59 protein-coding genes, 1 tRNA gene and 1 riboswitch (1 of these 61 running past the window's edge) are annotated in these 57671 nt (G+C 43.5%); of the genes, 15 read left to right on the top strand and 45 right to left on the bottom strand.

Annotated elements, in window-relative coordinates; genetic code table 11:
* The 3 genes in view from OA79_RS14825 to OA79_RS14815 are tightly spaced (at most 5 nt apart) and all read right to left on the bottom strand, a layout consistent with a single transcriptional unit that may run on beyond the window.
* On the bottom strand, positions 1 to 719 hold the 5' end (the start) of the coding sequence (locus tag OA79_RS14825) for an alpha-galactosidase (RefSeq protein WP_063334012.1). Its footprint begins 1426 nt before the window's first position; only the first 719 of its 2145 coding nucleotides appear in the window; the start codon lies at positions 717 to 719; its stop codon lies off the left edge, out of view.
* A gap of 5 nt (positions 720 to 724) precedes the next feature.
* The gene (locus tag OA79_RS14820) at positions 725 to 1576 is read right to left on the bottom strand and encodes a carbohydrate ABC transporter permease (protein WP_063334011.1); all 852 of its coding nucleotides are present in this window, start codon (positions 1574 to 1576) and stop codon (positions 725 to 727) included.
* The gene (locus OA79_RS14815; protein WP_063334010.1) at positions 1576 to 2451 is read right to left on the bottom strand and encodes a carbohydrate ABC transporter permease; all 876 of its coding nucleotides are present in this window, start codon (positions 2449 to 2451) and stop codon (positions 1576 to 1578) included. The genes OA79_RS14820 and OA79_RS14815 overlap by 1 nt, the downstream gene beginning before the upstream one ends.
* A 174-nt stretch (positions 2452 to 2625) precedes the next feature.
* Here OA79_RS14815 and OA79_RS14810 point away from each other — a divergent pair, with 174 nt between their 5' ends.
* Together OA79_RS14810 and OA79_RS14805 are read left to right on the top strand one after the other, a co-directional pair.
* A complete protein-coding gene (locus OA79_RS14810; protein ID WP_063334009.1) occupies positions 2626 to 3408 on the top strand; it encodes an IclR family transcriptional regulator in 783 nt (260 codons plus the stop codon).
* A gap of 17 nt (positions 3409 to 3425) precedes the next feature.
* Positions 3426 to 4529: an ABC transporter ATP-binding protein gene (locus OA79_RS14805; protein ID WP_063334008.1), complete on the top strand. Its 1104-nt coding sequence runs from the start codon at positions 3426 to 3428 to the stop codon at positions 4527 to 4529.
* 96 nt (positions 4530 to 4625) lie between these two features.
* On the opposite strand, the gene OA79_RS14800 is transcribed toward OA79_RS14805, so the two are convergent.
* The 4 genes from OA79_RS14800 to OA79_RS14785 all read right to left on the bottom strand — a co-directional run bounded on the left by OA79_RS14800 (position 4626) and on the right by OA79_RS14785 (position 9012).
* Positions 4626 to 5324, bottom strand: a complete 699-nt coding sequence (locus OA79_RS14800) for a dienelactone hydrolase family protein (RefSeq protein WP_063334007.1) — start codon at positions 5322 to 5324, stop codon at positions 4626 to 4628.
* A gap of 172 nt (positions 5325 to 5496) precedes the next feature.
* Entirely contained in the window at positions 5497 to 7425 is a 1929-nt protein-coding gene (gene htpG, locus OA79_RS14795) for a molecular chaperone HtpG (RefSeq protein ID WP_063334006.1), read from the bottom strand.
* 164 nt (positions 7426 to 7589) lie between these two features.
* Positions 7590 to 8291: an O-methyltransferase gene (locus OA79_RS14790; RefSeq protein WP_063334005.1), complete on the bottom strand. Its 702-nt coding sequence runs from the start codon at positions 8289 to 8291 to the stop codon at positions 7590 to 7592.
* Positions 8281 to 9012, bottom strand: coding sequence for a DUF599 domain-containing protein (locus OA79_RS14785; protein WP_082825491.1), 732 nt, complete (start codon positions 9010 to 9012; stop codon positions 8281 to 8283). Before OA79_RS14785 ends, OA79_RS14790 begins: the two co-directional genes overlap by 11 nt.
* Before the next feature lie 184 nt (positions 9013 to 9196).
* On the opposite strand from OA79_RS14785, the gene OA79_RS14780 reads away from it, so the two are divergent.
* Positions 9197 to 9281: transfer RNA gene (locus tag OA79_RS14780), tRNA-Leu, on the top strand.
* Positions 9282 to 9368: 87 nt separating this feature from the next.
* Here OA79_RS14780 and pyrC read toward each other — a convergent pair.
* From pyrC to sbcB, 4 genes are all read right to left on the bottom strand, one after another.
* Complete coding sequence (gene pyrC / locus OA79_RS14775) at positions 9369 to 10403, bottom strand: dihydroorotase (RefSeq protein ID WP_063334004.1); 1035 nt, start codon at positions 10401 to 10403, stop codon at positions 9369 to 9371.
* A gap of 89 nt (positions 10404 to 10492) precedes the next feature.
* The gene (locus OA79_RS14770) at positions 10493 to 12361 is read right to left on the bottom strand and encodes a DEAD/DEAH box helicase (RefSeq protein WP_063334003.1); all 1869 of its coding nucleotides are present in this window, start codon (positions 12359 to 12361) and stop codon (positions 10493 to 10495) included.
* A gap of 164 nt (positions 12362 to 12525) precedes the next feature.
* The gene (locus tag OA79_RS14765; RefSeq protein WP_063334002.1) at positions 12526 to 13566 is read right to left on the bottom strand and encodes an AI-2E family transporter; all 1041 of its coding nucleotides are present in this window, start codon (positions 13564 to 13566) and stop codon (positions 12526 to 12528) included.
* A 9-nt stretch (positions 13567 to 13575) separates the two neighbouring features.
* Positions 13576 to 15030, bottom strand: a complete 1455-nt coding sequence (sbcB, locus tag OA79_RS14760) for an exodeoxyribonuclease I (RefSeq protein WP_063334001.1) — start codon at positions 15028 to 15030, stop codon at positions 13576 to 13578.
* Positions 15031 to 15110: 80 nt separating this feature from the next.
* Here sbcB and OA79_RS18565 point away from each other — a divergent pair, with 80 nt between their 5' ends.
* The gene (locus tag OA79_RS18565) at positions 15111 to 15620 is read left to right on the top strand and encodes a YchJ family protein (protein ID WP_063334000.1); all 510 of its coding nucleotides are present in this window, start codon (positions 15111 to 15113) and stop codon (positions 15618 to 15620) included.
* A 57-nt stretch (positions 15621 to 15677) separates the two neighbouring features.
* On the opposite strand, the gene OA79_RS14750 is transcribed toward OA79_RS18565, so the two are convergent.
* The 4 genes from OA79_RS14750 to OA79_RS14735 form a co-directional block, all read right to left on the bottom strand.
* Entirely contained in the window at positions 15678 to 16769 is a 1092-nt protein-coding gene (locus OA79_RS14750) for a response regulator (RefSeq protein ID WP_082825490.1), read from the bottom strand.
* Positions 16766 to 19171, bottom strand: coding sequence for an ATP-binding protein (locus tag OA79_RS14745; protein WP_063333999.1), 2406 nt, complete (start codon positions 19169 to 19171; stop codon positions 16766 to 16768). The genes OA79_RS14750 and OA79_RS14745 overlap by 4 nt, the downstream gene beginning before the upstream one ends.
* A 16-nt stretch (positions 19172 to 19187) precedes the next feature.
* Positions 19188 to 19703 (bottom strand): molybdopterin-dependent oxidoreductase, encoded by a 516-nt coding sequence (locus OA79_RS14740; RefSeq protein WP_063333998.1) that lies wholly within the window; start codon positions 19701 to 19703, stop codon positions 19188 to 19190.
* A 167-nt stretch (positions 19704 to 19870) separates the two neighbouring features.
* A complete protein-coding gene (locus OA79_RS14735; RefSeq protein WP_063333997.1) occupies positions 19871 to 20770 on the bottom strand; it encodes an aldo/keto reductase in 900 nt (299 codons plus the stop codon).
* A 145-nt stretch (positions 20771 to 20915) separates the two neighbouring features.
* Here OA79_RS14735 and OA79_RS14730 point away from each other — a divergent pair, with 145 nt between their 5' ends.
* Genes OA79_RS14730 through OA79_RS14720 form a run of 3 tightly spaced genes read left to right on the top strand, consistent with a single transcriptional unit; the run spans position 20916 to position 23703 of the window.
* Positions 20916 to 21830, top strand: coding sequence for a heme/hemin ABC transporter substrate-binding protein (locus OA79_RS14730; RefSeq protein ID WP_063333996.1), 915 nt, complete (start codon positions 20916 to 20918; stop codon positions 21828 to 21830).
* Positions 21827 to 22888 carry a FecCD family ABC transporter permease gene (locus tag OA79_RS14725; protein WP_063333995.1) on the top strand — a complete coding sequence of 354 codons (1062 nt, stop codon included), beginning with the start codon at positions 21827 to 21829 and terminating at the stop codon, positions 22886 to 22888. Before OA79_RS14730 ends, OA79_RS14725 begins: the two co-directional genes overlap by 4 nt.
* Before the next feature lie 20 nt (positions 22889 to 22908).
* Positions 22909 to 23703, top strand: a complete 795-nt coding sequence (locus tag OA79_RS14720) for a heme ABC transporter ATP-binding protein (RefSeq protein WP_082825488.1) — start codon at positions 22909 to 22911, stop codon at positions 23701 to 23703.
* An 87-nt stretch (positions 23704 to 23790) separates the two neighbouring features.
* Here OA79_RS14720 and OA79_RS14715 read toward each other — a convergent pair whose 3' ends face one another.
* Both OA79_RS14715 and OA79_RS14710 read right to left on the bottom strand, forming a co-directional pair.
* Entirely contained in the window at positions 23791 to 24864 is a 1074-nt protein-coding gene (locus OA79_RS14715) for a hemin-degrading factor (protein WP_063333994.1), read from the bottom strand.
* Positions 24865 to 24885: 21 nt separating this feature from the next.
* The gene (locus OA79_RS14710) at positions 24886 to 26784 is read right to left on the bottom strand and encodes a TonB-dependent receptor plug domain-containing protein (protein WP_063333993.1); all 1899 of its coding nucleotides are present in this window, start codon (positions 26782 to 26784) and stop codon (positions 24886 to 24888) included.
* Positions 26785 to 27094: 310 nt separating this feature from the next.
* Between OA79_RS14710 and aroA the strand changes: the two genes are divergently transcribed.
* Complete coding sequence (gene aroA / locus OA79_RS14705; protein ID WP_063333992.1) at positions 27095 to 28375, top strand: 3-phosphoshikimate 1-carboxyvinyltransferase; 1281 nt, start codon at positions 27095 to 27097, stop codon at positions 28373 to 28375.
* A gap of 74 nt (positions 28376 to 28449) precedes the next feature.
* On the opposite strand, the gene OA79_RS14700 is transcribed toward aroA, so the two are convergent.
* Positions 28450 to 28896: a hypothetical protein gene (locus tag OA79_RS14700; RefSeq protein WP_063333991.1), complete on the bottom strand. Its 447-nt coding sequence runs from the start codon at positions 28894 to 28896 to the stop codon at positions 28450 to 28452.
* Positions 28897 to 28934: 38 nt separating this feature from the next.
* Between OA79_RS14700 and OA79_RS18260 the strand changes: the two genes are divergently transcribed.
* Positions 28935 to 29084, top strand: coding sequence for a hypothetical protein (locus OA79_RS18260; protein ID WP_156486280.1), 150 nt, complete (start codon positions 28935 to 28937; stop codon positions 29082 to 29084).
* Here OA79_RS18260 and thiH read toward each other — a convergent pair.
* The 6 genes from thiH to rsmI form a co-directional block, all read right to left on the bottom strand.
* The gene (gene thiH / locus OA79_RS14695) at positions 29067 to 30236 is read right to left on the bottom strand and encodes a 2-iminoacetate synthase ThiH (RefSeq protein ID WP_082825487.1); all 1170 of its coding nucleotides are present in this window, start codon (positions 30234 to 30236) and stop codon (positions 29067 to 29069) included. The genes OA79_RS18260 and thiH overlap by 18 nt on opposite strands.
* A complete protein-coding gene (locus tag OA79_RS14690; RefSeq protein WP_063333990.1) occupies positions 30233 to 31012 on the bottom strand; it encodes a thiazole synthase in 780 nt (259 codons plus the stop codon). The genes thiH and OA79_RS14690 overlap by 4 nt, the downstream gene beginning before the upstream one ends.
* Before the next feature lie 2 nt (positions 31013 to 31014).
* Positions 31015 to 31212, bottom strand: coding sequence for a sulfur carrier protein ThiS (gene thiS, locus OA79_RS14685; RefSeq protein ID WP_063333989.1), 198 nt, complete (start codon positions 31210 to 31212; stop codon positions 31015 to 31017).
* On the bottom strand, positions 31196 to 32716 hold the full coding sequence (thiE, locus tag OA79_RS14680) for a thiamine phosphate synthase (protein ID WP_063333988.1): 1521 nt from the start codon (positions 32714 to 32716) through the stop codon (positions 31196 to 31198). The genes thiS and thiE overlap by 17 nt, the downstream gene beginning before the upstream one ends.
* A gap of 16 nt (positions 32717 to 32732) precedes the next feature.
* Positions 32733 to 34775, bottom strand: a complete 2043-nt coding sequence (gene thiC / locus OA79_RS14675; protein WP_082825486.1) for a phosphomethylpyrimidine synthase ThiC — start codon at positions 34773 to 34775, stop codon at positions 32733 to 32735.
* A gap of 185 nt (positions 34776 to 34960) precedes the next feature.
* Positions 34961 to 35065, bottom strand: a riboswitch (TPP riboswitch).
* 83 nt (positions 35066 to 35148) lie between these two features.
* Positions 35149 to 36012, bottom strand: coding sequence for a 16S rRNA (cytidine(1402)-2'-O)-methyltransferase (rsmI, locus tag OA79_RS14670; RefSeq protein WP_063333986.1), 864 nt, complete (start codon positions 36010 to 36012; stop codon positions 35149 to 35151).
* A 112-nt stretch (positions 36013 to 36124) separates the two neighbouring features.
* Here rsmI and OA79_RS14665 point away from each other — a divergent pair, with 112 nt between their 5' ends.
* Genes OA79_RS14665 through OA79_RS14655 form a run of 3 tightly spaced genes read left to right on the top strand, consistent with a single transcriptional unit; the run spans position 36125 to position 38833 of the window.
* On the top strand, positions 36125 to 37900 hold the full coding sequence (locus OA79_RS14665) for a penicillin-binding protein activator (RefSeq protein ID WP_231908884.1): 1776 nt from the start codon (positions 36125 to 36127) through the stop codon (positions 37898 to 37900).
* Positions 37848 to 38234, top strand: a complete 387-nt coding sequence (locus OA79_RS14660) for a YraN family protein (protein WP_063333985.1) — start codon at positions 37848 to 37850, stop codon at positions 38232 to 38234. The genes OA79_RS14665 and OA79_RS14660 overlap by 53 nt, the downstream gene beginning before the upstream one ends.
* 5 nt (positions 38235 to 38239) lie before the next feature.
* On the top strand, positions 38240 to 38833 hold the full coding sequence (locus OA79_RS14655; RefSeq protein WP_063333984.1) for an SIS domain-containing protein: 594 nt from the start codon (positions 38240 to 38242) through the stop codon (positions 38831 to 38833).
* Between the two features lie 111 nt (positions 38834 to 38944).
* Here OA79_RS14655 and OA79_RS14650 read toward each other — a convergent pair whose 3' ends face one another.
* The 5 genes from OA79_RS14650 to zapE all read right to left on the bottom strand — a co-directional run bounded on the left by OA79_RS14650 (position 38945) and on the right by zapE (position 42475).
* Positions 38945 to 39322, bottom strand: a complete 378-nt coding sequence (locus tag OA79_RS14650; protein ID WP_063333983.1) for a ClpXP protease specificity-enhancing factor — start codon at positions 39320 to 39322, stop codon at positions 38945 to 38947.
* A 75-nt stretch (positions 39323 to 39397) separates the two neighbouring features.
* Complete coding sequence (locus OA79_RS14645) at positions 39398 to 40030, bottom strand: glutathione S-transferase N-terminal domain-containing protein (RefSeq protein ID WP_013796472.1); 633 nt, start codon at positions 40028 to 40030, stop codon at positions 39398 to 39400.
* Positions 40031 to 40387: 357 nt separating this feature from the next.
* The gene (rpsI, locus tag OA79_RS14640; protein WP_063333982.1) at positions 40388 to 40780 is read right to left on the bottom strand and encodes a 30S ribosomal protein S9; all 393 of its coding nucleotides are present in this window, start codon (positions 40778 to 40780) and stop codon (positions 40388 to 40390) included.
* 14 nt (positions 40781 to 40794) lie between these two features.
* Positions 40795 to 41223: a 50S ribosomal protein L13 gene (rplM, locus tag OA79_RS14635; protein WP_013796474.1), complete on the bottom strand. Its 429-nt coding sequence runs from the start codon at positions 41221 to 41223 to the stop codon at positions 40795 to 40797.
* 154 nt (positions 41224 to 41377) lie between these two features.
* The gene (zapE, locus tag OA79_RS14630; RefSeq protein ID WP_063333981.1) at positions 41378 to 42475 is read right to left on the bottom strand and encodes a cell division protein ZapE; all 1098 of its coding nucleotides are present in this window, start codon (positions 42473 to 42475) and stop codon (positions 41378 to 41380) included.
* Between the two features lie 127 nt (positions 42476 to 42602).
* Between zapE and OA79_RS14625 the strand changes: the two genes are divergently transcribed.
* A complete protein-coding gene (locus tag OA79_RS14625; RefSeq protein WP_063333980.1) occupies positions 42603 to 43049 on the top strand; it encodes a ZapG family protein in 447 nt (148 codons plus the stop codon).
* Between the two features lie 98 nt (positions 43050 to 43147).
* Here the strand turns inward: OA79_RS14625 and OA79_RS14620 are convergent, their stop codons facing one another.
* Positions 43148 to 43909, bottom strand: a complete 762-nt coding sequence (locus OA79_RS14620; RefSeq protein WP_063333979.1) for a Nif3-like dinuclear metal center hexameric protein — start codon at positions 43907 to 43909, stop codon at positions 43148 to 43150.
* A gap of 15 nt (positions 43910 to 43924) precedes the next feature.
* Between OA79_RS14620 and OA79_RS14615 the strand changes: the two genes are divergently transcribed.
* Complete coding sequence (locus OA79_RS14615; RefSeq protein WP_063333978.1) at positions 43925 to 44983, top strand: S1C family serine protease; 1059 nt, start codon at positions 43925 to 43927, stop codon at positions 44981 to 44983.
* Here OA79_RS14615 and OA79_RS14610 read toward each other — a convergent pair.
* Genes OA79_RS14610 through OA79_RS14590 form a run of 5 tightly spaced genes read right to left on the bottom strand, consistent with a single transcriptional unit; the run spans position 44977 to position 49016 of the window.
* On the bottom strand, positions 44977 to 45534 hold the full coding sequence (locus OA79_RS14610; protein ID WP_063333977.1) for an SRPBCC family protein: 558 nt from the start codon (positions 45532 to 45534) through the stop codon (positions 44977 to 44979). The two genes, OA79_RS14615 and OA79_RS14610, sit on opposite strands and share 7 nt — an antisense overlap.
* 2 nt (positions 45535 to 45536) lie before the next feature.
* Positions 45537 to 46844, bottom strand: a complete 1308-nt coding sequence (gene hisD / locus OA79_RS14605) for a histidinol dehydrogenase (protein ID WP_063333976.1) — start codon at positions 46842 to 46844, stop codon at positions 45537 to 45539.
* A complete protein-coding gene (hisG, locus tag OA79_RS14600; protein WP_013796481.1) occupies positions 46845 to 47489 on the bottom strand; it encodes an ATP phosphoribosyltransferase in 645 nt (214 codons plus the stop codon).
* A gap of 1 nt (position 47490) precedes the next feature.
* Positions 47491 to 48753, bottom strand: coding sequence for a UDP-N-acetylglucosamine 1-carboxyvinyltransferase (gene murA / locus OA79_RS14595; protein WP_063333975.1), 1263 nt, complete (start codon positions 48751 to 48753; stop codon positions 47491 to 47493).
* Positions 48754 to 48779: 26 nt separating this feature from the next.
* Positions 48780 to 49016 carry a BolA family protein gene (locus tag OA79_RS14590; protein WP_113874860.1) on the bottom strand — a complete coding sequence of 79 codons (237 nt, stop codon included), beginning with the start codon at positions 49014 to 49016 and terminating at the stop codon, positions 48780 to 48782.
* Positions 49017 to 49557: 541 nt separating this feature from the next.
* Between OA79_RS14590 and OA79_RS14585 the strand changes: the two genes are divergently transcribed.
* Positions 49558 to 50409 (top strand): endonuclease I family protein, encoded by an 852-nt coding sequence (locus tag OA79_RS14585; protein ID WP_063333973.1) that lies wholly within the window; start codon positions 49558 to 49560, stop codon positions 50407 to 50409.
* Positions 50410 to 50477: 68 nt separating this feature from the next.
* Here OA79_RS14585 and OA79_RS14580 read toward each other — a convergent pair whose 3' ends face one another.
* From OA79_RS14580 to OA79_RS18375, 10 genes are all read right to left on the bottom strand, one after another.
* Complete coding sequence (locus tag OA79_RS14580; protein WP_063333972.1) at positions 50478 to 51338, bottom strand: trypsin-like serine protease; 861 nt, start codon at positions 51336 to 51338, stop codon at positions 50478 to 50480.
* A gap of 157 nt (positions 51339 to 51495) precedes the next feature.
* A complete protein-coding gene (locus OA79_RS14575) occupies positions 51496 to 52107 on the bottom strand; it encodes an antA/AntB antirepressor family protein (RefSeq protein WP_063333971.1) in 612 nt (203 codons plus the stop codon).
* Between the two features lie 376 nt (positions 52108 to 52483).
* Positions 52484 to 52891 (bottom strand): hypothetical protein, encoded by a 408-nt coding sequence (locus tag OA79_RS14565; protein WP_063333969.1) that lies wholly within the window; start codon positions 52889 to 52891, stop codon positions 52484 to 52486.
* Positions 52892 to 53128: 237 nt separating this feature from the next.
* Entirely contained in the window at positions 53129 to 53782 is a 654-nt protein-coding gene (locus OA79_RS14560) for a toll/interleukin-1 receptor domain-containing protein (protein ID WP_063333968.1), read from the bottom strand.
* An 11-nt stretch (positions 53783 to 53793) separates the two neighbouring features.
* Positions 53794 to 54174, bottom strand: coding sequence for a TIR domain-containing protein (locus OA79_RS14555; protein WP_063333967.1), 381 nt, complete (start codon positions 54172 to 54174; stop codon positions 53794 to 53796).
* 24 nt (positions 54175 to 54198) lie between these two features.
* Positions 54199 to 54645, bottom strand: coding sequence for a DUF4231 domain-containing protein (locus OA79_RS14550; RefSeq protein ID WP_063333966.1), 447 nt, complete (start codon positions 54643 to 54645; stop codon positions 54199 to 54201).
* Positions 54646 to 54674: 29 nt separating this feature from the next.
* A complete protein-coding gene (locus OA79_RS14545) occupies positions 54675 to 55148 on the bottom strand; it encodes a TIR domain-containing protein (protein WP_197465402.1) in 474 nt (157 codons plus the stop codon).
* Between the two features lie 376 nt (positions 55149 to 55524).
* A complete protein-coding gene (locus OA79_RS18465) occupies positions 55525 to 55833 on the bottom strand; it encodes an excalibur calcium-binding domain-containing protein (RefSeq protein WP_063333964.1) in 309 nt (102 codons plus the stop codon).
* Positions 55834 to 56167: 334 nt separating this feature from the next.
* The gene (locus OA79_RS14535; RefSeq protein WP_156486279.1) at positions 56168 to 56899 is read right to left on the bottom strand and encodes a competence protein CoiA family protein; all 732 of its coding nucleotides are present in this window, start codon (positions 56897 to 56899) and stop codon (positions 56168 to 56170) included.
* 222 nt (positions 56900 to 57121) lie between these two features.
* Positions 57122 to 57391, bottom strand: coding sequence for a hypothetical protein (locus OA79_RS18375; protein WP_063333962.1), 270 nt, complete (start codon positions 57389 to 57391; stop codon positions 57122 to 57124).
* Positions 57392 to 57671 lie beyond the last annotated feature (280 nt).

Genomic DNA, 57671 nt, shown 5'->3' with positions numbered 1-57671 from the left:
TGCCCTTCAATGGTATAATCGGCCTTGAGTCTGTGGTTGCCACTCCAAGCGAGGTGCATGCCCACGACTTGCCCTTGCTGTTCGGTAAAACCCGATTCGCCCACGATCACACCGGGGAAATTGGCATGACCATTTCGACCATTGCGATTTTCTTGTGACCACGTGCTCTGCCAAGACTCTCTGGCTTGTTGAAACTCTTGACACCAGCGCCCATAAAAACTGATACGATCTGTCAGTTCTACACTCACCGGCAAAGTACAAGCTAACCGCTGAACCTGCACATGAGCGGTGCCCAAATTGGTTAGTGTCACTTGCTGACGCAACACACCAGAAGGCAAAAGACCTATTTGCAGTGTCAGGGCTAACTGGGCAACCGAATCCTCAAGGGCAATGAAAATATCCTGACGTTGCTGATCTACACGCACTTGTTGCCAACGCATAGCCCATACAGGACGATCAAGCGCGTGCGCTTCCACTGCTGGTGATTGCAACCAACCACGACCCGCTTCTGGAATAAGACTCATCGGCGCAGGTTGATCCAGCATAGCTTGTGGAACCCCTGCTTGTTGCGATAAATACACCGTCTCTAGTGGCGTCTCTTTTGGCAAAGACTCCCCAAAATACACCAGTTCAGGTGATGCCTTCTGATGACAAGCAATCACCAGTGTTTTGCTTTGTTGATCAACACGATACAAGCTGGTTTGTTGTGATATAGACATAGTGATTACCCTTTTGTGGCACCCAGTGTCAGACCTGCAATGAAATGACGCTGCATTGCGAAAAACAAGATAACGGGCGGTAACGCCGCCACAATGGAACCGGCGGCAATCAGCTGCCAAGATGCCATCCACTGCCCTTTCAAAGCACTGATACCAGCAGTGATAGGACGAACCTCATCACTTTGCACCAAGACTAATGCCCAGAAATAATCGTTCCAAATAAAGGTAAATATTAATACCGACAAAGCCGCCAGAGCAGGTCTTACCAAAGGCAAGACGACATACCAGAATATCTTCCATTCGCTGACACCTTCTACACGAGCGGCTTCAATTAATTCATCCGGCAAACCGACGATAAAGTTACGCATAAACAAGGTACAAAACCCGGTTTGGAAAGCGATGTGGAAAATAATCAACCCCGTTGCTGTGTCGTATAAGCCCATACCAATGGTTAAATCCCGCACCGGGATCATCAGAATTTGAAACGGCACAAAGTTACCCGCGATAAACGTAGCAAACATGGCCACATTGCCGCGAAATTTAAACTTGGCAAGGGCATAACCGGCCAAAGTTGACAAGGCAACCGCTCCAAATACTGCTGGCAAAGTGATCAACACCGAATTCAGCAGATAACGAAACATGGGGGTTTGAGTAAATACCAGTGTGTAGTTTTCTAGCAGCATCCACTCAGAAGGAATGCCCCAGTAATTACCAGCATTGATGTCCGCAGTAGAACGAGCGGAAGTCAACATAACTGCAATCAATGGCAGCAACCACAGCAGTAAAGATAACCAAATCGCGACGCGATAACTTAAATTAAAGGGTAAAGATCGTTTTTCAATGGGTGTAGGAAACATTAGGCTTTCTCACTCTTCAGCATGCGCCACAAGAAGTAGGCAATATAAATATCCATAATCAAGAACAACACAGTCGCAATCGCCGCACCGTAACCAGCACGATAATTGAAAATTGACTGTTCATACATGAAGTAGGCCAGCACACTTGAAGAACCAAACGGCCCACCACTGGTCATCGTTGCCACCAAGTCGAAACTACGTAACGCACCAATTACCGTTACCACCACAGCGATAAAGGTCGCTGGGCGCAACTGAGGCAAAATTACGTGCCAAAGCATTTTCCAACCGTGAGCACCATCCAAACGAGCCGCTTCGATTTGATCCGGATTGAGATTATTTAAGCCTGTGAGATACAAGATCATGCAGTAAGCGATTTGCGGCCATAGTCCAGCGACTATGATGCCGAACGTCACCCAATTCTCATCAGATAAAATGGCCACTGGCTCCATACCAAATAAGCCAATGGCCTTATTGAACAAACCAAATGAGGGGTCGTAGAACCAAGAAAAAACAAGGCCAACAACAACTTGCGAGATAACGAAAGGAAAAAAGAACATGGCTTTAACGGCTCGAATCCCCATGACCTTTTGGTTGAGGAATAGCGCAATGGCTAAACCAATGGGTGGCGCCAGCATAAAGAACACCATCCAATACACATTATTTTTTAATGCCACCCAGAATTGATAATCATCGAACAGCTCGATGTAATTATCAAAACCAACGAATACCTTTTCTCCGATACCATCCCATTCATAAAAGCTTAACCAGATACTTTGAAGAATCGGAAAGACAACGTAGACCACAAACAAAATGACTGCTGGCGCTAAAAACAATACCGGCATCCATTGCTGCTGCTTGCTATGCAACTTCTGCATGGCTCACACACCTCTTTATTTTTATTAAATAATGAATCGTCAAACTTGACAGATCACTCACCTAATAAAATAATGGAATAAAGTTCCATTTTTTGCAATACTGATTTCAGAACATTTTTTAAGATAACTTTTCAACGCGATCTTGATCGCTATAAAAATAACAAAGGAAACACAATGTCAGCGCCTGAAAACAAAAGCGGAGGCTCGTCTCTTGATAAAGCACTAAGCCTGCTGCAAGAAGTTTGCATGACACCTGTGCCACTGCGTTTTGCCGAATTGGTTGATAAAACAGAGCTACCGAAAGCCACGGCACATCGAACTCTTACGTCACTGGCAGATAAAGGTTTAGTTCGTTTTGACGAAGAAAGCCAACTTTACTATCCAGGATACGGCTTATTGGAATTAGCCCATCAGGCTTGGGCCAGTATGGATGTTCGCGACATTGCCGCAGATCAAATGAAAGCACTTTGGCAAGATACTGGGGAAACCATTCACTTGGCGGTCTTGGATCGGGGTGAAGTCATTTACATCGACAAGTTAGAGAGCCAAAAAAGTCTGCGCTTGTTTTCTGCAGTGGGTAAAAAAGGCCCAGCTTATTGCACTGGGGTAGGCAAAGCCATGTTAGCGTTTTTAGACGAAGACAACTTGACGCAAGCCATCCAAGATCAGAGTTTTATTCAACACACCAAAACCACTTTAAAAAACGAGGCTGAATTACGCGCAGCACTAAGCCAAATTCGTAGTAGCCGCGTTTCTTTGGATTTAGAAGAGCACGAAGACGGTATTCAATGTGCCGCCTCAGTGATTCTAAATCACAATCATGAACCCATTGCCGCGATGAGCATCACCGCTCCGAAATTTCGCGTCGATGATGCTCGCTTTCAACACTTTCAAACACTGGTCAAAGACGCCTGTACGAAAGTATCCATTCGAATGGGGGCTTCGGCCTCTAACTAGCATAGGAAAAGTCCATTATGGCGACGATAAAACTAACAAACGTCATCAAACGGTTTAATGACATAGAAACCATTCATGGCGTCAACCTTGACCTAAAAGACGGTGAATTTGTGGTCTTTGTTGGTCCATCTGGCTGCGGTAAATCGACTCTTTTACGCCTGATTGCCGGTCTTGAAGACATCACCGAAGGCAGCCTTGAGATCAATGACGTTAACATGAATAACGTGGCACCAGCGGATCGCGGTGTGGCCATGGTATTCCAATCTTATGCGCTCTACCCTCACATGACAGTGGAAGAAAACATGAGCTTTGGCTTGCGAATGAATGGCGTGGCACCCGAAAAGATCAAAGAGCAAGTGGCGAATGCCGCGAATATTTTGCAATTGAACGAATTGCTTGACCGCAAACCCAAGCAGCTTTCTGGCGGACAACGCCAACGGGTCGCCATTGGTCGCGCCATTGTGCGCCAACCAGAAGTTTTCTTATTCGATGAACCTCTGTCTAACCTAGATGCTGAATTACGCGTTGACATGCGCATCCAAATTGCACAACTGCATAATCGCCTAAAATCTACCATGATTTACGTTACTCATGACCAAGTGGAAGCCATGACGTTGGCGGATAAAATCGTCGTATTACGCGCCGGTAATGTGGAACAAGTTGGCTCACCATTAGAGCTCTACCACAACCCTAGCAATGAATTTGTGGCAGGTTTTATTGGTTCCCCTAAAATGAACTTCTTAGCCGCCAGCGTCACCAGCATTGATGCGGACAATATGGCGACCATTGCCGTCGCGGGACAAAGCATTCAATTGCCAGTTGATATCAGCAAGGTTTCAGTGAATAGCCAAATAAAGTTAGGGGTTCGACCAGAGCACATTACAGAAGACACTGACACTGTAGACTTTACGCTAAATCTCAACATTGATGTGGCGGAACATCTTGGCGGCCTAACCTACCTGTACGGCCAATACGACAATGAAAAACTGACCATTGAGGTCAGCGGTGGCAATCTGACTCGCCATGGTGAGAACATCACAGTTGGCATCAGAAAGCAGGATTGCTATCTATTCAATAAACAAGGCGAATCCGTTATTCAACGCCCTGTTCCAAAGAGATAATAACCACGTCTATTGCGCTTAGCTTTAAGACAACACAAAAGGTCACTTTATTTTAAAAGTGGCCTTTTTTATTCCTCTTCATTCGACGTCAACAACTTAGTGCAATTCTGCCAAAAAGTGAGTGAGATACGTAAAACCGCGCTTTGCTACTAATGGATTGAACAAACTAGCTTGACCTGGGTTGTTGGCACTTGGCAACATGAAAGAATGCACAGTATTACCAAAATCAAAAAATTGAAAATCAATCCCCAAGCTTGACCAATATTGCTTAGCCGATTGCGCGTCTTCATCACTCACCAACGGGTCTTGATAACCATTCATGATCATCAGTTTCACCTTCTGGTTAGCCTGCTCAAGAGATTGCGCACGATAGAAGGACATTACACCATGAAAACTTGCCGCACCAATGACATCGGCAAAGTGCAGACCCGCTTCCAGCGCCAAGCGACCACCTAAACAAAAACCAATGTGTACAATGGGTGAATCTCCCTGTAATGCCTGCTGAGTTAATTCCTGTTGCAAGTCATGCAAAGATTCCGCTTCGGCCAGCAAGGCTCCCATTTTGGCTTGTTTAGCGACAAAGTCGTGAGGATTTTGCCCCTGACCGTATAAATCGATCGCCGTTACCGCATAACCTTGCTCCGCCAGCCGATCTGCAAACTGCTTTTCAAAATCACTCAAGCCCGAGAAAGTCGGCCAAATCATAACCTGCAATGGGACTTGGCTGGCCTCTGTACGCTTTTGGTAATGACGTCTCTCGACATTATTAAACAAAGAATCAAAATCTTGACACATAAATCACCTCCATTAGAAACGTCTGTCCAGTCTAGCGTTGAGCGTTTTGAAAACGCAACGCTGTACGTCACTTTGTCTTTTTATTGCCCTAATGCCAGCTGTATCCTTTTATAAGGCACAAAAAAACCGGTATGGTCTAATGACCACACCGGTTCATTTTTACACGCTAAGATTATTGGCTTAATTGCACAATCAGCTTGTTCATACGAGAAACAAAGGTCGCAGGATCTTCCAATTGACCACCTTCAGACAAGGTCGCTTGTTCGAACAACAACCAAGCCATGTCTGAAAAGCGCTCTTCGTCAGCTTCTGCATCCATTTTCACTACGATTGGATGATCAGGGTTCACTTCCAACGTTGGCTTAGAGTCTGGTAGTTTTTGGCCAGCTTGCTCAAGCAAACGACGCATTTGCAAGCCCATATCGTTTTCACCCACCACCAAGCACGCAGGAGAGTTAGTCAAGCGATCCGTTGAATTAACGTCGGCAACTTGCTCTTCCAACACTTTTTTCATGCGCTCTAGAAGAGGCTTAATTTGCTCAGCTTTTTCTTCCTTCTCTTTTTTAGCTTCTTCGCTATCGTCTTCCGTAATATCAAGCTTACCTTTAGTCACATCTTGGAAAGATTTGCCGTCAAACTCTTGCAGAGAAGACATCATCCATTCATCGATGCGATCGCTCAACAACAGAACTTCATAACCTTTCTTACGAAGAATCTCTAGATGAGGGCTGTTTTTCGCCGTATTGTGGCTTTCAGCGTAGATGTAGTAAATCTTATCTTGGCCTTCCGCCATGCGCTCAATGTATTCAGCCAAAGAAACCGTTTGCTCAGGCGCATCGGTTTTCGTGCTACTAAAACGAATTAGAGCAGCAATCTTATCTTTGTTGCCCATGTCATCCGCAGGGCCTTCTTTCAATACATTACCGAACTCATTCCAGAAAGATTGGTAGGTTTCAGGATCGTTCTTCGCCATTTTAGACAGCATGTCCAAGACACGCTTAGTCAAAGCAGAACGCATTGAATCCACAGCACTGTCGTTCTGTAGAATTTCACGAGACACATTCAAAGAAAGGTCGTTAGAATCGACAACCCCTTTCACAAAACGCATGTAAGGTGGAAGGAAAGCTTCTGCTTCGTCCATAATGAAAACGCGCTGAACATACAATTTCAGACCACGTTGCATGTCACGATTCCAAAGGTCGTATGGGGCTTTAGAAGGAATATAAAGCAAGCTTGTGTATTCCAATTTCCCTTCAACCTTGTTGTGCGACCATTTCAACGGCTCTTGGAAATCGTGTGAAATGTGCTTGTAGAACTCTTTGTATTCTTCGTCTTTTACGTCGTTACGAGGACGAGTCCACAAAGCTTTTGCCGAGTTTACCGCTTCAAACTCAGGCGCTTTGTTTTCATCTACTGGCTTAGGATTGCCCTCTTCATCCATTTCTGGATAAACGACTTTTTTCATTTCCACCGGAATGGAAATGTGATCAGAATATTTCGTCACGAGAGTACGCAAACGGTAGTTGTCGGCAAACTCTTTTTCATCCGCTTTTAAGTGCAAGGTAATGCGAGTACCACGAGTGGCTTTATCAATATTTTCAATGGTGAATTCACCAGAGCCATCTGATACCCAACGTACCGCTTCGTTTTCCGTAGCACCTGCACGGCGAGTTTCAACGGTTACCTTGTCAGCCACAATAAACGCAGAATAGAAACCCACACCAAATTGACCAATCAATTGGCTGTCTTTTTTCTGATCGCCACTTAATTGCTCAAGAAAAGCAGACGTACCAGACTTGGCAATGGTACCTAGATTGGTAATCGCCTCTTCACGAGACATGCCAATACCATTGTCATCAATAATGACCGTGCCGGCGTCTTTATCAAATTCAACACGGACACGTAGATTTGGGTCATCAGATAAGAGATCGGCGTTCGCGACAGACTCAAAACGAAGCTTATCTACCGCATCAGATGCATTGGAAATAAGTTCACGTAGAAAAATTTCCTTGTTTGAGTACAAAGAATGGATCATCAAATGAAGTAGTTGTTTTACTTCCGTCTGAAACCCTAACGTTTCTTTTTGAGTATCAGTTGACATGTTTATACTTGCTCCTATTTGAATGAACCTTTGGTCTCACCAAAGGCGTAACACTTACTGTATGTGCAACATAGATAAAGCCTCTTGAGTGGATTTCAAGAGGCTTAGTCACAATTTTTTTGTGGAAATTCAGATTGATAGGATTTACTAAATGAACCAGCTTACTAATTTAATCGCACGATGGTTAAACCATCGCCAATTGGCAGCTGTGAGAGCGTGACGGTTGGATCTTGATGAATGGTATCATTGAGATGACGAACAATTTGCGTGTCTTTGTCATCGAAACGGTCGTCAGCGACATTGCCCCACCATAGTGTATTATCAATCACCATACAGCCACCAGGTCGTAATAATTTTTTGCCCAATGCATAGTAATTAAGTAAATTGGCTTTATCCGCATCGATGAACAAGAAGTCATAACTTGCACTTTCTTGTTCCACTTTTTCTTGCATCACTTGTAATGCATTGGCACACACGGTGATTACCTCTGCGGATAAGTCCGCTTTGGCCAGATATTTGCCCGCGATGTCCAACCACATTTGCTTTTTATCAATGGCTAACATGCTGGCGTTTCCCCCTAAGCCCCGAGCAATGGAGATGGTGCTGTATCCTGTGAACACCCCTATCTCCATTACTTTTTGAGGGTTTAGTAGGCTCACCAAGAGCGTCAAAAATTGCCCAACTTCAGGAGAAAGCGCCATACGCGCCATATGATATTGCGCCGTTTCACGACGCAAATCTTCCAATACTGATGGCTCACGAACAGAATGATTAATCAGATAGTCATACAATCTGTCATCCACTTTCACCGTTCGATTGACCGGACGATTTTCTTCGGAAACCGGTTTGGGGAAATTAGGCAGCATTTGAATTCTTCACTAATCCACGACTCAATGTTTTAAACGTTTTTGATCGAAACTCTCGGCGATACAGCACTGCCACCACCATGACACTAGCCGCCATACAAAAATACGGCCCTAAAAACCAACCACAAAAAGCCATCGCAAAATAATAGGCTCTCAAGCCGTAATTAAATTGGTTGGCAGCCAAGCTACAGATTTGCGCCATATGATTGGCATACAATTCTCGTTCACTGTCTTCAATGCCCCGCTCCGTTGCCAAAGGCGCACTCCCCACCAATACAGAGCAAAAATTGTACTGACGAACAGACCAAGTAAAGGTGAAAAAAGCATAGGAGAAAATCACCACTAACACGATAATTTTCAATTCCCATTCTTGTTGACTCATCGGCGCCAACAAATAGAAATCTGAGATGATCCCCAAGGCTTTTTCCGAATAATTAAATGCCGTAAACAAGCCGGCAATAATCAGCAAACTGCTGGACGCAAAAAACAAGCTACTGCGCTCAAGGTTTGCCATCACAGAAGCATCAGCAATGCGGTTATCTCGCCTTAACAAACGCGACATCCAGGCTAAACGAAATTGATGCAATACACTCACAAGACAAGCACGTCGCTTAGAGTTGTATTGTGCGTACAAAGCGTATCCCCACCAACAGGCAAAGAACACAAACAAGGTGGTAAGATCTAACGGATTTAATAACAAGGAAACAGAACGACTTTCCATACAATAAGACTCAACTATAACAATGGCTTAAGCTAGTGTAATTAAAGCATTTTTACCGCTTCCTGTGTAAGTTTATAGTCGATATAAATTCACCTTATCGATGAGTATATTTACAAACAAAGCCGAATGAAAACACTTGCATCCGTTAAAAATATCGGTAATATGCCAGCTCTCTACACGACATGCGGATGTGGTGGAATTGGTAGACACGCTGGATTTAGGTTCCAGTGCTTCACGGCGTGAGAGTTCGAGTCTCTCCATCCGCACCACTCCTCGATATGTTTCTACTTTCTACACACAAAAAAAAACCGAACCCATTACTGAATTCGGCTTTATGTATTTCTCTGTATCGAATGCTAAGCTTTTAGCTTCCAGGACACTGCTTGGCCAGAATAAAAAGGCACAATAGGCTCGCCATTCGCTAAGTTGATGCTATCTGGCACTTGCCACTCTTCTTTGATCAGCGTCACTGTGTCAGTGTTACGTGGCAGACCATAAAAATCTGGGCCATGCAAACTAGCAAAACCTTCCAACTTATCCAAGGCGCCAAGCTCTTCAAAAACCTGAGTATAAAGCTCTAACGCTGACCAAGCACTGTAACAGCCAGCACAACCACAGGCATTTTCTTTTTTATGACGCGCATGTGGCGCTGAATCCGTTCCAAGGAAGAAACGATTCGAACCCGATGCCACCACTTCGCGCAAAGCTTGCTGATGCGTTGAACGCTTTAGCACTGGTAAGCAATAGTTATGCGGGCGAACACCGCCCACCAACATATCATTTCGGTTCATCATTAAATGTTGTGGAGTAATGGTTGCCGCAACACCTTCACGAGCAGACAGTACAAAGTCAGCCGCTTCCTTTGTGGTGATGTGTTCAAATACCACTTTTAGATTCGGTACACTCTCAACAATTTTTGTCATGTGTTGATCAATGAACTCTTTTTCACGGTCAAAAATGTCAACATGGTTATGCGTCACTTCACCATGAATCAACAACAACATATCGTTTTCTGCCAAGGCTTCAAAAACAGGGTAACGAGATTCAACCGACGTAACGCCGGAATCCGAATTAGTGGTTGCGCCAGCAGGGTACATTTTTACGGCTACAACGCCCGCTTGCTTCGCTGCGTGAATGTCTTCAACCGTGGTTTTATCCGTTAAATACAAGGTCATCAGAGGCATAAAATCACTGCCTTCTGGACGCGACGCTAAAATACGCTCTTTATACAAGATCGCCATCTCTGCATTAACCACTGGCGGTACTAAATTCGGCATCACAATAGCACGAGAGAAACAACGTGCCGTCGCTGGAACCGTCTCCAGTAACATGTCGTCATCACGAAAATGTAAGTGCCAATCGTCTGGTTTAATGATGGTAATTTCGTTCATCTTTTGCCCTTTAAGATAAATAAAAAAGTACTTTAAAAGTGTATCGTCTAGCCAAAAAAAAGCCGCTTATTAGCGGCTTTTTTAATTACTTAACTGTCTTTACGAGGAGCACGTGGACGGCGCTCACCACGGTCACGACCGCCATTTGAACGACGGCGCTCACGATCACCGTAACCACGACGCTCGCCACCACCAGGACGACGACGTCCAGATGGCGATGCAGCACGCTTGTTTAACTCGTCAGCATTTTCTAATTTGGCGATGTCTGTGCGTTGACCACAAATGCGCATCTTACTTAATTTACCTAACGCACCAGATTCCAAGTTTGAAGGTAAATCAACGGTCGCAAAATCTTCATAGATTTCGATGTGACCAATATAACGACTTTCGATGGACGCTTCGTTCGCAATCGCACCGACAATGTTACCTGGTTTAACACCAGCACTGTAACCGACTTGAACGACGTAACGTGTCATCGCTGTATTAGGATCATCCTTAAGCGGCATGGCATCCGCCGTTACCGGACGAACTTTACGCTCACGTGGCGCTCGCTCTTCACGACCGTCGCGGCTATCACGACCGTCGCGGCTATCACGACCTTCGCGACGCTCACGACGCTCTTGACGAACTTCCATTTCAGACAATAGCAAAGGGTTTTTACCTTGTGCCATATGCGCTAACGCAGCCGCCATTTTAATAGGATCAACTTCGTTTTCTTTTTGGTAGCTTTGTACTAGCTCCAAGAAGAAATCAAGGTTTTCGTTATCCATGGTGTCTGTGATGCGTTGTTTAAAGCGGCTAACACGTTGCTCATTGATGTCAGATGCCGTTGGCAAATTCATCTTTTCGATTGGCTGACGAGTTGCACGCTCAATGGCTTGCAACATGCGACGCTCACGATGAGCAACAAACAAAATAGCCGTTCCAGAGCGACCAGCACGACCCGTACGACCGATACGGTGAACGTAAGATTCAGTATCGTATGGAATATCATAGTTAACAACGTGACTAACACGCTCAACGTCTAGACCACGCGCAACCACATCTGTCGCGACAAGAATGTCGATTTGACCTTTCTTGATACGATCAACCGTACGCTCACGTAAGTTCTGACTAATATCACCATTCAATGCTTCACAAGCGTGACCACGAGCGGTTAACTTTTCAGCCAATTCAACGGTGGCCGCTTTAGTACGAACAAAGATGATCATGCCATCGTGTTCGTTCATCTCAAGAATACGAGTCAGAGCGTCTAGCTTATGTAAGCCGCTCACTTGCCAGTATTTTTGAGAGATGGTGGTCGCTGTTGATGTTTTAGTGACAATTTTCACTTCTTTAGGATTGTTCAAATGGCGGTTAGCCACCTGGCGAATCACAGAAGGCATCGTCGCCGAGAACAACGCGATTTGGCGTTCTGCAGGCGTTTGCTCCAGAATCCACTCAACATCATCAATGAAACCCATGCGCAGCATTTCGTCGGCTTCATCCAACACAAGTGCTTTTAGGGTATCCAATTTTAGAGTCTTACGACGGATATGATCCATCACACGACCCGGTGTACCAACGACCACTTGCACACCACGTCGAAGTTGACGTAGCTGAGAGTCATAAGACATACCGCCGTAAATTGGCAATACGTGGAAGTCAGGAATATTTCGAGCGTAACTTTGAAATGCTTCAGATACCTGAATAGCAAGTTCACGAGTTGGAGCCAATACAAGTAATTGTGTCGTTTTATCTGTCACGTCAATGCGAGACAAGAGCGGAAGCGCAAATGCTGCCGTCTTACCAGTACCCGTCTGCGCTTGCCCCAAAAGGTCGTGACCTTCTAATAGATATGGAATACTTTGCGCTTGGATAGCAGAGGGTTGCTCGTAACCGAGGTCAGCAACCGCTTTTAGAACAGGGGCAATTAAGCCCAACGAATCAAATGTAGGCTGAATATCAGCATCAGACATGTAAATGTGTACCTTTTTTTGGTGGGAGTAAGGCCTGTAACAATTTACATGCCTCAACGAAACTTCTCAGGGATTTCTCTAGAGGAAAATCTAAGTGCGGTATTATATACAATTAATCTAAAATGCGCTAGCAAGATTTGAAATAATATACCAGTCTTTTGATTTTATTTTTCTACCTCTGACATCCCTTTGTCAGAATCCAGCATGATGGCCAACCAACGCATCTTAGGGTTCGCCTCAAATGCCAGTTTTACAATAATAGTCAATGGAATGGATAAAAGCATACCTACCGGACCAAAAACCCAACCCCATAAGAGTAAAGATAAGAAAACCACTAAGGTCGACAAGCCTAGTCCTTTACCCATATACCTTGGCTCAATGATATTCCCAACAATCAGATTCACAACCACAAAGCCAAGCGCCGTCAGACCGGCCGAGAGACTACCCAACTGAACAAACGCCAATAAAACAGCGGGAATAGCGGCAATAATAGAACCGATATTCGGCACAAAATTAAGTAAAAAAGCACAGACCCCCCATAAGATTGGAAAGTCTATCCCCAATACCCACAACCAAGTGGTAATTAACGCCCCCGTTAAAATACTCACCAAGGTTTTAATCACTAAATATCGGTTAACCGAATTAATAAAGGTTTCGAACCGCCCCATCGACTCTGATGCATCGTTTAATGCACGAGATAATTTATGTGGCAATTCAACCGCTTCAAATAAAATGAAGATCACGATCATCACCACCAAAACCAGGTTGGTTAAGGCACTACCTAAACCGCGCAACGCATTGGCAACCATTTGCATCAAAGAAGATGGGTCGATGTAACCTTTTACCTGATCATAAGACACTTGAATGCCAACGTTATTCAACAATTGAATGACGCCTGACATTTCTTCAGCAAAACGCTGCTTATAATTGGGCAGCTGACTGGAAAAACTATCAAGTGATGCTCCAACTAATAAAGCAATGGAACCTATCCCTATCAAAATCAAGAAAACCACCAGCACAATGGATAGCCAAGTGGGCACTTTACGTTGTCGTAAACTCGACATAGCGGGTGCACAAATGATGGCAATAAACACTGACAACATAAAAGGCACGACAATTTGTGAGGCGGCTTTTAACCCCGCGATAATAATGATAAACGCCGCAAAGCCGACTAACCACTGAATACCTTTATGCTGTTCACTCATGTTTTTGCCTTACATATCCATTGGGTAAATACTTTGCGCATAGTCTGCTAAATCCTGCAGCATGATTTGTTGCTGACTCGACAAATCGGGTGTTTGGGCGATGGCATTTAGACGATCAAAATATTGCGCCATGGTAATAGAGCCACCACCATCCGCCTCTAACAAGCGAATTTGACGATACTCTTCCCATTCCTGTCGTTGTTGTTCAGTTAATTGCTCCGGATAGTTACGGCCAATGTAACGCGTCAACATTTCAGGTAAACGTCGATCATCAAAGGACAAACTCAATTCCGCTAAATGCGCTGCTGGTGTTGATCGAATGGTCTCCATTCTGGTTTTATCTTCTCGAGAAAAGAAACCACCTGAATACAACATTAAATCTGGATCTTTATCAATCTTACGCTCTTCTTGGATAAACACATCGCTTAGCTTCGCCGCCAAATCAGTATGCTGTTTTATCATGGCAAGATTGTGACGGCATTTATCACCCTCTAGACCAAGCCGGGTCACAACCTGTTCGTCTTTTAAGAAGGTAGCAGGTGCCACCGCTGGCGCACGATTATAATGAATCACTTTTAAAGGCAAACGAGACACCTCGCCAAGCTCATCTTGTCGGGTAAAAACACGATGGCGAATCTCCTCCACACTTAACTCTAAAAGAGGTTGAGCATCTGCCATTAAATCCCACACAATCACGCCATTTTTATTGGTTGGATGAGGCGCAATAGGCACCACAAACGCTGCATAATGTCGTGCCTGTCCAAACATGCCAGAAATGTGTAGAAATGGTTTCATACGAACAGGGTCAATGAATTGCTGCAATTCATGTTTTTGGCGCATTTTAAAATAGTAAGCAAATAATTTAGGTTGTTTATCTTGAATCAATTTTGCTATTTCAATGGTGCCATACACATCTGACAAGGCATCGTGCGCTTGCTCATGAGCAATGTTGTTTGCCTTAGTCAGGTCCTCTAACTTCATGGATACTTGGCCATCTTCTTTCTTTGGCCAAACAATACCATCTGGGCGCATGGCGTACGTCATACGAACCAGATCAATCATGTCCCAACGAGAACAATTATTTTGCCATTCACGGGCATATGGGTCGATAAAGTTACGATAAAACCCGTGACGCACCACTTCATCATCAAATCGTATGGTGTTATAACCGAGTGCACAGGTACCAGGAAGGGAGAGTTCAGCTTCCACGGCTTGCATGAATTCCGCTTCACACAAACCCTCTCGGTTCGCATCCTGCGGACTAATGCCAGTCAACAAACAGGCTTCTGGCTGAGGCAATGTGTCTTCTGCCAGACGGCAGTAAAACATAACAGGTTCACCGATAGGGTTAAAATTGAGATCGGTTCTAATGCCGGCAAATTGCATAGGACGATCTCTCGCTGGGTCCGTCCCTGTTGTTTCAAAATCAAACCAAAAAAATGACGTTGGGCCCGCTGCAGTCACAAATAATTCCTGTTAGCCGTTAAAGAAAAACCGTATTATACGCATCTTAAAGTGTTTTTGGCGATGAGAGGAGTTGTTCTATGCCAATCCCAGTGAATTGTCCATGTGGAACGGGCAATCCCTACGAAATGTGCTGTGGTATGTACCATAACAACCCAGGTACCGCGCCAACAGCGGAAATTTTAATGCGTTCACGGTATACCGCATTCGCGATTGGTGATTTTGAGTACATTGCGACTACTCAAAAACTCAAAGAAGACCCAAAACAAAACGCCAATGACATAGAAGAAAGCAATCAAAACACCCAATGGATTAAACTCGAAATCAACGATACCGAAGAGGGTTTAGAAAAAGACAAAACCGGCATGGTATCTTTTTCTGCTCATTTCAAAGAAGGGAAGCACATAGGACGCCTTAGTGAACGCTCTCTGTTCAAAAAAGTAAAAGGTCAATGGTTTTACCTATCTGGTGAGCATGAGGTAGAAAAGAACACGCCTTTGATCAAATCCGATGAAATGAAGATAGGTCGTAATGACCCATGTTCATGTGGATCAGGTAAAAAGTACAAAAAGTGCTGTGCAATTGCCTAAATGGTCGACCTTGTCATGACCTTTTAGTCGATGAAGTAAGGCTTTATTTTAAAAGCCTTACTTTGCCTGCTCTACTTCTCGTAAATGCCATTTTTGCTGGATACTAATCAGTTCATCTTCAATGGATAAAAACAAACGTACTAATTCTGGATCAAAGTGAGATCCCGAAGAAGTCTCGATATGTGCCAATGCCTCTTCAATCGTCCAACTCTTTTTATAAGAACGCTCCATAGTAAGCGCATCAAAGACATCGGCCATGCCCACAATTCGAGCCGATTGAGGTATGGCTTCCTCAGCCAAACCATAGGGGTAACCAGATCCATCCCATTTCTCATGATGCCCAAGTGCGGCCTGCGCGGCCAATTGAAATAATGGGGCATTGCTTTTACTTAGAATATTATAACCCGCCACCGTATGAGACTTCATGATGTCCATTTCTTCATCCGTTAGCTTATTAGGCGATTTTAAAATAGAGTGAGGAATCGCAACTTTACCGGTATCGTGCATGGGAGCCGCTAAGCGTAATAGCTCAACCTGCTCTTCCTTCCAGCCTGCTGCTCTTGCTAACGCAGCGCTGTAATCGGCCATGCGCCACATGTGAATACCAGTATCAGAATCATTTAAATGTCCCACTTCACCCAGCATGGTTACCGCTGATTCAAGGGCATCGTCTAATTGCTGAGTACGGGCGGCAATAATGGCTTTATTTTGCTTATCATTTTCCGATAGTTTCAAGTGAGTTGACACTCTAGACAAAGTCGTCATGGGTGAAATTGGCTTGGTAATAAAATCAACGGCCCCAACCCTGAAGCCTTCTATTTCATTTTGCATATCGGTTGCAGCCGTTAAGAATATCACCGGAATGTCAGCCGTCTGCTCTTGGCTTTTTAACCTTTCACATACTTCAAAACCGCTCATCCCAGGCATCATGACATCCAATAAGACAATATCTGGCGCACTGGTCGCAATAATATTTAACGCCACTTCCCCACTTTTCGCTACCTGAACCTGATAATGTTCAGCCAGTATGTCTTTGAGCAAATCAATATTTCTTGGCACATCATCTACGATCAACACTTTTTTCTTATCTGTGAAGGTATTAATGTTATTCGTCATCATATTCATTGGCTTTTGTCCGTGTAAACTCATGATAAATATAACCTTTTCAACTCTTGCAAAACCCTAATGGCATCTTGGAAGTCATAATCCTTGATGTAGGCCAATACCTGTTGAAGGATTTCCCGTTGATCCTTGTCCGTCAACCAGAGTAACAGCCCCTTCACTTTTTCCTCAGAGGACACATCACCGACTATTAAGAGTTGTTCTATAACTTCGATTTCAGCCAACCTTTCTTGTTGGTCATTGGGTATGACTGCCTGCACATGGCGCATCGCTTCTTTTGCCGTAAGCAAGGTTATGGTTTTCTTAATTAACATATGATGATCAAGCGGTTTATACATAACATCATCAAATAACGTATCTACCTTTTCGGCACCATCGACATTCACCACATCCGCAGTTAAACACAAAATAATGGGAGCTTGATCTCCTAATTTATCTCGAATTAGCTGAGTGGCTTGATAGCCGTCCATAATAGGCATCCGTATATCCATTAAAATTAAATCATAAGGAGTTTCTATGGCTTTAGCATAGGCTTGCTCGCCATTTTCAGCCCAATCCAGTGCTATCCCCATTTTGTTGTAAATGGCCTTTACAATATTGGCATTCACAACATTATCTTCCGCCAATAAAATGCGTTTATTCTTCATAAAGTGAGCTTCTAGTGACTCACCTTTTCCTGATGCGTCATCGCAATCATCAGCAAACAACAAAACCCTGTTCTTGTTTTTTAGTTCTTCAACCTGTTTTGGCGTCACCAAAACCGAACACGATTCAGTATGTTGAGACATATCTTGTTTGCAATATATGGCCGCCTGATTTTTCAACATACGGTACAAACTAGGGTTTTGTTGCTTAGATCGAGAGAAGTAGTCATAACTCACTAAAATGGCATTAACACTTAAGTCTTTTGACTGACTGGAAAAATGCCCAACGACCTCGGTTGCATCCATCAAAACAATATTTTCCATGCCGCTTTCATAAAGAAAGTCCACTAGATACGCGTCTTCTTTTAACAAAACCAATTTGGTGTTTTGCTGGCCTTTTAAATCCACAGGTCGATATGGCATAACGACTTTGAACAAGGCACCAGCCCCTGCAGCGCTAACATAGGACAATTCACCACCAAATAAGTCCACTAACTGGCGAGTAATACTCAACCCTAATCCAGTACCACCAAACAAACGCGTCGTACTACTATCCGCTTGTTTGAAGGGCTCGAACACATCCATGTTATTACCGATTCCAACACCGGTATCTTGTACTTCGATAAGCAGTTGACCTGTGTCAGCCAAGCCTACTCGCAAATCAACTCGCCCTTCTTGGGTAAATTTAATGGCGTTACTTAGCAAATTAATCATGATTTGCTGAAGCCGCGTTTGATCACCAATCAAATGATTAGATAACTCAAAATCACGGCTAACACTAAAATGAAGATTCTTCTTACAGGCCATCTCGGCATTGACCTGAAAAACGTATTCCAACACTTGGTCTAGACGAAACTCTGCCTCTTCCAACTCAACGCCATCTGATTCCAGTTTTGAAAACTCCAATATGCCATTAATAATATGTAACAGAGCATCGGCCGAGGTTTGGATTTTTTTCACCCTATCATGAACCTTATTCTCTAATGCCTCATCTAAGAGTAGATGACTAAAACCAATAATGGCATTCATTGGCGTACGAATTTCATGACTCATGGTCGCCATGAACTCTGATTTCACCTTAAGAGCCTTTTCCGCTGATTGAACAGCCTGCTCTAATTCATCGGTAAGCTCTATGGATTTTTGGTAGGATTCGGTTGCAATGCGCAATTGTCTGAACAACATATAGATGATGAACATCACCGTAATGGCCAATACAAAAATCAAACTGGCCAATTTGATAAACAAATCATAAGATACGGCTCTTCGCTCCACTTTTTCAGCCGATCTTAACGTAAGCGTATCTAAGACGATGGATTCAGTAGCTTTTAAAATGTTATTACTTTCCTTAAGCGCTCTTTCTACATCAACCTGTTCGCCATCAACAAACAATAATGAATCGAGATACGTTAATTTATTGGAGATAACTTCGGTCACCTGATCGGCATTCGGCAATCGTTGGAACACTTGCTTAAGTTGGCCAAACTTAACAATATTTAAACGACTGTAGAGAATATCAAAGCGATCTTTCGCTTCTTGAAGACGCTCTTCGTCTGGTTGATCTTCCAGTAATTTTAAAGCATTTCTGAGTTTTAATGCTTCTCTATCCAGTTGATAAGATGCCCACAAAGCATCTTCCTCGACAGCCGACATGATGACTTTCTGACGCTCGACTAACTCAAAAAAGATGCCTGCCGTGACGGCTAGAAAAATGAACGCAGCACTCACCAATAGATAGATGGATGAGCGTTTTTCCGCAACAGAGCGCAGCGGTCTCAGAAACAACATGGGCCTCATCAATCGATTACTCAACCAGCATCGCTTTAATCTGCCAAACTGAGCGATTGTGTATTACTTCATTATTAAGCTCAGGCATGTCACTGAAAGGATAAAGAACAAACAATGGCCCTTTATCACGAATCGACATCGGCTTACCATTCATATCCATAGCCAACAGAACGTCAAAATCAAACGCATCAGAAATCGGCATCTTCGCACTGTAATCATTCAGAGCGGACACTTTTAAGCTAACTCCCATTGCGCCAACAGCTTGTAAGACAGAGCTCAACATCGGACCTTGATACAAATCAGATCCTTCCGTCCAAGGGGTAACCGTTTCTAAATCAAAGGCTCCCAACGACAACAACATGTCACGATCAAATTCGGCCGTATTATGGTCGGTATTAGTGTGAGTAATTTGGCCAGAAACCGTTAAGATCACCTTGCCTGTTGGCTCAGGTAAACTGGCCGCTGTCGCTGTCATGCCTATGACCGCAGACAAAATGTAAGTGATGCACGCTAGAACACTGGATTTAGTCATACCCTACCTCGTAAATTCAAATTACTCAGCAGTATAAATAAACCAAGATCGCTTTCCTCTAGACAATTACGAAACGCTACGCTTTCTCTACCTAGCAAAACAAAGGGCAACACTAGATACAAAAAAAACCGCTCTAGGCGGTTTTTAAGACATCTAAATACTTGCTTTTATGGCACATCATGACCTTGTGACGTGATGAGAACCCGAAACCAATCATCATCACTTAAACGAATTTGACAAGCCTCAACCGCACTTTGTAAACGGTCAATCTTACCGGATCCCATCACAGGACAGATGCCTGCTGGATGCCTTAACAGCCAAGCCACAACAATCTGGTCCACTGAAGCGCCCATATTGTCTGCCAGTTCATGAAGCAAATTGCGCACTCGCTGGGCTCGCTCTGTTTGCCCACTAAACAAATCACCACCAGCAAAAGGCGACCAAGCCATTGGTGTTACAGCATGCTGCTGCATATGCTCCAAAGTACCATCCTGAAAATGTTGCAATGCCAATGGCGATAATTCAACCTGATTAACAATTAATGGGGCATCTGTACGAGATTGAAGCAAGTCAAACTGATGCGGTGTGAAATTTGATACTCCAAAATGTTTCACCTTACCCAAAGTAAACAAATGATCAAATGCTTGTGCCACTTCATCCGCATCCATTAAAGGGCTGGGGCGATGCAACAGCAAAGTATCAATGTATTCGCATTGCAGATTCTCCAACGAACGGTCCACACTCGCCAAAATATGCTCACTACGATAGTCGTAACGATGCACGTTTATCTCTGGACGTTGCTCGGAAGGCAATAAAATACTGCATTTAGTGACTATTTCCATCTTGTCACGAAGCTCTGGTTTACGCTTTAACGCCTCACCAAATAAGCCTTCACACTGATAGTCACCATAAATGTCCGCATGATCAAATGTGGTCACGCCAAGCGCCAAACATTGTTCAACAAAAGCCAATGTGTCTTGTGCAGACCAGCCCCATTCTTGTAAACGCCAAAAACCTTGAGCAATGCGAGATCCCTCAAAACCTAATGGATGATATTGATGTCTCATTCATTTTATCCTTTTAGTTGAGTGCGCCCATTCTAAATAAGATACCAAGAAACTCAATCCACAATAGAGCCAAAGGCAATATAGAATTGACTTTCATTTACAAGTAATTATCATTTGCATCATAATAATTACTTTGAGATATACTATGAAGCGCTTCTCCTCTTACCTTACTGGTTTCTTACTAACCTTGATAATAATGCCTCCCCTGCATGCTGCTGAACGCATTGCCGTCGCAGGAGGCTCGATAACTGAAATCATATATCGACTAGGAGAACAAGATAAAATCGTTGGGGTTGACTCCACCAGCACATACCAAGCCGCCGATAAAACACACCCATTACTGGGCTATGTAAGAAACATTTCGGTAGAAGGCTTACTCTCCTTACAACCAGACTTGTTAATTGGCGAGAGCGATACCGGTCCAAGTAAAGCATTAGAACAAGTTCGTGCAGTTGGCTTAAACACAGTCATCATTGAAGAAGATGATTCAATTGACGCCATAAAAAGCAAAATCCGCACAGTAGGTAAACTATTACAAGTTGAGAATAAAGCAGAAAATTTAATTAGTGAGATTCAACTGGACATCGACGCACTAGCCTATGCCAATGACAAGCTTAATAAGCAGTCAAAACACAAACCAAAAGTGTTATTCCTACTTACATTACAAAATGGTGCCCCCATTGCCGCTGGCAATCATACTTCTGCCCACACTACGATCACGGCAGCAGGTGGCAACAATGCACTAGAAAACGAAAAGGGTTGGGTAAAGCTCTCCCCTGAGGCCGCTCTTGAGCTAAACCCAGATGTCATAGTGGTCATGAATCGTCCTGATGCAACATTAGACGCGGTCGCTAAACTAGCCCACTTCAAGTACACTGAGGCCGTTAAAAATAACGCTGTATACAGTATCGATGGCGGATATTTATTGGGGTTCGGGCCAAGAACACCGCAAGCCATTATTGAATTAGGTACTATGATTCATGGCGCATTTCCTTTGCCACAAGGCTATCAATTTCGTTATGACAACGAGCAGCAGATCAATACCGGACACAGCTCATGACAGACACTCTAACGCTGAGCGCTGAGCGTAGCAAAAAGCAATTTATGGCCAAGCCTTTTACGCTTGGCCTACTTATATTAAGCGCCATTTTGTCCATCACGATCGGTGCGATGCCACTGTCTTTTAATCAAATATTTCAAGATCTGCTTAACATCACAGGAACACAACATTATGCTCTGAGCACGAATGTTTTACTGGAAATTCGCTTACCTCGTACCTTACTGGCCATGGCGGTTGGCGCGGCATTAGGTATGTGCGGTGCCGCCATGCAAGCCCTGTTTCGCAACCCTCTAGCGGACCCCGGCTTAATAGGCGTTGCTGGAGGCGGAGCATTTGGCGCCGTCGTCATTATTGTACTTGGTAACAGTATGTTCCCAAATGCAATGTCCTATTTTGGCCCATATGCACTACCAATAGGCGCGATGTTAGGTTGCCTTGGCGTCTGCGGCATTATCTATAAACTCAGTAATCAACATGGTCAATTTACTATCATCACCTTGTTACTAGCTGGAATTGCTGTGAACGCAATAGTCGGTTCTTTTATTGGCATCTTAACGTTAATAAGTACCGATGAAGAGTTACGAGAATTAACCTTTTGGACCATGGGGAATCTTGGCGGTAATAATTGGTCACTTACCTTACCAGTATTGCTCTTGATTGGTATTAGCATAGTTGGCTTAAGTCGCCTTGCTCGGCCTCTTAACCTATACCTCCTTGGCGAAGCTCAGGCAGAGCATCTTGGCGTACAGGTTGCACAGCTTAAGAAACAAGTCTTTTTGTTCACGGCCATCGCTATTGGGGCGGCAGTTTCTATTAGCGGCATGATTGGCTTTGTTGGTTTTGTTATTCCTCACCTTGTTCGTATTTTGATAGGCCCAGATCATAAGTTTTTACTGCCAACCAGCATGTTGTTGGGAGCCAGTTTTTTAACCCTCACAGACATTATTGCACGCATTGCCATTCCCCCCGCAGAAGTGCCGATTGGTTTAGTCACCAGCGCCTTAGGTGGCCCTTTTTTCCTTTACGTGTTGTATAAGCAAACTCAAAGATTCAATTAATTCATTTTAGGGTATCAATCATGTCTATGATCGCACATGACTTATCAATTTCATTCATGGGTAAGCCTTGCCTAAAAAATGTTCAATTGACCGCTGAACCCAATCAGCTGACGGTTTTAATTGGGCCAAATGGTGCAGGAAAATCCACATTATTAAAGGCTTGCTGTGGTGATTTTGAAGCGGTTTCAAATCACGTTTCTTTAAATGGCAAAAACATTGCTCAATATTCTGCAGCAGAACTTGCTCAAATAAGAGCTGTTATGACTCAGTCCTATGAGATGGGATTTAGCTTTACCGTATCCGAAGTTGTGACAATGGGCTGTTATGCTTTCGAGCATCTCATAACTCGGCAAGATATGGCAAAGATTGTACGAGATGTCATGAATTATATGTCGATATCGCACTTGCATGATCAAAACTTTATGACTCTATCAGGAGGAGAAAAACAGCGTACGCAGTTAGCCCGAGTATTGGCACAACTGTGGTTTCCTTATCAACAAGACACTCCACGTTTTCTACTGTTGGATGAACCTACCTCCAGCCTTGATATTTATCATCAGCATCAAGTTCTATCTCTTGCCAAAACTCTTACCAATAGAAACATAGGGGTGATCGCCGTTGTACATGACCTATCTCTTGCAGCAAATTTTGCCGACCAATTGGTTCTACTCAATCATGGAGAAGTGATTACACAAGGGACTGCGGAAAAAGTATTACAAAGACACCATTTAGATAAGGTCTATGGCGTCAAAGGAGATTTTTTTCATTCATCACCTGACGTTCAGCCCACAGTATTATTGGATTCGATTCAATAATACCATTTGAATTAGGAACACATTTAAATAAAAAAGGGAGTGCTAAATAGCACTCCCTTTTTTAGGTCGACTCAACTTAATGAGCAATTACGAAACAAGCGTAGCTTCAGCAATAGCCCGCCAATCTTTGTTTTCCGGGCTTTTTTCTATTCTTTTACCAAAGAATTGCGCCACCTGATTTCCAGTTCCATCATACAACTCTAATGAAGTAATAATGCCATCAGACGTTGGCTTTCTAATTAACCAACCACGGTTTATACCACTCATAAGTAAATGCAAATTGAACTCTGGGTCAAGGATATTCAGCCAATCTCCCTTCTCAACAATCGAATGAATGACACCAGAGTGAATCTGAATGCCACCTTTATTCCCTACAAAACACATAATGGGCACTTGCTGATCCGCTACTGTAATCAACACCTCTTTCAATTTCCCTATGTCAAACGGCTGAGCATATTCTTCACCGACCAAATCAAACGCCCGTTCTCGACTTACTGCATATTTCTTCAGCAAACCAACAAATTGATGGACATCTGTCATATTTGACCAGTCTTGGTATAGTGCCATTTGGTCTATCTCTTGCGCTTCGCTAGCAACGCCTTCTGATCTCTTAACAATGCTCAATCTTACTTGCTGATTTGAATGACGATATTTTGTGACCAAACTCATATAGGCTTCAACATTACTGCTTTCTTGCAAATACAACTTCTGAATAGCCACGCCATTTTCATCATAAAATTGAAGACTAAAACGACTACCGTTAGGCAATGTTTCTTGAACCGCAAAACCATGCTTCCAACGTTTTAGAAATAACCGTAAATCGATACGGTTATCAGATGAAATGATTAACCCCATCCCCATTGGCCCACCAACTTTGACATTTTCATAAACGCCTTTACGCTCATGAACAGCAAAGTCATTACGTAGCAAAATCATGACATAACCCAAACTTGGTAGATCTTTAAGCAAATTGGCAAAATCGTCATTAAAGTAAAGACTCTGCACACCCAACTGCTCATAGACCATTTCTGCCTCAGACATTTCCAATTGAGTCGCGACGTCACGCTGTCTCATATTTGGTTGGTCTTGCTTCAATGCGGCATATTTCTCCTGCAAAGAGGCATTATCAATTGATCTGTCAAATAACGTCTTAATAGACATAACAACTCCAGACGTGTTTCATTAAAAGGTTGAAGTAAGTGACAGTTTGAAAGAGCGTCCGCTTTCCAGGTAGCGTTCCGATTCTCGCGCCGGTTGAATCATCACAACCTTATCCGTTAGATTATTAATACCAAATCGCAATCTGGTGTTATCCAATATCTGCTTACTAACGCCCAAATCGGCCACGAAATACCCTTCTAACATCTCTGTATTAGCCTCATTAGTAAACTGGTCACCAACATAACGAGCTTGTGCATCTAGATCAAAACCTGAATATAGATCTTTATGAAGGTAGTTTACTTTGACAAGATGATCCGAACGATCCACTAACGCCTTACCATTAGACTCATTTTCAGTATCAAGATAAGTGTAACTCAAGCTAAGCTTCTGAGTGTCTAAGTCATTAAATATCGACCAAGTGAACTCTACACCCTGTAGAATAGCCGATTGAACATTCTCATATTGCCTAATTGTAGTAATCCCCGTTGATGACACTACTTCCGTACTGATAAGATCTTCTACATCAGAGCGAAACAAAGTAATGGCACCTTGGGAATGACTCTGCTGGAATGTTACCCCTAACTCAAGCGTGTTCGCCGTTTCAGGTTTAAGATCATCATTCCCAAAATAGCGACTCGACCCTCCATTTACCACGTAATTAGAAGAGCCTTGACTAATAGAAGGCGCAAGATAACTTTTACCATAACTAGCTTTCACCCCTAAAACAGGTGTTAGCTGATTAAAGACACTGACTTTAGGGCTAACCTCGCTACCATATTTACTGTGATCATCAAATGCCACGCCCAATGTAATACTTGTCTTATCCGTCATCTTAAACACATTTTGTGCCGCTAAGGTCGTTGAATCCACCTTGTCTTGAAACGTCGTGGTGTCGTCACGAATGGCTTCTTCCTCGCGATAAGTTAACCCAACACTCAGATAATTTTTTTCATTTAAATAACCTTGCGTATCAAAAGCAAAACTGTCTTCCTTAACGGTCCAATCTCGGGTGGCTTCAAGTACATTCGACTCACCAGTCGAATAAGAAACCGTGCTGTCAAAATTGGCTATTTCAGTTAAATACTCGACAGTAAATATCTTGGTTTCGACGTCAGTCGTGTCATCTTCATCTCCCGAAGCGTCGTATTCCTTACTATTGTCATCAGATTGAAGAGTACTGAGTTCAATACGATCGCCGTTATTCAAGTCGATTCCAATCACGGCTTGATAGTTATCAAGGTCTTTAGACGATTGTAAGCTGGCCAAATCGTCATCATCTCGAATTTCATCTCTATCACTGGTTTGTCCAGAAACCAATAAATCAATATTATCTGTTACCGCGCCAGAAGCAGACAAACTTACCCCTTGACTATCTCCGCCATTGGCATTGTCCATTACTTCTCCATAAAGAGAGATTGAGCCAGACCATTCTGCGGTTGATTTTTTGGTAATGATATTAATTACCCCGGCCAAGGCATCAGCACCATAAAGACTGGACGCAGGGCCACGAATAATTTCGATTTTTTCAATATTAGCTAAAGGCACCAACCCATAACGATACGCAGGCTCTCTAGGTACGGAACGGTCAATGTTTGGGATACGTTTGCCATTTACCAAAATCAAAACTTGATCCGTACCAAAACCTCTTATTTGAGCGGCTGGCGATGGATTGACATAAGTGGAAACGAGCTGAACGCTGGGAGATAAATTGATTACATCAGCTAAATCCGTTGCGCCACTAGACTTAATGTCATCAGCCGTAATGACACTAACGGAGCCAGAATAGTTATTTTGATCAACAGGCGCTTTCGCTGAAATGATCAATGAATCCAAATCCGTTGTCTCATTCGCCAATAAAGTATTTGCTGTAATGAAACAACCGGAAATTAAAATAGCTAACTTTTTTTTATTAAATTTCATTTTTAAAACCTAAGAAAGTTGAAAGATGATATACAACTTGCACTCCTTGCAACCCTTAACCTAAATGATAATGATTACTATCATTATTTTCAACAAATTATTTGCACATTTCCCTCAATGTGTCATTTTTATGCAAATGACATCACCTAACATCCTAGGTATACTAGCCCTCATTCAAGACTGACCTCTTATACAGAGCGACGCGACCACTTACAGACGGGATATTTTTGAGCCATACATTGACCCTTTATTTATTTAGCCACTAGGCGCTCATTAACAAAAAACTTAAACCACTGTGATGGATACAAACATGAACTCTATAACTCTTGGCCCACTTTCTAAGGCTGATGGCGAAATCCAAATTCCAGGCTCAAAGAGTCTTTCAAACCGCATTTTGTTACTGGCAACGCTTGCCAAAGGCACCACCAGAATCACTAATTTATTAGACAGTGATGACATTCGTCATATGCTCGAGAGCCTGACTCAATTGGGCGTAAGCTACCGCCTAGAAGATCAAGGCACGACTTGTGTATTAGAAGGTCTGGGTGGCCCTATTCAAGCCGATTTCGGTGACTTGTTTTTGGGCAATGCTGGCACTGCCATGCGCCCACTAACCGCAGCACTATGCCTTGGTCAAGGTGAATTTCGTTTGCATGGTGAGCCTCGCATGCACGAACGTCCGATTGGCGACCTAGTCGATGCCCTGAAAACGCTTGGTGTAAACATTCAATATGAAGGCGAGACGAATTACCCACCGCTGCGCATTAAGGCTAATGGATTAAACGGCGGGGAAGTTGCCATCAAAGGCAACATTTCAAGTCAGTTCTTGACTGCTATTTTAATGAGCGCTCCCTTGGCGCAACAAGACCTCACTATTAAGGTCGATGGAGAATTAGTCTCTAAGCCTTACATCGACATCACATTACACGCTATGAAGCAATTTGGTATCGAGGTGGAAAACCAAAATTACCAAGCCTTTATCGTCAAAGGTCAGCAAACTTACCAAAGCCCTGGCGAAATCATGGTCGAAGGTGATGCCTCTTCTGCATCTTATTTTTTAGCGGCAGCGGCGATTGCTGGTGGAAAAATCAAAGTGCATGGCGTTGGTACAGACAGTGTTCAAGGGGACGTGAAGTTCGCTGAAGTACTGGAAAAAATGGGGGCGAAAATCACCTATGGTCCGACCTGGATAGAAGCAGAACGTCAAACGCTGAAAGGCGTAGACCTAGATATGAACCACATCCCAGATGCCGCCATGACAATTGCTACGACAGCACTGTTTGCAGAAGGCACGACTCGCATCCGTAATATTTATAACTGGCGCGTAAAAGAAACAGACCGTTTAAGTGCAATGGCCACAGAGCTTAAAAAGCTTGGTGCTGAAGTGATTGAAGGTGAAGATTTCATTAGTGTCACACCGGTAACAACCTTAAAACACGCGGCAATCGATACCTACAATGATCACCGCATTGCGATGTGCTTCTCATTGGTAGCCTTCTCAGATACCCCTGTGACAATCAATGATCCAGGCTGTACCTCTAAGACCTTCCCAACCTACTTTGAATTATTCAATGAAGTGACTCAATCGTAGAGAATGACTAACGTCATCCAGCCTCAGTAGCCTATGCATTATTTCCTAGGTCACTGAGGCTTTTTTATTACGAATTATTTTACATTATCTGGTGCCGCTGGCGTTTCCAACCTTTCAATCTGCTTCGGTGTCAGTAACTCATACAAAGACGCACGATTCTCCGCGTACGCCATGGTTAACGCCTTAGTTTGCTTAGCGCTTTTATCCGCCAGTGTATCCACTTGCTTCAAATAACCTTTTGAATTGGGCGTAAGCTGACTCAATGCGACTTGAGTTTTATGAAGTTGCTCTTGGATTTTTCGTATTTTTTGACCATCTCGTTCAAACAATGCTGACACTTTATGCTCTGCATCACTGTCCAAGCCCAACTTATCGGCAATGCGCTCCGCCAATTGCTCATGATTAGGTGCCGCCATTTTTACTTCCTCCGACTCAGCAAAGGCTTTCATTGCCACACCAGCAATAAGCGCAATACCCAAACATGTCACGGCAATCATGCCAGTTTTTTTATTGGTCAACATACTTTCTCCTCGATCGTTCTGTTTGCGATGAAGACATTATGTCTAGAGTTACGTCAAACCGAACCAAAGACCAAGGAGAGAGTGATAAAGCTTGTCAGCATGACGTCAACAAGCTGATGAATGTATCCATCAAGCTAAATAAAACCGTCAATGAATGCACATTACCCCAATTAGGAACGACTTGTTAAGGCTGGGTCCCAATCTTTCCAAACCACCTCTTTCCCTTGGGCATGAATCATCGCCGCAATGTCAACGACGCTTCTTTCATCACTTATCTCAAACTGTTCCAAAGCAGGCTGAGCTTCTTCGGCATAACCTCCGGGCTGAGTTTTAGACTCAGCACTCATGGTGGTGAAGCCCATTTTTACAGCATGCTGCCTAAAGCTAGGCGATTCACGTGTCGACAAACTCATTTCTAAATCCGCATCAAATAACCGCCAAGCAGCAATCAATTGAACCAATTGGCGATCGCTGATCACGGATTTAGGCTCGATCCCTCCTTCGCAAGGACGAATTCTCGGAAAAGCCACACTAAAACGGCTACGCCAATAACGCTTTTGCAAATGGCGCAGGTGATGAGCCATGGCAATAGAGTCAGTACGCCAATCCTCTAAGCCCAATAGCACTCCTAAACCTATTTTATGAATCTGAGCCTGACCAATACGATCCGGCGCATCTAAGCGGTAATTAAAATTGCTTTTATTACCCCGCAAATGATGCTCTAGATAGGTTTTACGTCGGTAGGTTTCTTGATACACCAAGACCGCATCCAATCCCAATTGCTGAAGCCGCTCATAATCCGCCTTTTCTAATGGCTGAACTTCCATAGAGAGCTGACTGAAATGGGGCTTTATGCGCGGTAACATACGCTCAAAATACGGCATAGAGACCTTGTTTGTTTCACCTGTGACCAACAGAATATGGTCAAACCCTTTCGCCTTAATAGCAGCCACCTCAGCATCGACTTGCTGCTCATTAAGTGTCAGACGGCGAATGGCGTTCGACATAGAGAAACCACAGTAAGTACATTCATTGGCACAGGTATTTGACAAATACAGCGGCGCAAATAAGCTGATCGTGTTGCCGAAACGCTGCTGAGTGATACGTTCACTTTTGCTCACCATCTCCAGCAAATAAGGTGCTGCAGCAGACGAAATTAGCGCCGAAAAATCGTCTACGTCCAGCTTATCTTTTGCCAGAGCCCGAATCACATCTTGTTCGGTTTTCATTTGATGACTGCGAGTCATCGTTTGCCAGTCCATCCCCTCAAGCACCTGACTGAACTGACCTGCAATGGCTGGGCTCTGCTCAACAACACGCACAACAGAGGCTTTACTCATGATAACGCCCCAATAAACTCGGTCAGTGGGCTGGTGGCATGTGCTGCATCAGACCGCTTCTCACCCAATCCGGATTCGTACGCTAATCGACCCGCTTCAACGGCCAACCGAAACGCCTTGCCCATTTGTTTCGGTTGTTTCGCCACAGCCATCGCGGTATTCACCAAAACCGCATCCGCGCCCATCTCTAAGGCCAATGAGGCATCCGATGGCGCACCAATTCCGGCATCCACAATCACCGGCACATTGGCCTGCTCGATAATAATGTCCAAAAAGGGGCGACTCGCTAGCCCCATGTTCGATCCAATTGGCGAGCCTAACGGCATCACACATTGGCAACCGACCTCTTCCAGACGCTTACACAAAACAGGATCCGCATGCACATAAGGCATCACCACAAAGCCTTTTTTTATCAACGCCTCTGCTGCTGCTAAGGTTTCATTGCCATCTGGCATCAAATAACGTGGGTCTGGATGGATTTCCAATTTGACCCAATTCGTCTGCAGCGCCTCGCGAGCCAGTTCGGATGCAAAAATAGCCTCTTTCGCATTTCTTGCGCCGGAGGTATTAGGCAGTAACTTTACGCCCATGTTTTGCAAGGGTTTCAAAATGTTGTCAGTTTGATGCTGTAAATCCAAACGCCGCAGAGATAGAGTCACCAACTCAGTGCCACTGGCCGACAGAGACTCTGTCATTGCCTCGGCATTGGCATACTTTCCAGTACCGGCAAATAAACGCGAGCCAAACGTTTGATCTGCAATAATCAATGGTGTCATAGCTAACCTCCTGCAATGGATTCAAAAATAAACACACGGCAAGATGCAAGCAGATCGGTCGTCGCCCAAGCGCTGCGAGGAATAATGTTTTGATCTATGGCGACCGCTACACCAGCAGACTCTTTTTGCAAAACATTAATTAAGTCTTGAACATGACGACCATCAAATTCAAACGGTTTATCATTAAGAAATATTTTCATTTATGACCTCCCTTGATTGCTCAAACACTCCAATCAGATAGCGAGTCACCTGCTCAGGGGATTCAGCCAAGGTAATAGCAGTGACTAAAGCCACACTGTTTACCCCTGTGGCCGTAACAGCAGCAAAACGTTCGCAGTTAATCCCGCCAATGGCGACCGTAGGGTAATGACCTTTGAGTAAATTGACATAATGCTGCAGACGCTCAAGCCCCTGAGGTTGCGATGGCATTTGCTTTGTTTGTGTTGGATAAATATGACCCAAAGCAATATAACTGGGGTTAAAGGCCAAAGCTCGAGCAATTTCAAAATAGCCATGAGTACTAACCCCTAAACGCAAACCCGCTTGCTGAATGCGCGCTAAGTCAGCCACCAGCAAGTCTTCCTGTCCTAGGTGAACGCCATAAGCACCGTATTCAATGGCCTTTTCCCAGTAATCATTAATAAACACCTGTGCTTGGTAGGTTTTTCCCAATCGGACTGCTTGTTGAATTTGCTCATCAAGCTGAGTTGAATCGGCGTCTTTGATGCGCAATTGGGCAATGCGAACCCCTTGCTTCAACACCAATGCCAACCATTCAATAGAATCCACAACAGGGTACAAGCCCATTAAATCGACATCCATCTCTGCAAATACATGAGATTGCCCCAACCCTATGTCAGCGGTCACAATATCCGGTAAATTGTCAATCTGCTCCGGCCAACCTGGTCTACCTAATGGGCCGGCTCCTTGTCCTATTTGCACACCAGTTTTAAGCGCACCGGTAATGTAGGCCTTTGACATCGTAATCGCATCGTCAGCAAGGTAGTCATATCCCAAAAAGCAAGCCAAGGCGGTTGATATTGTGCAGCCTGTGCCACGAGTATTGTGAACAGACAGTTTTTGCGTTGAAAAACCACACACACTTTCACCCTTAAACCACCAATCCGTCGCGGTGGCGTCCTCATGATGCCCCCCTTTCAACAACCAAGAAACTTGGTTAACGCCATATTTTTCAGTGATTTGAAAGGCGGTTTGGTTGACCGATTGATGCGCCGAAATTTGCGTTAGCGCTTCAAATTCCAACAAATTCGGGGTGATATAATCCACATAAGGCAGCATCAAAGTCAGTAAATCAACCGCCGCCTCACTTTGCTGTAACCGATTACCTGCTTCACTGCTGGCCGCCATGACAGGATCAAACACAATGTTAATCTCAGGGTGTTGTTGTTTTACGGTTGCTAACCACTTACTACACGCGACCACCAACTCATGATTGGGCAACAAGCTCACTTTAATGGCTTGCGGCCACACATCATCCAACAGCGTCTGCCATTGCGCATCAAACATCGCCACACTGACTGGCTCAACCGAGTCAACGACTTTGGAATTTTGCGCCGTGACGCAGGTCACGATCGATTGAACATGACATCCTAGATCTTGCCCTGTTCGTAAGTCGGCTTGCAATCCTGCGTGTGCCGACGAGTCAGACCCGCCAACACACAAAATAACAGGAGGTTTTGACATTATCTCAGCTCCTACTTTAAGGTTGCCCTGTTTCAAGGTCCGTTGTCGAAGCCGTTTTGCTTGCCACTGACACCTCATCTGTTGACGATTCAGCCAATAAATTTGAATCAAATTTGTCTGTCGTCAGATACACGTCGCTGCCTAAATCACGAAATTGTTCAGACATTTTTTGCATGCCAGCAATCGGGTTATCCTCCTCTATGGACACTAAATCAATGGCATTCGCTTCTAATCCCGCCGCATAATCTCGCACTTCTTGGGTAATTTTCATCGAGCAGAATTTTGGACCACACATAGAGCAGAAATGCGCCACTTTACCAGATGCTTGAGGCAAGGTTTCATCGTGATAAGCACGCGCGGTTTCTGGGTCAAGAGACAGATTAAATTGATCTTCCCAGCGGAATTCAAAACGCGCCTTCGAAAGCGCATTATCGCGAACCTGCGCCCCAGGGTGACCTTTGGCAAGGTCCGCGGCGTGAGCGGCAATTTTATAGGTAATCAAGCCCTGCTTTACGTCTTCCTTGTTTGGCAAACCTAAGTGTTCTTTCGGCGTCACGTAACACAACATGGCACAACCGTACCAGCCGATCTGAGCGGCACCAATACCTGAGGTAATGTGGTCATAACCCGGGGCAATATCTTGTGTTAATGGCCCCAAAGTATAAAAAGGTGCTTCATGACAATGCTCTAATTGTTCAGTCATGTTCTGCTCAATTAGCTGCATCGGCACATGCCCAGGCCCTTCAATCATGACTTGCACATCGTACTCCCAAGCCACTTTTGTTAATTCGCCTAGCGTTCTCAATTCCGACATTTGTGCTTCGTCGTTGGCGTCCATGATAGACCCAGGACGCAGGCCATCGCCTAATGACAACGCCACATCGTATGCGGCACAGATCTCACAAATATCACGGAAGCGTTCATACAAAAAACTTTCCGTATGATGCGCCAAACACCATTTGGCCATAATCGAACCGCCGCGAGACACAATGCCAGTCAGGCGCTTCGCCGTCAGTGGGACATAACGCAACAAAACCCCAGCGTGGATTGTGAAGTAATCCACACCCTGCTCCGCCTGTTCAATCAAGGTGTCACGAAATACCTCCCAGTTTAAGTTTTCCGCAATGCCATCGACTTTTTCCAAGGCTTGATAAATCGGCACAGTGCCAATAGGAACGGGGGAATTACGTAAAATCCATTCTCGGGTTTCGTGTATGTTTTTACCGGTGGACAAATCCATTACGGTATCCGCTCCCCATCGAGTCGACCAAACCAGCTTTTCCACTTCTTCTTCAATGGAAGACGTGACCGCAGAATTACCAATGTTGGCATTCACCTTAACCAAAAAATTGCGGCCGATGATCATCGGCTCAGATTCTGGGTGGTTAATGTTATTGGGGATAATGGCACGACCTCTTGCCACCTCATCTCGCACAAATTCCGGGGTAATTTTATCTTGCAGGTTAGCCCCAAAACTTTGGCCCGGATGCTGCTTAAGCAGCAATTCACTCTTGATGGCTTGCAAGTTTTGATTTTCACGAATCGCAATGTATTCCATCTCAGGGGTGATTATTCCCTTTTTGGCATAGTGCATTTGGGTGACACATTGACCAGACTTAGCTCGGCGTATTTTGGGCAAATGCTGGAACCGCAATTCATCTAACTTGCCATCGTCTAATCGAGACTGGGTAAAGCTTGAGCTGACCACTGAAAGCATGTCAGTATCATCACGCTCTTCAATCCAATTGGCTCGTAATGGATTGATCCCTTGATGAACATCGATTTTTTCCTGTGGATCGCCGTAAGGCCCTGAGCAATCGTATACAAAAATGGCTTCGTTTGGCTCAAAGGTGAGTTTGTCTGGATCCGAACCAATCGGCGTATCCGTGAGATTGATTTTACGCATTGGGACGCGTATTCCATCCTGATGGCCTTCTAGATAAATACGTTCCGAGGCTGGAAAAGGTGTGGCTTGAAGTGATTCGATAAAGGCTTTTGCAGCCAAGCGAGACTCTTCGCGTGACTGCTTGCTTGGCTTTTTGTTATTGTGACTAGACATGAGCATTTCCCTTTTTAATAACGTGAGAATTGCTTGTCTGGGGTGCTGTTCAGCCTAACGAACTGATTTAGAAATCAGACTAGGCAAACATGGAATCCTGAAATGATAGAATTGAAATAGACGAGTGACTGGCTGCATCGAAAACAATTCAACAAAACAGGAGTTCATTCGATGCAGATAAGAAAAAGTATGACTTTCTTGTTTCCTACGCGGGTATCAACCCGATCAGGTTCTGCGGATCCCGCATTCAATTATGCGATCTCAGCCAAATGGCACTCCGACAAGTAATGACGAGTATACTTATTCAAACGTCCTTGTAAACCCAGTTTTTTAGTCTTGAGAGTTAAATGAATGAGCCCATGACAACACAAACTCAGTCCTGCTGCATCTCTAACGCCAATTTATAGAGTTGATTCTTTTTCCCACCAGTGAACTTAGCAGCGATCGCGGCCGCCTGCTTCAAAGGCAAAGATTCTTCTAACAACAAAGCCAATACTCGACGGGCTTCCTGGAGTGATTCATCTTCTTCTGGCAGAGATAAATTCAGCATTACCACAAACTCACCCTTCATCTGATTCGCATCTTCATCAAACTGCTGCAAAATCTGATTAGGCGAGCCAGATAAAAAGGTTTCAAATGTTTTGGTAATTTCTCGAGCCAACACCAAATTGGCTTGATCGCCATAAACGACCTCGAGGTCTCCAATGGAATCGTAAATACGGTGCGTCGATTCATAGAACACCACGGTGCCTGCTTGTTTCGCCCAAGAAGCAAACACATCACGACGCGCTTTACTCTTCGCTGGCACAAAACCTGCGAAGAAAAACTGGTCCGTTGGCAAACCAGATGCACACAAAGCCGCAACCACAGCACATGAACCCGGAACAGGCACAACCTTATGACCCAACGCTCTTAAGCTAGAGACCAAATGGTAACCCGGATCTGAAATCAACGGGGTACCTGCATCCGATACTAGAGCAAGATTTTTACCTTCTGATAGCAAACTGGCGACGTATTCTGCTTTGTCTTTTTCATTGTGATCGTGTACGGAAAATAACTTGGCTTCAATGCCAAAATGATTCAATAATCGACGCGTGTGGCGAGTGTCTTCCGCCGCGATATAGTCTACATTGCGTAAAGTTTCTTCCGCTCTCTTGGTAAAGTCGTCTAGATTGCCTATTGGTGTCGCAACTATATACAGCGACCCTCTCACTTCATCCGAAGTATGTGATACCATGATGCCTCTTTCATTTGTCATTTTTAAGATTATGAGCCTATATAATTACCGCATCATATCATTAACCTTCTGCTCTTTTCTGCTGGCGGCCTGTAATTCCGCGAATTTAAATATGCCGCAACAAAACGCCACACGAGTGCAGCAAAACACAGCTGACCAAGAGCGCACTTTACCGCCTAGTATTTACCAACCGAAAAAGGCCTTGAGCTCAGATCAAGCCATTCGTGATGCCCTACAGCAAGCTCAAAATAACTATGATAATGGCAATTACATTCAAGCCATTTCTATTCTAGAAAAAACTGTTTTAGGCAAAAAATCCTCGGTTCAATTTGACGCCTTTCTCTTAGCGGCAAACATCAACGCCCAGTTAGACAATGCTTTAGACGCCTTCGATCAACTGAATAAAGCCGAACTACTGCCCGTTGCTCGTCATCCAGACAAACAAAATGCACTCCAAGAAACACGCGCCAGCATTTTAGAACATTTTGGCAATTGGCCTGAAGCCGTCAAACTAAGAATGGCGTTAAGCTATAGCCTGCCACTTGATGAAGGAGAATCCAATCAAGCAAAACTTTGGCTGGCCGTTCAAAACCTCACACAAAATGAAATTGATAGCCTATATCAAGAACAACAGCCGATCCTGAATGGCTGGCTAACCATCAGTAATATTTTACGCGATCAGTCTCTATCCATTGAGCAACAGTTAGCCTACTACCAAAACTGGCAACAAGAAAACGCCAACCATCCTGCTGCGATTACACCACCACAAGACTTTCAGATTATGGCGTCCGTTGAAGAAATGGCACCAGAAAAAGTCGTGTTGATGTTACCAATGACAGGCAAACTAAAACGCGCATCACAAGCCATTGTTGACGGTTTTTTTGCCACCTATTACAACCAAAAAGAAAAGCGCCCACAGGTTAATATCGTCGATGTAGACCAATTCAATAACATCAATGATGCTCTACAAGCCGCCAATGAGATGACCCCGGATATTATTATTGGACCACTGCAAAAAAATAACGTCGCACAAATCAGTCGTCTAAACTTGCCATATCCAGTCATTGCCCTAAACCAATTAGACTTTAACAAGGCCGCTAACAATCTGTTTCATTTTTCGCTCAACGCGGAAGACGAAATTCATGAGTTGATTAGCTTTGCCAAACAAGAAGGCGCAACTAAAGCCGCGGTATTAAGCACTCAAGATACTTGGGCACTGAAACAGAATGATGAGTTTACTCAAGCTGCTGAACAAGAGCACGTTACCATTACCTCAACGCAATCCTACGCCAACACCCCACAAGGGCGACAGAATGCCGTACAAAAGCTACTGTTAATTAACGAAAGTACGTCTCGTCGAAGATCCATTGAAAAATGGACTGGTAGCAAGGTAGAAAGCATCGCTAGACCAAGACAAGACCTAGATTACGTCTTTTATGTTGGCAAACTAAACGACGCCAAACAAATTCGTCCTTTGTTGGACTTCTATTTCGCAGACGCTGTGCCAATGCTGGCCACAAGCAGCTTAAACGACAGTGCGCCAGACAAAAATGGGAAAGCTGAGGATATTGAGCGTATCTTGTTTACGGAATTACCCGCATTATCGTCCAGTAAAAAGACCGCCAGCGCCTTACCGACTAACCCAGGCTCAAACATTTTACGTCGACTACAAGCAATGGGCGCAGACTCCTATTTATTGGCAAACAAATACCAACTGTTTGCGTTACTGAAAAGCACTAAAATTTCGGCTAACACTGGCATTATCACCATGGATGATAAAGGCGTTTTTCATAAGCGACCTGAGATAATGACCTACCGAAGAGGGAACTTGGTTTATGCGCGCAGTAAGCAGTTTTTTCAAAACAAAGAAGGCAGTAGCGAAGAATAACGGCCAAAAAGCAGAGCAAGCCGCTGAAGCTTTTTTGTGTCGCCAAGGATTAACTTTTGTAGAGCGTAATTTCTACTGCCGAACAGGCGAAATTGATTTGATTTTTCTTGACCAACAAACCTACGTGTTTGTTGAGGTTAGGTTTCGAGCAGACCCTACTCATGGGACTGCGGCTGAAAGCCTAACCGCATCAAAGTTAATGAAAGTTCGCAATAGCGCCGCATTATGGCTACAAAAAAACAACAAAATCGACGCCTCCAGTCGTTTTGATGCCGTACTATTTGATATAAAAATTGACCATAAACATTTAACTTGGCTTAAAGCAGTATTTTAATCACTATGGATTTTCAAGAAGCAATATACACGCAATTTGCACAAAGTTTTGAAGCACAACAGCAGGCATTGGAAAGCCTTCCGCCCTACATAGAACATGCTGGAAAAGTCATTTTCAATAGCATCGCATCGGGCGGAAAAATCATTTGCATCGGTAACAGTACAGGTTCACATTTAGCGCAGTATTTCAGCACCCTACTGCTGGACAAGATGGACAGAGAGCGACCCGGACTACCCGCGATCAATCTAAGCGGCGAAGGCTCTTCGATTCTGGCAATCACTCACAATGACAGTTACCACGACGTTTTCTCTAAGCAGATTACTGCGCTTGGTAATCCAGGAGACATCCTCTTTGTAATTGCCAACCGAGGCAACACTTCCCCCATCATTCAAGCCATCCAAGCGGCACACGAGCGAAAAATGAGCGTGGTGGCCTTAACCAGCCCAGAAGCCAAAAACATTTCCTCTTTGACATCACAAGATGACACTGAAATTAAGGTCAATTTATTAGGGACAGCAAGAGTCCATGAATGCCAAATCACCGTCATTCATACTCTGGTGGACTTACTGGAAAGACAGCTATTTGGCTATGAAGACTAATATCATGAACAAGTCACTAAGACGCCTAAAGCCCTATTAATGGGTGCTTAGCCAGCAACGTCAGTACAGAAAAGACCCTGATTTAATGGCATAAAATCAGGGTTAGATAAATCACTTAACGACTTTAAGCTGGAAGCCTTTTGGTGGCGTCGGTGGTGTTGGTGTTTGCTCCTGTTCAAACTCTTCATCAGGAAACACAAAACCATCGCCATTCTCTTTAGCGTACAAAGCCATTGCCGCTTTCATAGGCACATAAACCTGCATAGGCTTTCCACTAAAACGCGCCTCAAATGACACGGCTTCTTTGTCCATAATAAGGTGACGAACAGCCCCCATACTAATATTCAGCACAATTTGACCGTCTTTTACAAACTCAGTCGGAACGACAACATTCTCCTGCTCTGCATCCACCAATAGATAAGGAGTCATTTCATTATCGGCCACCCAAGAATAAGCCGCATTCAATAAGTAAGATCGTTTCGGTATCATCTCTTTTTTCCTTTTTACAGATAAAAAAAAGGAGCACCAAAGCCCCTTTCTTTTATATTTAGATCAATAAATGGCTCAGTCCAAGCGCATTTCTTGTTCGGCTTCAGAAAGACTCTCTTGGAAAGACTCTCGAGCAAAAACAAGATCCATGTATTTATGAAGCGACTTGGCTTGCTCTTTAGGGATATCAACACCTAAAGCTGGTAAACGCCATAAAATTGGAGCCAAGCAGCAATCTACAATCGTGAACTCTTCGCTCATGAAGTATGGCTTTTCATCAAAAATTGGCGATACACTGATCAAACCTTCACGTAACTCTTTTTGTGCTTGAGCAACGGCTTCTTTGTCTTTGCTAGACAAAATCAGGTCAACCAATTTAGCCCAATCACGCTGAATACGATACATGTATAAACGACTTTCAGCACGAGCAACTGGGTATACGGGTAACAATGGCGGATGAGGAAAACGCTCATCCAAATATTCCATCATGACGTTAGGCTCATACAACACCAAATCACGATCGACTAAAGCGGGAAGTTCATTATACGGATTCACATCTGCCAATTCGTCTGGCTTGTTAAACGGGTCTACATCAATGATATCCACTGTTACGGCTTTTTCTGCCAATACGATACGCACGCGATGGCTGTAATGATCTTCTCCATCAGAAAAGAACGTCATTGAGGAGCGCTTTGCAATAACACCCATGTCTAACCCCTATATTGAAGACTTCAAAACCCTCTTAAATAAGAGGACAATTAAACTATATTAGCAAAACCTATATTAAGATATCAGCGCTTTACTAATACAAATAGATCGGATCGAGCAATAAACACACCCAATGAACAATAAATGAATTCATCAGATTATCTGTTACCACAAAGCGGCCACTTGCTCGTTCCCATGAAGCCAAACAATGACTTCAATTGAAAACCCTATTCTACCATCTTTTCAAATATTTTTCTTTGAAAAATCATTTCGTTACAAGATAAGAAAAGGCTTTTTTCAAACAAAAAAAACGCTTGGCATAAACCAAGCGTTTTAATACAGATTCTAAAGCGAATATTAACGCTTAGAGAACTGAGGACGACGACGTGCTTTACGAAGGCCGACTTTCTTACGCTCAACTTCACGAGAGTCACGAGTTACGTAACCAGCAGAACGTAGAGAACGACGAAGAGTTTCATCGTATTGCATTAGCGCACGTGTGATACCGTGACGGATCGCACCAGCTTGACCAGAAATACCACCACCTTTAACAGTGATGTATACGTCAAATTTTTCAGTTGCTTCAACAAGCTCAAGAGGCTGACGAACAACCATGCGAGCAGTTTCACGACCGAAGTACTGATCGATAGAACGGTTGTTGATAACTAGGTTACCAGAACCGGCTTTTAGGAACACACGAGCGGTAGACGTTTTACGACGACCTGTACCGTAGTATTGAGTAGCTGACATAATGATCTTCCGTATTAAATGTTAAGTTCTTGAGGCTGTTGAGCAGCATGTGGATGCTCAGTACCAGCGTATACTTTCATTTTCTTGTGCATTGCACGGCCCAATGGACCTTTTGGCAACATACCTTTTACGGCGATTTCAAGAACGCGCTCTGGAGCGTGATCAATCAACTTCTCGAAATTCATAGAACGCAAGCCGCCCGGGTAACCAGTATGGCGGTAGTATTGTTTAGCTGCAGCTTTGTTACCTGTAACGTGAACTTTCTCAGCATTGATAACAACGATGTAATCACCAGTGTCAACATGAGGAGTGTATTCAGCTTTATGCTTACCGCGTAGACGGCGAGCAATTTCGGTCGCCAAACGACCAAGAGTTTTGCCTTCAGCATCAACCACGAACCAGTCGCGACGTACTTCAGCAGGTTTAGCAGTAAAAGTTTTCATCAAAAAAACCCTATCAATACGCGTGTTTATAACACGCTATACCTATTATTATTGGTTGGCCGATCTTATTCAAATCAATCAACGTACACTTACCTTTTAAAAAGGCGAGCGAAGTATACAGTACTTCTAGCACATAAGAAAGCTGTAATCGCCATTAAGGGCGATGTTCCAGAGACAAATATTCTTCAGACTGCATCTCAAGTAAACGACTGACCGTACGGTCATATTCAAATTTCAATCGTGTCCCTTGATAAATGTCTATGATGGCCACTTCTGCAGAAAATATCACCTTCACGTGGCGATCATAAAACTCATCAACCAAGTTAATAAAACGTCTTGCCAAGTCATCACGAGCGGCATCCATTTGTGGCAACCCAGAGATAATCACCGTGGTATAAAGTCGAGCGATTTCAATATAATCGACCTGACTTCGAGGACCATCACACAAGGCATTAATATCAAACCAAGCCAGATCTTCGCAGCTTCTTAATAAAGGAATGTCACGTCCTTCAATCTCAACACTTCCCCCCTCAACAATGTGCGAAGCATCGGTAATCAAACTCATGAACCTTTCATTCAATTGATCTGCCGACTCAGCATTGAGCGGGTAATGGTACAGTTTAGCTTGCTTTAAGGTTCGTAGACGATAGTCAACACCACCATCGACATTCATCACTTTGGTATATTGCTTCACTAAATCAATGGCCGGAAGGAACCGTGCTCGTTGCAAACCGTTTTTATACAAGCCGTCTGGCTCAATGTTGGAAGTCGCGACCAGCGTAGTACCATTTTTAAACAGTTCTTCCAACAGACCAGCCAGAATCATCGCATCCGTAATGTCTGTTACGAAAAACTCATCAAAACACAACACCTGAGCTTTATCAGAGATTTGCTTACCCACTATCTCTAACGGGTTTTTCACGTCATTGAGCTTTCTAAGCTCTTGATGAACCATCTGCATGAAACGGTGAAAATGCAATCGCAATTTTCTTTCAGTCGGTAAGCAGTCAAAAAAAGTATCCATCAAGTAGGTCTTACCACGACCCACTCCACCCCAAAAATACAATCCCTGCTCAACTTGCGGCTGCTTCTTTTTCTTAAACATACCGAATAAACCCGTTGATTCAGGCTCTTGCTTAGCCAGCAGTCGATCAAATAAATCTTGTAAGGCTTCTACGGCTTCTTCTTGTGCTGGGTCGTAATGAAAATCTTCGCGCTTGAGGTCTTCTTTATAACGTGTGATTGGAGTCATGTCAGTCTTTCGTATGAATAAGTGAATTGCATGCATTCTAACAAATTGTAACTTAAACAACACCTCTCATCCTGTTACCCTTTTCCTCATATGAGTTATAATGGAAATATGTTTTAAGGAGAGAGTTATGAATTTAGAAGAATTCAATGTCATTGTTTTTATTACAGGTATTATTGTTGGCGCTATCGCGACCTACTCGATAAAGAATCTGCTCACCAAGAGCAATATCAAACAACCAGACACCACAAGCAACCTGGTTACTATGAAATCCCTACAACAGGAACTTGATAACAAACAGGTCATTATTGATAACTTTTTTGCAGACAGTAATGAGCAAATCCTCATGGTTGAAAAACGCCTTGCTGAATTAAAAAGCAATCTAGCCAGCAACGCATCACAATTGAGTAACGTTAAAATGGATTCGGCTCCAGCGAGTCAAGCCAATGATGAAAACATTCCAACAGAACCACCTAGAGATTACGCGCTTAAACAAGCACAAGATCAAGGTATGTTAAGTGAAGCCTTCGGCCTTAAAGACTCTGAGATCGAGCTGGAACCCAAGCGCAGCATCTAAACACCTCAAATGGCTTTCACTAGCCTTATTTAATCTTATCTAAAAAAAAACGGGCCATTCTCATCGCCCGTTTTTTTTGCAGAAGAATAAAATATCTCTTAAGCAGGATTATCGATATCAATAAAAATCGCTTCTAGTCCTGATTGCTCCGACAAGAACTTGGCCATAGACTGAGCACCAAATCGCTCCGTTGCATGATGGCCTGCCGCAATAAAATGAATGCCCATTTCTCTAGCGATATGAATCGTTTGTTCTGATACTTCCCCAGTAATAAACACATCTGCGCCAGCGTTAATAGCCTGCTCAATATATCCCTGAGCGCCACCAGTACACAAGGCCACTCGCCTAATCGGCTTTTCTGAAACTCGCTCAAACAACACACTTCTCTGCACTGCTTGCTCAATGAGCAACTGAAAAGAATCCAGAGACATTTCTGTCTCCAGCATGCCGACTAAACCAATGGATTCTTCAAGCGGCACACCAGACTGCAGACTATCACGAGATATTAACCCCAGCGCCGTGGCCAGACCTGCATTATTGCCAAACTCTACGTGCGCATCCAACGGCAAATGGTAGCCGTACAAATTGATGTCATTTTTGATTAAGGTTGAAATACGGCGATATTTCATACCAACAATCTCAGGCGCTTCATTTTTCCAAAAATAGCCATGATGAACAAAAATCGCATCTGCCTGCCAAGCCACTGCCGCATCGATCAAAGCCTGATTGGCCGTCACCCCTGTTACAATGCGCTTAATTTGGTTTTTTCCTTCAACCTGCAAGCCGTTTGGCGCATAATCTTTAAAACGACTTGGCCTTAGCGTCCGATTCAGCAATAATTCAAATTCACTGCGTAACAAAGCAACCCCTTATCAATGATGAAGCTAAAAATTTACTGGATGCCCGCTATTATCGCCATTCTACTAGGTGCTTGTATAGGTCTGGCCACGTTACTCATCCAAGACAATCGCAAAAGCCAACGCCCTTTTAGTTTTGCTGATATTGTCAAAGCCACCACCCCATCTGTGGTCAGCATATACAGCCAGAAATTTACCAAGCGCCACTGGATCGACAAAGCAGCCATTACACAAACCACCAGCCTGGGTTCTGGTGTGATCATCACCTCTGATGGCTTCATCCTCACCAACCATCATGTCATCCAGAACGCCCAAAGCATCACGGTCGCCTTAAACGATGAAAGACGACTCGCCGCCAATTTGATTGGCTCTGACCCTTCAACCGATTTAGCGGTTCTAAAAATACAACTTAATGATCTGCCAAGCCTACAAATTGGCCAAAGCGAGGAAGTGCAAATTGGCGACCAAATTTTAGCCATCGGCAACCCATTTGGTATAGGACAGACGGTCACTTCAGGCATTATTAGTGCCAAAGGCCGCAACAGTATAGGTCTAAACACCTATGAAAACTTTCTTCAGACAGATGCCGCCATCAACCCTGGAAACTCAGGTGGCGCCTTGGTCAATATGCAAGGCAAGTTAATTGGCATAAGCTCCGCCATTTACTCAAGCTCTGGCGGCTCACAAGGCATTGGCTTTGCTACACCGATTAATGATGCTATGAATGTTATGCAAGACATCATTTCTCATGGTGAGGTTATTCGCGGTTATTTAGGAATGGAAGCACAAAAGATCACTCACAATCTTGCTAATAATTTAGCGCTACCATCAGAATACGGCTTACTCGTGAGTGACATTACCAATGAAAGTCCAGCAGACAAAGCGGGTATAGAAGTGGGCGATATCATTCTAGAAATCAATCAAACCCCAAGCAGAGACCCGATTCAAATCAAAAGACTCATTGCTTCCCTGAAGCCAGGTACCAGCATTTCGTTACTTGGATTAAGAGGACGGCAATCTTACCAAACGAAGATCACCTTAGATAAACAGCCTGCGATGCAAAGAATCACTTATTGAATCTGATTTTCCACCAGTTTTTTCAGTTTCTGCAAGCTAATTTCAAAATTCTTACCTGCCATGTCGTTTGCAAACAAAGCGAGATAAGGACCGATAAATCCTGCGTCTAAATTCCCTTCAATCTGCCACATCACTTGAGTCCCTTGCGGAACAGACAAGAAACGAATCTGATTCTGTACCAAGTTAACGTTTGGCTTAGGGCGAACATCAAAAGTGAATTGTGAAGGCCCGACGGACAACAAAGTGAGATCACCCTGCTCAGCCTTATCTTGGTACTCTATGGCAACACTTTGACCGACAGACAACTCACCTTGAGAATCTCGCAGTCGTCCATTTTGCACATGCATCCACAAAGGCAAATTACGACCACCCAAAGCCACATCAAGAATATTCGCAGCAGAAGCGTCAATCACGACACTGCGTTCAACTCGGTAATCTGTTGGTAGGAAAAATCCTGCTCCCACCAACAACAAAATGACTAACGCCAAAACTCGCGTAACACGGCGAATCGAATAAATCGCATTAGAATGGCCGTGACTTTTGCCCAGCATGATTAATCCTTAAGAATACGGTATTCAGCCGACATAGCATGCGCTTCCAATGACTCACCACGAGCCAAAGGCGATGCTATTTTAGCCAACTCACTCGCACCCTGAGGAGAACAGTTAATCAAAGAACTGCGCTTTTGAAAGTCATACACACCCAATGGAGAAGAAAAACGCGCTGTACCAGAGGTTGGCAACACGTGATTAGGGCCTGCACAATAATCCCCTAATGCTTCCGGTGTATGGCGTCCCATGAAAATGGCACCAGCGTGTCGAATCTTTTCAGCCCACTTTTCGGGTTCATCAACCGACAACTCTAAATGCTCAGCCGCCACCAGATTGGCAATGTCCATCGCCTCTTCCATATCAGCCACATGGATTAAAGCAGCGCGACCTTCTAAAGACACTTTAATGATGTCTTTTCGGCTTTGAGACTCAATCAAGGTCTCCATGGATCGCTTAACTTGTTGAATGTAATCCGCATCAGGCGAGATCAAAATCGATTGTGCATCTTCATCGTGCTCAGCTTGCGAGAACAAATCCATGGCAATCCAATCAGGGTCTGTTTTGCCGTCACACACCACCAAAATTTCAGATGGCCCAGCAATCATATCAATGCCCACCGCGCCAAATACCATGCGCTTAGCTGTCGCCACATAAATATTGCCAGGACCAACAATCTTGTCGACTTTAGGAATGGTTTCCGTGCCGTAAGCCAATGCAGCAACCGCTTGCGCACCGCCAACGGTAAAGACTCGATCAACGCCCGCGATATACGCCGCTGCTAAAACAATGTCATTCACAAAACCATCAGGCGTCGGCACCACCATAATGATCTCGCCAACACCCGCAACTTTTGCCGGCATCACATTCATTAAAACAGAAGATGGGTAGGCAGCCTTACCACCAGGAACGTAAACCCCAACACGATCTAACGGCGTCACTTTTTGACCCAATACCGTGCCATTGGCTTCTTGATAATGCCAAGAAGGTTGTTTTTGTCGCTCGTGATATTCATGCACTCGTTGTGCTGCAGCCTCTAAGCTCGCTACCAGCTCTTCACTGACGCGTAACTTCGCTTCCGCCATCTGCTCACGTGAGATTTCTAACTCACTTGACGAGCCAACATCACGGCGATCAAAACGATTAGTGAATTCAATAACCGCGTCATCACCACGCTGTCTAACCTGCGTGACGATATCAGTAACGGCTTGCTGAACGCCAGCATCAGACACAGAGTCCCAGGCCAGCAAAGCTTCAAGCTCTGCACGAAAGTCTACAGAGCTCGAAGAAAACTCTCGTATATTCAGTTTCAACTATTTACCCTCGTTTTCTTCTACAGCCTTTCTCAACATTTCGAGAATCGGCTCAATCTCAGCGTATTTGGTTTTATAAGCCGCTTTATTCACGACCAAACGCGTACTAATGGGCGCAATCAAATCTCTCGCTTCCAAACCGTTTGCTTTCAAGGTATTACCAGTGTCCACAATGTCCACAATCAAATCAGCCAAGCCCATAATCGGTGCCAATTCCATCGCGCCGTACAGCTTGATCACATCCGCTTGAATGCCTTGTTCCGCAAAATAAGCTTTTGCTGTTTTGGAGAATTTGGAAGCCACTTTCAAACGACGTGTTGGCAAGGTCTGACCCACTACACCCGCTGTCATTAAACGACACTTAGAGATTTTTAGATCAAGTAGCTCATATAAATTTTTGGTGCCAGCTTCCATCAAAACATCTTTACCGGCCACACCAAAATCGGCAACGCCATGCTCTACATACGTTGGCACATCCGTAGCACGCAGAATCACTAATTTAATGTGTTCGTGATTGGTATCAAAAATCAGCTTACGACTTTTACTGATATCTTCAGCAGGAATGATGTTGGCTTTTTCCAACAAAGGTAAGGTTTCACCCAAAATACGCCCTTTTGAAAGGGCGATGGTTAATGCTTTGCTCATATTAATTTAAAACTCGTGAAATTTTTGCACCCAAAGCACCGAATTTTTCTTCGATACATTCATAGCCACGGTCAATGTGATAAATACGATCTATTTTCGTATCACCTTCCGCCACCAAAGCAGACAATACTAAGCTGGCCGAAGCACGAAGGTCGGTTGCCATAACCGGCGCACCTTTCAGCTTATCGCAACCTTTAATAATGGCGGTATTCCCCATCACTTCGATGTCCGCACCCATTCGCAACATTTCGTCTACGTGCATAAAACGGTTTTCAAAAATGTTTTCGATGACTCGGCCAACACCGGTTGCCACTGAGTTAAGGGCAACAAACTGTGCTTGCATATCGGTTGGGAAAGCAGGGTAAGGAGCGGTACTAATATTAACCGCATTAGGGCGACGCCCTTCCATATCCACTTCAATCCAATTTTCGCCGCAAGTGACTTTCGCACCCGCCTCTTCTAACTTAGCCAACACCGCTTCTAGCGATTTCACATCCGTATCAATTACTTTAACTTTACCGCCCGTGATCGCCGCTGCGACTAGAAAAGTACCGGTCTCAATGCGGTCAGGCATTACCGGGTAAGTTGTGCCATTTAGCACCTCAACCCCTTCAATCACAATGGTATCCGTTCCGTGACCGGTAATCTTTGCTCCCATGGCAATCAAGCACTCGGCTAGATCCACCACTTCAGGTTCACGAGCCGCATTTTCCAAGATCGTTTGACCTTCCGCTAACGTCGCCGCCATTAACAAGTTCTCTGTACCGGTTACCGTGACTTTATCAAAGAAAATACGAGCACCTTGTAAACGACCATCCACCGTTGCGACAATGTTACCGCCGGTCACATCAATTTTCGCCCCCATGGCTTCCAAACCACGTAAGTGCAAATCAACCGGGCGACTACCAATGGCACAACCACCAGGCAAGGACACAACAGCACGACCAAAATGACTCACTAATGGCCCCAGCACCAAGATCGAAGCACGCATGGTTTTCACCAATTCATAAGGCGCTTCACAATTATTAAGTGTCGAAATATCCAGTTGCACACTCATTTTCTCATCTACTACCACGCCACACCCCATGGAACCTAACAGTTCCAACATGGTCGTAATGTCGTGTAAGTGAGGTAAATTCTTTATGGTAATTAAATCCTTGGTTAACAAGGTGGCCGCCAAAATAGGTAACGCGGCATTTTTAGCACCTGAAGCTCGTACAACACCATTTAAGGGCGATCCACCCGTAATTAAAAGCTTATCCATACAATCAATCTCTTATAATATTTTTTTTACAGCTTACTGGCTTGTTCAGGCGTGTAAGTTTTCATGGTAACGGCGTGAATAGCACCACTGGCAATAGCATCTTGTAAATGGGAATAAACTAGCTGCTGCCTCTTCACCGTTGACATGCCTTCGAATTCGCTCGACACGACAACTACTCTAAAATTACAACCCTCTCCTTCTGCAAGAACTTCACTCTCACGGATAGAAGATTCCAAAAGTGCTTTTACTTCACCTGCGTTCACAGTCGCTCCAATCATAAATTGTTCTATAATGACAGTATTCTACCCTAGTCACGCCAACTTCTTAACACCCTCTCACGATTCAATTAACAAAAAAGCACTTGTTTTCTAACATTTTATCGATTGATGACGCTTCTTTCTCATTTCAAAAGGCGATACACGCTTTATTTAACGGTGTCTAAAAATATAAGTTAGGCTAACGGTACTTTATGTCGATATCTAGTCTCTCACGATTGTAGAATCATGACCATTGCCTTGTTTCATTGGGGCATTCGTACTCCAGCGAATCGCTTTCGCAACAAGTTAACCTCTCGTTTTATTCACGTTTCCTACAAAGCTACTCTCAACGAGAATGATCCATTCAATCAAAACGAAGCATCGTCACACAAGAGTCCCTTCACCTCTCCGTTCATACACATCAATAACTTATTAATTTTCAAATAGATAGGTTTTAAGAAAATAACAAAACGTTGCAATTCCTCTCATAAAAGACACCCGCCACTCACCTACAATCCAGCCAAATCTTCAAAGCAAGGGGCAGGGTATGTTGCGTAGTGTGTTTGTGTTTTTTATCTTCTTTTCAGCCAGCGTGTCAGCTGACTATTACGATGGCACCGAAGGATTAACGGGTGAAGCCTTAAAAGCCAAACTCCACACCATCATTGATGGCCAAAAAGCCCTAAAGTACACAAAGAGTGGCAACAAAGATTGGTACGATGGCGTGAAAATGGATGTGTGGGAAGCACTGGTTTACACCGACTCCGCTTGCCCAGATGAAACGCCCAAATGCAATTTAGTACAACTGTTGTACTTAGATGACGTAAGGCACATAGACCAAGCAAACCGTGGGAAAAGCAAAAACGACTCATGGGATCGTGAACACGTGTGGCCAAAATCCCGTGGTTTCAAAAAACAAAGCCAAGACGGCTACACAGATTTGCATCACCTACGCCCTGCCGACCGCAACATAAACGGCGCACACAGTAACTATGGCTACGATGACGGTGGTAAGCCAATCTATGACAAACTGGTGGACGGTAGCCAAGTTTTATCTGGCGCCTATCTAGACAAAGCCAACGAATCCTTCGAACCCACCGACCGCGCCAAAGGCCAAATCGCCCGCATGATCTTCTATATGGCCGTTCGCTACGAAAACGGCGACAGCGCCTCACCAGAAAACATGCCAGATTTAATCCTACTAGACAGCAACAAAAAACAAAGCGGACAGCCTTCCATAGGCGACCTGTGCACGTTGGTTAAATGGCATGAAGAGTTTGCCGTGACTGACTTTGAAAAACGTCGAAATAATAGAGTAGAAGAACTACAAGGTAACCGAAATCCCTTTATTGACCACCCTGAGTTTGTCGATGCGATATGGGCGAATGAGTGTCAGTAATATCTGATAATTGAAGTCAGATGAAGATGTATCGCTGATTTTCATCTGACCCCAAACTCACATCATTCTTAAAATAACTTTCCATTACGGCACAGGAAAGTTGCTTCATTACTAACAATAGGGTCATCAGCAATCATCTGATTAGGTCGGAAATTCGAACCAAGCGTTACACCTAACAGATATAGATTTCCATTATGAGCACAAAACATAGGGCCTCCAGAGTCACCTGGCGCTGTACTTGTGTTGTTACTTGCATTCGCGCTTATAGCGGAAAGGAAATTTACGTCGGGATTTTGATCACGAAGTACAGATCTAGCATCATCGGTAATCGTTGCGGCTCGAACCTGAAGGTTATGGCTTAAATTAGGCTGATTTCCTTGCGCCGTTAGCATGTCACCAAACCCCATCACAAAGACGGCTCTGTTAACTTGATTCTGTTGGTAAAAGCCTAACTGATTATTTCTATAATGAATAAAATCGCCATTATTAGAATTCATCCATGTCAAAATAGGCAGATCACTTTTCTTAAACGAAATAAACATCAGATCGTAATCCCAGCTACCCCAGCCAGAACGAAATTCAATATCGCTATTATCAAGACTCAGAACTTGTGTGTGGGCAGGATTTTCCCCTAACGATGTAGCACCATACCCAACATTGAGACCATCAAGAAAATTATTCATCAGATCAATTGCACTGGTTTCATTCCAAACATCAGGAGTGGCAGTCCCATTGCATATACAAAGATTGTGTTTTGCCGTAACTATTCCCGCAATGTTATCTGCATCTTTAACTAATACTCCAGACCCAGTGAAACCATTGTTCTTAGTTAAACGAACCGTGCTAAGCATCATTGTATTTTTAAGATTGTTATTCAGGCCATTAAAAGCCGTGATTGCTTGCTGTTTGCTTTGATCATTAAATTGCATATTTGCATACCTCACGAATTATTGAATTTAAGCGTAAAAGAGTAAGGATTCTTAGCCGCTAAGACTTGGAAGAACTTACTGATAACTCAGTTCATCTAAGGAAAAAATCAATGCATGAAAAAAAGCCCACTTTCGTGGGCTTTGTTGTGTCTATGGCTTAGAAATCAACGAAGTTGCGTTGGGTGATGTCTTTCAGTCGGGTGATGTTGTCGTTTACCCAGTCTGGTCTGCGGAGCTGGGCGATTTGGGTTTGGTACAGGCGCACGGCTTGGATAAGGTCGACGAGTTCTTTAGAGAGGATGACGACGGGGTTGCTTTCCAGTTTCATGGCTTTGACCATGTCATTGAGGACTTGGTACTTTTCTGTTTCTTGGAAGCTGGTTTCGAGAAGAGCTGTGTTGGGCGTGGTGGCGGGAAGTTGTTTTTGCTCGTGGAGTTGTTTTTCGCAGGCGATGAAATAACGTCTGGCTTGTTTGCCCTTCTCGTTACGCTCGACCATGGCAAGCTCTTTGGCCATGTCTAAAGTAACGAAATATTCTATTACTTTTTTCGTCCTAGATTTTGCGCTCGCCCGTTTTGGCGAGCTCAAATTTTCAACGCACATAAAGTCTTCACCTTCGATAAAACCATATCGATTGATACGAGCTTTTATCCAATTGGAAAAATCGCGGCCTACTTCTAGAAAAGCATGAAGTTCACGAGCGTTTACAGTATCTAACGTTTGCTCATTGATAGAGCGTGTATGTAGCGGGATAAGTTGCGTAGCCATCTATGGCCTCCTTCGGTCATTATTTTGACCACACCTTAAGGCGGTATTCTTAAAGGGTGGTGAGTCTAAATCAGGATACCACTACCGCCCGAAGGAACGGCCCAGCCGAAGCTGGCCCAACAAAGACCCACCATAACAGGCGGACTCCGGCCACAAAAAAACACGCGGTGCGTGTTTTAGGCCGCTTCGGTACAAACGGGGTGGTATTCCCGGCACTGGATTTTGCCAGTGCAAGAGAAATACTAGATCAAGATGCGGGAGGGGTCAATGGAGAAAACAAATTGTGTGATGTTTAGGGGATGGGGAGAGTTATCTGTGGAACGTGACGTGTAGTGGCTCAGCGTCCCACACGAGTGCCTTGCTCGATTCAAATTCATTAGCAGACCAATTCATATAGTGAATACAAAATTATCCCAACAATTGCTAAACCAAATGCAAACCTGAAGAACTTAAAGAATGGCTCTCCGTTTTTTACTCTTTTCCATTCTTCTTTAAGTATTTCCTGAGATATATTTGTAATATTATCAACGACAGAAGAATTGCTTTTAATAATTTTTATATTTTCTATAGACGCAGTTAACAGATGCACAAGCTGGATGTGTTTTGGTTCGTGTGGGTTGATCAGTAGCTCAATCTTAGATTTTATTTCCCTTAGTTTGACAGAGTCTTTAATAACCGCACTTGAGGTTTCTTCCTTATCTTCCGGTTTTGATTTTTTGTTTATCAAGACTAATTTTTCTGTAGAATCAAGTTGGCCAATAAACCTTGATATATCGTCCCGCAAAGTGTTTATCCACGCCTATCTGAATTCAGATGTCTTTTGTTCTTTAGATATAATCAACCCGATAAATGAGACAAACACAGCAATTAAGGCGACGAGTATATTTGTGTTGAGTATTTCCATTGCTCTTCCTTTTTCTGACAGCTACGAAAGCCAATACCTAAACAACAGGAAAAATAAATCATTTGTGCTAGGCGAAAAATCAATCTATTTTTTCATCTAGCATCAAAAACAAAAACGCTATTTTGCATAACACGCAAGTATGTCTATTAGCTCATTATAATCCTCAGGCTCTAATAAATGACCATAACGAGCCATAAATTCAGGCAAATATGTTTGCGCACACAACCCTGCATTACAAACCTGATCATTTCTTAATGAAATTTCCAAGAGCTCTTTACCTTGTTCATTGGTTAGAGCATCTTTATAAGAGAGTATTGGTTTAAAACGAGCCTCCGCACCTCTATATGACCTTGCCTCAGCTATTGATTTAAATATTATTTTTATAGGAATATTTGGATCTACCCTCCTAAGCCCGGGCAGAAGATCCTCTAGCAGGACGTTATTAGGGTCAACTTTTATAGACTGAATACTAGAGGAAAATGCTTGCGGTGTAGTGCCATCTAATGACAGAGGAATAATAATCATATCTTTATGATAGCTAGCAATCCCCGATTCTTGGATACACCAAAAAGAACTACAGTAGTTACGACTCCAAAGACTTAAAAACACCTTAGAATTTTCAATCTCCTCAAGTATTTTTAAACGCCATTCATCAGAGACATGAATATCTTCATGTGCCATAAATGAATCAATATTTACTTCGGACAATAACTGTTTAATTTGCGCTGCGACTAATTTATCTGTCGTTTGGTAACTAATAAATGCCTTCACTATAAATCCTTTTAAATTAATGCAGCCAATTTATTAGCACTCCAACTGCACTCCTGATATCGCTTGTACTTTAATGCATTTGGTACTCCGCCATTTGTATTTGGCAGTCTCATAATTATGATAGGAAGCCCTTTAGAAGTTGCAAGGTCAACCTCTCTTTCTATCCACGGGCTATTATGATTATTATTTCCCACTAGAAATAAAGCGACATTACAGCCTGACATTACATTTCGTATTTCTCTATCAATAGCAGCAGACCCATCTATAGAGACATCATTTTGAACAAATACAAATCTGCCATTAACAACGCCTGAATTTTCTACAGACATACCTTTGATACTATGAGTAATCTCACGGTCATTAAATACATGTGAAACAAATACTTTCTTCATTTTTTATTCCCTTAATTATGATTTTTATACACTCTTTTTAACTTTTGTTTTTTCAATTGTTGCTTGCGTGTACTGTGACCATGCACTATTTTCTTTAGAAATCATGCTTTCTACACGTTGCACAAATAGTCGATAGGGTTCTTCTTCATGATACGGCTCTGCTTTGGTCAGAAAAAGATACTTTTCATGCTTGAGAGATTCACAAGTAGTTCTATACTCTGTCCAGTTTTCTTGGAATTGATTCAAACTGATAACAGAAGATATAACAACTATTAGAGCCCCCAAAATCCCCAAACATAAATTCACAGGAAAAGGATCTTTCGCAAAACCAGCAATTAATGGAATAGCTGCTGCCGATAGTATTTCAAGAGATCTAAGCCGTTTAAACCAACGCTGAGCGCTTTGGCTTTTATTATCGTACCAATCAATTTGATCATCAACTCTATCAGCAATATATTTATCTTCATCCATAACTTTCTCCATCAGAATTTTTCCATTGCTTATACGCAGTTTTTTATTGCATCACTTACCTTCTTAGCACGAAACCCATAAACCCAATGAGCTCCAACTCCTTTTAATTCTGTAGGAGATTTACTACTTTTTGTATGTTTTACTGCCACAATGGTTTTCTGTAAACGAACAGCTTCCTTTATCTCATACTTAACCCATTCTCTTAAATGAGTATGATCACCAATAAGCACAAGGACTATGTCTGAATTTTTTATTCTTTTTGTCAACTCATATTCCAACTCTTCATCTGTGGAAGTATCAAGTGACACATCAGCAGATGTATCTTCGAAATCAATATCAAATTTTTCGTTTTTACTCCATGCGTTTAGCAATCGCTTAAACGCCCTATCTTTGCCATAGTAATAACTAATAAAAATCTTTTTTTTCTTAAATGCAGAATTAATAGCTTTGCCCACAAATACAACTAAGCTTCCCACTCCAACTATCATCCATAACGGGTTCAAAATTAGCACCTTCACTATCATTCACTATTAATCAAACACTTCCACATATTTATTGATCTTAAACACTTCCCCATCGTCTGCCAATCAAAATCCCTCAAACAACCTCACTCGCGACCACAGAACACCGATACCCTGCTTTGCTGTCGCCTCGTGCGGTGACTTTGTCTATGCTCCAGTTGCCTTTCATTTCGGGTGGGAAGGTGTCGTTTAGGGTGAGGATGCCTTCTGCGACGAGTTTGGGGTTGCCCGTACCTAGTCAATAAGTGCGTCTAGGGTGACGCTGGTGCCTTCGCGTTGGCTTTTGATGAGGTCGTCTTGGCAGGCTTGTTGGATTGTCGTAGCTTTGGCGTAAATTTAGTAGAAGTTTGAAAGCACCTTACTTATTAAATTGTCTTTCACAAGGAATGCCGTCACCATCACCGTCCATTTTCGTATTAGGACAGTAACGAATAAAGTACTTAGCTTCGTCGTATGATCTCATTTGAGAACAGTACTGTCGACCATCGCATCTATAGGTGGTTTTAGGATTAGCTATCTCTCCAGCTCGGGCTAATGTTTTCATAGCATCACTATTTGAGAATTCAGATACAACTTTTTTATGAACCGTTTCAACCACAGCACTATCTTTAAAATAGAACTGCCATGCTACGGCACAAATAACTATGAGAATAAGCAAATTTTTCAATTGAACACTATCCTTGATAAAACTTCTAACAATTAAGAATTATACAGCAGCGTAGCTGCGGCTATAACCCGCTGTTGTACGGCTGCAATCTATTGGCAATCTATTGAGGTCAGATGAACAATTAATCTATTTTTCATCTGACCCCAAGTTCATTCACGTCCAATAGTACACTACTTTAGAGGCCTTGCCTCTGTACCGCATTGAGGACAAACAGCAGAATTTGATTTCCATTTACAGCCACAGTTTTTGCAAAGGTAAATACGATTCTTGAAGCCATATGCCGTTGATGTTGGGGACTTACTCGTGCCCCAGTCTTTAGGTGGCCCAGCCTTTCTTAAGGCAAGTTTTTTTGCTTTTTTGCATCCTCACTTTGAATGAATGCTTTTTGCTCTACTTCTTTATATCTAGGATGGTAGATCCACCGCTTTCCTTCAACTTCATTCATTAGGAAACTTTTTAAAGCTTCTAAATACTGCCCATTTTTTGTTTTCTGAAACGCTTCTCGTAATGCCTTAGCATCAAACTCAATCACCCCTGCTTTTGACTCTTTAGGGTCAAATAGCTCAATAGGCACAAGTCTGTCTTTGTAACTAACAAAAATTACAAAAGGAACACATTGTACGCTAGCCACCACATCGACTAATACTCCTGAGAACTTCTCCCCAACTCTCACATTTTGCAAATGAATATGTTCTCGACTAACGACAGGCAGATTAACAGGCAATAAAATTTTCTTTGTTTCATCGTAATTTTGGGAAGGAACATTAAGTAAAGGAATTTTCAAATCCAAACCTGTTTCCGAAATTTGACGTATCATCATTCTTACAGATACGTAAAAAGAGAAGTCACATGGAACCTTAGTTGAATTATGAGATTTATTAACTTTATGAGCGAAATGCCATTCATTTTTCTCACCCTGCCTAGCTGTCAAAAAGGTTTTGCATGAAGGGCAGATGCAACCACATTTATCGCCATTTGGAACACTACCAACATCAACAAATTCGCCACTTTCAATATCTTGTCCAAATGGTAATAAGTTCCCCAGCCTCATAACATTACCTATCAACTAATCTTATTTCTAAAAATAATGCCAGCATGCTGTCCCACTAAGCAAATTATTTATTCCCCCACCTCAAACCACTTCACTCGCCACAACACTACACCTGTACCCTGCTTTGCTGTCTCCTCGTGCGGTGACTTTGTCTATGCTCCAGTTGCCTTTCATTTCGGGTGGGAAGGTGTCGTTTAGGGTGAGGATGCCTTCTACAACGAGTTGGGTTGCCCGTATCTAGTCAATAAGAGCGTCGAGGGTGACGCTGGAGCCTTGGCGTTGGCTTTTGATGAGTTCGTCTTGGCAGGCTTGTTGGGCGTTGGCTTGGCTGTCGTAGGTTTGGCGCAGTTTTTTGTAGGGTTCGGTGCCCACGGCGACGGTGTGTTCTTCCCCTGTGTTGTTGTTTGTCCAGTTGGCTTTCACACCGGTGATGGCGCTTCGGCTAGGTCTGTCGAGCTGGGCGTTGATGAAGCGCGCCTGTTCACTTGGGGCGTTGTTGCTTGGCAAGGTGACCACCACGGGCGGGATGGCTTGCCCTGTAAATTCAGCAGGACACGCACTCTAAGAACCTTGAAATCACTGACTTCTTAGATAAACTAAAGAAGTCAGGCCCTTTTATTGTAACGCCAACCATAACTGACACCAAAAAGTGGGTCACAGTGAACCTGCTACAGTTTAACGGACATTTTTAATCAGGGACAATAAGTCCTTTAGGAGTGTTCTTATGACAACAAAACGTAAACCTTATAATACCTATACCAAAGAGTTTAAGTTGGAAGCGATTCGC

It is taken from the genome of Marinomonas sp. TW1 (assembly GCF_001625355.1).
GTDB lineage: Bacteria > Pseudomonadota > Gammaproteobacteria > Pseudomonadales > Marinomonadaceae > Marinomonas.
Note: the sequence above shows the minus strand (reverse complement) of the source record. Positions and strands in the feature narration are given on the sequence as shown.

What these genes read in the sequence shown, in the direction of transcription:
- OA79_RS14820 (WP_063334011.1), bottom strand. Translation starts at nt 1,576, where the DNA reads ATGTTTCCTACACCCATTGAAAAACGATCTTTACCCTTTAATTTAAGT.
- OA79_RS14815 (WP_063334010.1), bottom strand. Translation starts at nt 2,451, where the DNA reads ATGCAGAAGTTGCATAGCAAGCAGCAGCAATGGATGCCGGTATTGTTT.
- OA79_RS14810 (WP_063334009.1), top strand. Translation starts at nt 2,626, where the DNA reads ATGTCAGCGCCTGAAAACAAAAGCGGAGGCTCGTCTCTTGATAAAGCA.
- OA79_RS14805 (WP_063334008.1), top strand. Translation starts at nt 3,426, where the DNA reads ATGGCGACGATAAAACTAACAAACGTCATCAAACGGTTTAATGACATA.
- OA79_RS14800 (WP_063334007.1), bottom strand. Translation starts at nt 5,324, where the DNA reads ATGTGTCAAGATTTTGATTCTTTGTTTAATAATGTCGAGAGACGTCAT.
- htpG (WP_063334006.1), bottom strand. Translation starts at nt 7,425, where the DNA reads ATGTCAACTGATACTCAAAAAGAAACGTTAGGGTTTCAGACGGAAGTA.
- OA79_RS14790 (WP_063334005.1), bottom strand. Translation starts at nt 8,291, where the DNA reads ATGCTGCCTAATTTCCCCAAACCGGTTTCCGAAGAAAATCGTCCGGTC.
- OA79_RS14785 (WP_082825491.1), bottom strand. Translation starts at nt 9,012, where the DNA reads ATGGAAAGTCGTTCTGTTTCCTTGTTATTAAATCCGTTAGATCTTACC.
- pyrC (WP_063334004.1), bottom strand. Translation starts at nt 10,403, where the DNA reads ATGAACGAAATTACCATCATTAAACCAGACGATTGGCACTTACATTTT.
- OA79_RS14770 (WP_063334003.1), bottom strand. Translation starts at nt 12,361, where the DNA reads ATGTCTGATGCTGATATTCAGCCTACATTTGATTCGTTGGGCTTAATT.
- OA79_RS14765 (WP_063334002.1), bottom strand. Translation starts at nt 13,566, where the DNA reads ATGAGTGAACAGCATAAAGGTATTCAGTGGTTAGTCGGCTTTGCGGCG.
- OA79_RS18565 (WP_063334000.1), top strand. Translation starts at nt 15,111, where the DNA reads ATGCCAATCCCAGTGAATTGTCCATGTGGAACGGGCAATCCCTACGAA.
- OA79_RS14750 (WP_082825490.1), bottom strand. Translation starts at nt 16,769, where the DNA reads ATGAGTTTACACGGACAAAAGCCAATGAATATGATGACGAATAACATT.
- OA79_RS14745 (WP_063333999.1), bottom strand. Translation starts at nt 19,171, where the DNA reads ATGTTGTTTCTGAGACCGCTGCGCTCTGTTGCGGAAAAACGCTCATCC.
- OA79_RS14740 (WP_063333998.1), bottom strand. Translation starts at nt 19,703, where the DNA reads ATGACTAAATCCAGTGTTCTAGCGTGCATCACTTACATTTTGTCTGCG.
- OA79_RS14735 (WP_063333997.1), bottom strand. Translation starts at nt 20,770, where the DNA reads ATGAGACATCAATATCATCCATTAGGTTTTGAGGGATCTCGCATTGCT.
- OA79_RS14730 (WP_063333996.1), top strand. Translation starts at nt 20,916, where the DNA reads ATGAAGCGCTTCTCCTCTTACCTTACTGGTTTCTTACTAACCTTGATA.
- OA79_RS14725 (WP_063333995.1), top strand. Translation starts at nt 21,827, where the DNA reads ATGACAGACACTCTAACGCTGAGCGCTGAGCGTAGCAAAAAGCAATTT.
- OA79_RS14720 (WP_082825488.1), top strand. Translation starts at nt 22,909, where the DNA reads ATGTCTATGATCGCACATGACTTATCAATTTCATTCATGGGTAAGCCT.
- OA79_RS14715 (WP_063333994.1), bottom strand. Translation starts at nt 24,864, where the DNA reads ATGTCTATTAAGACGTTATTTGACAGATCAATTGATAATGCCTCTTTG.
- OA79_RS14710 (WP_063333993.1), bottom strand. Translation starts at nt 26,784, where the DNA reads ATGAAATTTAATAAAAAAAAGTTAGCTATTTTAATTTCCGGTTGTTTC.
- aroA (WP_063333992.1), top strand. Translation starts at nt 27,095, where the DNA reads ATGAACTCTATAACTCTTGGCCCACTTTCTAAGGCTGATGGCGAAATC.
- OA79_RS14700 (WP_063333991.1), bottom strand. Translation starts at nt 28,896, where the DNA reads ATGTTGACCAATAAAAAAACTGGCATGATTGCCGTGACATGTTTGGGT.
- OA79_RS18260 (WP_156486280.1), top strand. Translation starts at nt 28,935, where the DNA reads ATGTCTAGAGTTACGTCAAACCGAACCAAAGACCAAGGAGAGAGTGAT.
- thiH (WP_082825487.1), bottom strand. Translation starts at nt 30,236, where the DNA reads ATGAGTAAAGCCTCTGTTGTGCGTGTTGTTGAGCAGAGCCCAGCCATT.
- OA79_RS14690 (WP_063333990.1), bottom strand. Translation starts at nt 31,012, where the DNA reads ATGACACCATTGATTATTGCAGATCAAACGTTTGGCTCGCGTTTATTT.
- thiS (WP_063333989.1), bottom strand. Translation starts at nt 31,212, where the DNA reads ATGAAAATATTTCTTAATGATAAACCGTTTGAATTTGATGGTCGTCAT.
- thiE (WP_063333988.1), bottom strand. Translation starts at nt 32,716, where the DNA reads ATGTCAAAACCTCCTGTTATTTTGTGTGTTGGCGGGTCTGACTCGTCG.
- thiC (WP_082825486.1), bottom strand. Translation starts at nt 34,775, where the DNA reads ATGTCTAGTCACAATAACAAAAAGCCAAGCAAGCAGTCACGCGAAGAG.
- rsmI (WP_063333986.1), bottom strand. Translation starts at nt 36,012, where the DNA reads ATGGTATCACATACTTCGGATGAAGTGAGAGGGTCGCTGTATATAGTT.
- OA79_RS14665 (WP_231908884.1), top strand. Translation starts at nt 36,125, where the DNA reads ATGCCGCAACAAAACGCCACACGAGTGCAGCAAAACACAGCTGACCAA.
- OA79_RS14660 (WP_063333985.1), top strand. Translation starts at nt 37,848, where the DNA reads ATGCGCGCAGTAAGCAGTTTTTTCAAAACAAAGAAGGCAGTAGCGAAG.
- OA79_RS14655 (WP_063333984.1), top strand. Translation starts at nt 38,240, where the DNA reads ATGGATTTTCAAGAAGCAATATACACGCAATTTGCACAAAGTTTTGAA.
- OA79_RS14650 (WP_063333983.1), bottom strand. Translation starts at nt 39,322, where the DNA reads ATGATACCGAAACGATCTTACTTATTGAATGCGGCTTATTCTTGGGTG.
- OA79_RS14645 (WP_013796472.1), bottom strand. Translation starts at nt 40,030, where the DNA reads ATGGGTGTTATTGCAAAGCGCTCCTCAATGACGTTCTTTTCTGATGGA.
- rpsI (WP_063333982.1), bottom strand. Translation starts at nt 40,780, where the DNA reads ATGTCAGCTACTCAATACTACGGTACAGGTCGTCGTAAAACGTCTACC.
- rplM (WP_013796474.1), bottom strand. Translation starts at nt 41,223, where the DNA reads ATGAAAACTTTTACTGCTAAACCTGCTGAAGTACGTCGCGACTGGTTC.
- zapE (WP_063333981.1), bottom strand. Translation starts at nt 42,475, where the DNA reads ATGACTCCAATCACACGTTATAAAGAAGACCTCAAGCGCGAAGATTTT.
- OA79_RS14625 (WP_063333980.1), top strand. Translation starts at nt 42,603, where the DNA reads ATGAATTTAGAAGAATTCAATGTCATTGTTTTTATTACAGGTATTATT.
- OA79_RS14615 (WP_063333978.1), top strand. Translation starts at nt 43,925, where the DNA reads ATGATGAAGCTAAAAATTTACTGGATGCCCGCTATTATCGCCATTCTA.
- OA79_RS14610 (WP_063333977.1), bottom strand. Translation starts at nt 45,534, where the DNA reads ATGCTGGGCAAAAGTCACGGCCATTCTAATGCGATTTATTCGATTCGC.
- hisG (WP_013796481.1), bottom strand. Translation starts at nt 47,489, where the DNA reads ATGAGCAAAGCATTAACCATCGCCCTTTCAAAAGGGCGTATTTTGGGT.
- murA (WP_063333975.1), bottom strand. Translation starts at nt 48,753, where the DNA reads ATGGATAAGCTTTTAATTACGGGTGGATCGCCCTTAAATGGTGTTGTA.
- OA79_RS14585 (WP_063333973.1), top strand. Translation starts at nt 49,558, where the DNA reads ATGTTGCGTAGTGTGTTTGTGTTTTTTATCTTCTTTTCAGCCAGCGTG.
- OA79_RS14580 (WP_063333972.1), bottom strand. Translation starts at nt 51,338, where the DNA reads ATGCAATTTAATGATCAAAGCAAACAGCAAGCAATCACGGCTTTTAAT.
- OA79_RS14575 (WP_063333971.1), bottom strand. Translation starts at nt 52,107, where the DNA reads ATGGCTACGCAACTTATCCCGCTACATACACGCTCTATCAATGAGCAA.
- OA79_RS14555 (WP_063333967.1), bottom strand. Translation starts at nt 54,174, where the DNA reads ATGAAGAAAGTATTTGTTTCACATGTATTTAATGACCGTGAGATTACT.
- OA79_RS14550 (WP_063333966.1), bottom strand. Translation starts at nt 54,645, where the DNA reads ATGGATGAAGATAAATATATTGCTGATAGAGTTGATGATCAAATTGAT.